The sequence below is a fragment of the Mycetohabitans sp. B46 genome (assembly GCF_037389205.1).
In the GTDB taxonomy this organism is placed as follows: domain Bacteria; phylum Pseudomonadota; class Gammaproteobacteria; order Burkholderiales; family Burkholderiaceae; genus Mycetohabitans.
In genome coordinates this window covers 57672-112884 of the sequence record NZ_JADBGL010000006.1, presented here as the reverse complement: position 1 = coordinate 112884, position 55213 = coordinate 57672, and the positions used below count along the sequence as shown (strand labels likewise).

The 55213-nt window shown below is 61.3% G+C and carries 57 protein-coding genes, 1 tRNA gene, 3 pseudogenes and 1 riboswitch (2 of these 62 only partly in view); of the genes and pseudogenes, 45 read left to right on the top strand and 16 right to left on the bottom strand.

The features are described 5' to 3' along the window. On the top strand, positions 1 to 511 hold the 3' portion of the coding sequence (thpR, locus tag IHE30_RS08415) for an RNA 2',3'-cyclic phosphodiesterase (RefSeq protein ID WP_337689900.1). It extends 59 nt beyond the left edge of the window; the window shows 511 of its 570 coding nt (coding positions 60–570); its start codon lies off the left edge, out of view; its stop codon occupies positions 509 to 511. A gap of 43 nt (positions 512 to 554) precedes the next feature. Here the strand turns inward: thpR and IHE30_RS08410 are convergent, their stop codons facing one another. Further along, entirely contained in the window at positions 555 to 2276 is a 1722-nt protein-coding gene (locus IHE30_RS08410; RefSeq protein ID WP_337689899.1) for an ABC transporter ATP-binding protein/permease, read from the bottom strand. A gap of 315 nt (positions 2277 to 2591) precedes the next feature. Beyond that, a riboswitch (TPP riboswitch) is annotated at positions 2592 to 2729 on the top strand. Positions 2730 to 2893: 164 nt separating this feature from the next. On the opposite strand from IHE30_RS08410, the gene IHE30_RS08405 reads away from it, so the two are divergent. From IHE30_RS08405 to tatC, 28 genes and pseudogenes are all read left to right on the top strand, one after another. After that, entirely contained in the window at positions 2894 to 4018 is a 1125-nt protein-coding gene (locus tag IHE30_RS08405) for an FAD-dependent oxidoreductase (protein WP_337690033.1), read from the top strand. 3 nt (positions 4019 to 4021) lie between these two features. Continuing rightward, on the top strand, positions 4022 to 4219 hold the full coding sequence (gene thiS, locus IHE30_RS08400) for a sulfur carrier protein ThiS (protein WP_237070154.1): 198 nt from the start codon (positions 4022 to 4024) through the stop codon (positions 4217 to 4219). A gap of 68 nt (positions 4220 to 4287) precedes the next feature. After that, a complete protein-coding gene (locus IHE30_RS08395; protein WP_337689898.1) occupies positions 4288 to 5145 on the top strand; it encodes a thiazole synthase in 858 nt (285 codons plus the stop codon). Beyond that, positions 5142 to 6266, top strand: a complete 1125-nt coding sequence (thiE, locus tag IHE30_RS08390) for a thiamine phosphate synthase (protein ID WP_337689897.1) — start codon at positions 5142 to 5144, stop codon at positions 6264 to 6266. The genes IHE30_RS08395 and thiE overlap by 4 nt, the downstream gene beginning before the upstream one ends. Positions 6267 to 6394: 128 nt before the next feature. Further along, complete coding sequence (locus tag IHE30_RS08385) at positions 6395 to 7240, top strand: ABC transporter ATP-binding protein (RefSeq protein ID WP_337689896.1); 846 nt, start codon at positions 6395 to 6397, stop codon at positions 7238 to 7240. Positions 7241 to 7243: 3 nt separating this feature from the next. Continuing rightward, positions 7244 to 8011 carry a lipid asymmetry maintenance ABC transporter permease subunit MlaE gene (gene mlaE / locus IHE30_RS08380; protein ID WP_337689895.1) on the top strand — a complete coding sequence of 256 codons (768 nt, stop codon included), beginning with the start codon at positions 7244 to 7246 and terminating at the stop codon, positions 8009 to 8011. 86 nt (positions 8012 to 8097) lie between these two features. Beyond that, on the top strand, positions 8098 to 8682 hold the full coding sequence (mlaD, locus tag IHE30_RS08375; RefSeq protein WP_337689894.1) for an outer membrane lipid asymmetry maintenance protein MlaD: 585 nt from the start codon (positions 8098 to 8100) through the stop codon (positions 8680 to 8682). Between the two features lie 11 nt (positions 8683 to 8693). Beyond that, positions 8694 to 9797: an MlaA family lipoprotein gene (locus tag IHE30_RS08370; RefSeq protein WP_337689893.1), complete on the top strand. Its 1104-nt coding sequence runs from the start codon at positions 8694 to 8696 to the stop codon at positions 9795 to 9797. A gap of 100 nt (positions 9798 to 9897) precedes the next feature. After that, positions 9898 to 10536, top strand: coding sequence for an MlaC/ttg2D family ABC transporter substrate-binding protein (locus IHE30_RS08365; RefSeq protein WP_337689892.1), 639 nt, complete (start codon positions 9898 to 9900; stop codon positions 10534 to 10536). Further along, positions 10533 to 10808: an STAS domain-containing protein gene (locus IHE30_RS08360; RefSeq protein ID WP_337689891.1), complete on the top strand. Its 276-nt coding sequence runs from the start codon at positions 10533 to 10535 to the stop codon at positions 10806 to 10808. Before IHE30_RS08365 ends, IHE30_RS08360 begins: the two co-directional genes overlap by 4 nt. 179 nt (positions 10809 to 10987) lie before the next feature. Beyond that, a complete protein-coding gene (locus tag IHE30_RS08355; RefSeq protein WP_337689890.1) occupies positions 10988 to 11914 on the top strand; it encodes an ABC transporter ATP-binding protein in 927 nt (308 codons plus the stop codon). Continuing rightward, on the top strand, positions 11911 to 12666 hold the full coding sequence (locus IHE30_RS08350; protein ID WP_337689889.1) for an ABC transporter permease: 756 nt from the start codon (positions 11911 to 11913) through the stop codon (positions 12664 to 12666). Before IHE30_RS08355 ends, IHE30_RS08350 begins: the two co-directional genes overlap by 4 nt. Positions 12667 to 12744: 78 nt before the next feature. After that, a complete protein-coding gene (locus IHE30_RS08345) occupies positions 12745 to 12984 on the top strand; it encodes a BolA family protein (RefSeq protein WP_337689888.1) in 240 nt (79 codons plus the stop codon). Positions 12985 to 13098: 114 nt separating this feature from the next. After that, positions 13099 to 14343, top strand: a pseudogene (murA, locus tag IHE30_RS08340) (UDP-N-acetylglucosamine 1-carboxyvinyltransferase); the annotation flags it as partial. Positions 14344 to 14522: 179 nt separating this feature from the next. Then, positions 14523 to 15251 (top strand): ATP phosphoribosyltransferase, encoded by a 729-nt coding sequence (gene hisG, locus IHE30_RS08335; RefSeq protein ID WP_337690031.1) that lies wholly within the window; start codon positions 14523 to 14525, stop codon positions 15249 to 15251. Positions 15252 to 15281: 30 nt separating this feature from the next. After that, positions 15282 to 16604, top strand: coding sequence for a histidinol dehydrogenase (gene hisD / locus IHE30_RS08330; RefSeq protein WP_337689887.1), 1323 nt, complete (start codon positions 15282 to 15284; stop codon positions 16602 to 16604). Between the two features lie 40 nt (positions 16605 to 16644). After that, complete coding sequence (gene hisC / locus IHE30_RS08325) at positions 16645 to 17715, top strand: histidinol-phosphate transaminase (protein ID WP_337689886.1); 1071 nt, start codon at positions 16645 to 16647, stop codon at positions 17713 to 17715. Between the two features lie 49 nt (positions 17716 to 17764). Continuing rightward, positions 17765 to 18352: an imidazoleglycerol-phosphate dehydratase HisB gene (gene hisB, locus IHE30_RS08320; protein WP_337689885.1), complete on the top strand. Its 588-nt coding sequence runs from the start codon at positions 17765 to 17767 to the stop codon at positions 18350 to 18352. Positions 18353 to 18732: 380 nt separating this feature from the next. Further along, positions 18733 to 19374 carry an imidazole glycerol phosphate synthase subunit HisH gene (gene hisH / locus IHE30_RS08315; RefSeq protein ID WP_337689884.1) on the top strand — a complete coding sequence of 214 codons (642 nt, stop codon included), beginning with the start codon at positions 18733 to 18735 and terminating at the stop codon, positions 19372 to 19374. 245 nt (positions 19375 to 19619) lie between these two features. Next, positions 19620 to 20369 carry a 1-(5-phosphoribosyl)-5-[(5-phosphoribosylamino)methylideneamino]imidazole-4-carboxamide isomerase gene (hisA, locus tag IHE30_RS08310; RefSeq protein ID WP_337689883.1) on the top strand — a complete coding sequence of 250 codons (750 nt, stop codon included), beginning with the start codon at positions 19620 to 19622 and terminating at the stop codon, positions 20367 to 20369. 84 nt (positions 20370 to 20453) lie between these two features. Further along, the gene (hisF, locus tag IHE30_RS08305; protein WP_337689882.1) at positions 20454 to 21227 is read left to right on the top strand and encodes an imidazole glycerol phosphate synthase subunit HisF; all 774 of its coding nucleotides are present in this window, start codon (positions 20454 to 20456) and stop codon (positions 21225 to 21227) included. Further along, the gene (gene hisI / locus IHE30_RS08300; RefSeq protein ID WP_337689881.1) at positions 21227 to 21628 is read left to right on the top strand and encodes a phosphoribosyl-AMP cyclohydrolase; all 402 of its coding nucleotides are present in this window, start codon (positions 21227 to 21229) and stop codon (positions 21626 to 21628) included. Before hisF ends, hisI begins: the two co-directional genes overlap by 1 nt. A gap of 41 nt (positions 21629 to 21669) precedes the next feature. After that, on the top strand, positions 21670 to 22050 hold the full coding sequence (locus tag IHE30_RS08295) for a phosphoribosyl-ATP diphosphatase (protein WP_337690029.1): 381 nt from the start codon (positions 21670 to 21672) through the stop codon (positions 22048 to 22050). Between the two features lie 29 nt (positions 22051 to 22079). After that, positions 22080 to 22487: a DUF4870 family protein gene (locus IHE30_RS08290; RefSeq protein WP_337689880.1), complete on the top strand. Its 408-nt coding sequence runs from the start codon at positions 22080 to 22082 to the stop codon at positions 22485 to 22487. Positions 22488 to 22524: 37 nt separating this feature from the next. Then, positions 22525 to 22887 (top strand): histidine triad nucleotide-binding protein, encoded by a 363-nt coding sequence (locus IHE30_RS08285; RefSeq protein WP_337689879.1) that lies wholly within the window; start codon positions 22525 to 22527, stop codon positions 22885 to 22887. A 31-nt stretch (positions 22888 to 22918) separates the two neighbouring features. Beyond that, a complete protein-coding gene (gene tatA, locus IHE30_RS08280) occupies positions 22919 to 23152 on the top strand; it encodes a Sec-independent protein translocase subunit TatA (protein ID WP_337689878.1) in 234 nt (77 codons plus the stop codon). A gap of 33 nt (positions 23153 to 23185) precedes the next feature. Then, positions 23186 to 23713 (top strand): Sec-independent protein translocase protein TatB, encoded by a 528-nt coding sequence (gene tatB / locus IHE30_RS08275; protein ID WP_337689877.1) that lies wholly within the window; start codon positions 23186 to 23188, stop codon positions 23711 to 23713. Then, entirely contained in the window at positions 23640 to 24542 is a 903-nt protein-coding gene (gene tatC, locus IHE30_RS08270; RefSeq protein ID WP_337689876.1) for a twin-arginine translocase subunit TatC, read from the top strand. The genes tatB and tatC overlap by 74 nt, the downstream gene beginning before the upstream one ends. Before the next feature lie 56 nt (positions 24543 to 24598). Here the strand turns inward: tatC and IHE30_RS08265 are convergent, their stop codons facing one another. Further along, positions 24599 to 25798 carry a Do family serine endopeptidase gene (locus tag IHE30_RS08265; RefSeq protein WP_337689875.1) on the bottom strand — a complete coding sequence of 400 codons (1200 nt, stop codon included), beginning with the start codon at positions 25796 to 25798 and terminating at the stop codon, positions 24599 to 24601. Between the two features lie 19 nt (positions 25799 to 25817). Between IHE30_RS08265 and IHE30_RS08260 the strand changes: the two genes are divergently transcribed. Next, positions 25818 to 26564 carry a Nif3-like dinuclear metal center hexameric protein gene (locus IHE30_RS08260; RefSeq protein ID WP_337689874.1) on the top strand — a complete coding sequence of 249 codons (747 nt, stop codon included), beginning with the start codon at positions 25818 to 25820 and terminating at the stop codon, positions 26562 to 26564. Here the strand turns inward: IHE30_RS08260 and IHE30_RS08255 are convergent. Beyond that, positions 26561 to 26899, bottom strand: a complete 339-nt coding sequence (locus IHE30_RS08255; RefSeq protein ID WP_337689873.1) for a hypothetical protein — start codon at positions 26897 to 26899, stop codon at positions 26561 to 26563. The genes IHE30_RS08260 and IHE30_RS08255 overlap by 4 nt on opposite strands. Positions 26900 to 27307: 408 nt before the next feature. Between IHE30_RS08255 and petA the strand changes: the two genes are divergently transcribed. The 6 genes from petA to IHE30_RS08225 all read left to right on the top strand — a co-directional run bounded on the left by petA (position 27308) and on the right by IHE30_RS08225 (position 31590). Continuing rightward, complete coding sequence (gene petA, locus IHE30_RS08250) at positions 27308 to 27928, top strand: ubiquinol-cytochrome c reductase iron-sulfur subunit (protein WP_337690027.1); 621 nt, start codon at positions 27308 to 27310, stop codon at positions 27926 to 27928. Beyond that, positions 27929 to 29314, top strand: a complete 1386-nt coding sequence (locus tag IHE30_RS08245) for a cytochrome b (protein ID WP_337689872.1) — start codon at positions 27929 to 27931, stop codon at positions 29312 to 29314. A 32-nt stretch (positions 29315 to 29346) separates the two neighbouring features. Continuing rightward, the gene (locus IHE30_RS08240) at positions 29347 to 30096 is read left to right on the top strand and encodes a cytochrome c1 (protein WP_337689871.1); all 750 of its coding nucleotides are present in this window, start codon (positions 29347 to 29349) and stop codon (positions 30094 to 30096) included. A 94-nt stretch (positions 30097 to 30190) separates the two neighbouring features. Beyond that, entirely contained in the window at positions 30191 to 30802 is a 612-nt protein-coding gene (locus IHE30_RS08235; RefSeq protein WP_337689870.1) for a glutathione S-transferase N-terminal domain-containing protein, read from the top strand. Positions 30803 to 30893: 91 nt separating this feature from the next. Beyond that, positions 30894 to 31472, top strand: coding sequence for a ClpXP protease specificity-enhancing factor (locus IHE30_RS08230; protein ID WP_337689869.1), 579 nt, complete (start codon positions 30894 to 30896; stop codon positions 31470 to 31472). 42 nt (positions 31473 to 31514) lie between these two features. After that, positions 31515 to 31590, top strand: a tRNA-Thr gene (locus IHE30_RS08225). Between the two features lie 579 nt (positions 31591 to 32169). Here the strand turns inward: IHE30_RS08225 and istB are convergent. The 8 genes from istB to IHE30_RS08185 form a co-directional block, all read right to left on the bottom strand. Further along, entirely contained in the window at positions 32170 to 32943 is a 774-nt protein-coding gene (istB, locus tag IHE30_RS08220) for an IS21-like element helper ATPase IstB (RefSeq protein ID WP_337689868.1), read from the bottom strand. Further along, positions 32936 to 34126, bottom strand: a complete 1191-nt coding sequence (gene istA / locus IHE30_RS08215; protein WP_337690025.1) for an IS21 family transposase — start codon at positions 34124 to 34126, stop codon at positions 32936 to 32938. The genes istB and istA overlap by 8 nt, the downstream gene beginning before the upstream one ends. A gap of 96 nt (positions 34127 to 34222) precedes the next feature. Continuing rightward, positions 34223 to 34420, bottom strand: coding sequence for a helix-turn-helix domain-containing protein (locus IHE30_RS08210; protein ID WP_337689867.1), 198 nt, complete (start codon positions 34418 to 34420; stop codon positions 34223 to 34225). Between the two features lie 159 nt (positions 34421 to 34579). Continuing rightward, positions 34580 to 36361, bottom strand: a complete 1782-nt coding sequence (locus IHE30_RS08205) for an ABC transporter ATP-binding protein (protein ID WP_337690023.1) — start codon at positions 36359 to 36361, stop codon at positions 34580 to 34582. 17 nt (positions 36362 to 36378) lie between these two features. Next, positions 36379 to 38118 carry an asparagine synthase C-terminal domain-containing protein gene (locus IHE30_RS08200; RefSeq protein WP_337689866.1) on the bottom strand — a complete coding sequence of 580 codons (1740 nt, stop codon included), beginning with the start codon at positions 38116 to 38118 and terminating at the stop codon, positions 36379 to 36381. Continuing rightward, positions 38115 to 38861 (bottom strand): lasso peptide biosynthesis B2 protein, encoded by a 747-nt coding sequence (locus IHE30_RS08195; protein ID WP_337689865.1) that lies wholly within the window; start codon positions 38859 to 38861, stop codon positions 38115 to 38117. The genes IHE30_RS08200 and IHE30_RS08195 overlap by 4 nt, the downstream gene beginning before the upstream one ends. A 153-nt stretch (positions 38862 to 39014) precedes the next feature. Continuing rightward, the gene (locus IHE30_RS08190) at positions 39015 to 39158 is read right to left on the bottom strand and encodes a burhizin family lasso peptide (protein WP_337689864.1); all 144 of its coding nucleotides are present in this window, start codon (positions 39156 to 39158) and stop codon (positions 39015 to 39017) included. Positions 39159 to 39265: 107 nt separating this feature from the next. Continuing rightward, positions 39266 to 39406: a burhizin family lasso peptide gene (locus tag IHE30_RS08185; protein ID WP_337689863.1), complete on the bottom strand. Its 141-nt coding sequence runs from the start codon at positions 39404 to 39406 to the stop codon at positions 39266 to 39268. Between the two features lie 347 nt (positions 39407 to 39753). Between IHE30_RS08185 and macA the strand changes: the two genes are divergently transcribed. Genes macA through IHE30_RS08165 form a run of 4 tightly spaced genes read left to right on the top strand, consistent with a single transcriptional unit; the run spans position 39754 to position 44611 of the window. Further along, positions 39754 to 40920 carry a macrolide transporter subunit MacA gene (macA, locus tag IHE30_RS08180; protein WP_337689862.1) on the top strand — a complete coding sequence of 389 codons (1167 nt, stop codon included), beginning with the start codon at positions 39754 to 39756 and terminating at the stop codon, positions 40918 to 40920. Between the two features lie 2 nt (positions 40921 to 40922). Then, complete coding sequence (locus IHE30_RS08175) at positions 40923 to 43019, top strand: MacB family efflux pump subunit (RefSeq protein ID WP_337689861.1); 2097 nt, start codon at positions 40923 to 40925, stop codon at positions 43017 to 43019. 9 nt (positions 43020 to 43028) lie between these two features. Beyond that, a complete protein-coding gene (locus tag IHE30_RS08170; RefSeq protein WP_337689860.1) occupies positions 43029 to 44471 on the top strand; it encodes an efflux transporter outer membrane subunit in 1443 nt (480 codons plus the stop codon). Positions 44472 to 44479: 8 nt separating this feature from the next. Further along, on the top strand, positions 44480 to 44611 hold the full coding sequence (locus tag IHE30_RS08165; protein WP_337689859.1) for a hypothetical protein: 132 nt from the start codon (positions 44480 to 44482) through the stop codon (positions 44609 to 44611). Positions 44612 to 44699: 88 nt separating this feature from the next. Here IHE30_RS08165 and IHE30_RS08160 read toward each other — a convergent pair whose 3' ends face one another. Together IHE30_RS08160 and IHE30_RS08150 are read right to left on the bottom strand one after the other, a co-directional pair. Next, positions 44700 to 46064 (bottom strand): sigma-54 dependent transcriptional regulator, encoded by a 1365-nt coding sequence (locus tag IHE30_RS08160; protein WP_337689858.1) that lies wholly within the window; start codon positions 46062 to 46064, stop codon positions 44700 to 44702. Between the two features lie 567 nt (positions 46065 to 46631). Beyond that, positions 46632 to 47960 carry an aspartate aminotransferase family protein gene (locus IHE30_RS08150; protein WP_337689857.1) on the bottom strand — a complete coding sequence of 443 codons (1329 nt, stop codon included), beginning with the start codon at positions 47958 to 47960 and terminating at the stop codon, positions 46632 to 46634. A gap of 43 nt (positions 47961 to 48003) precedes the next feature. Here IHE30_RS08150 and IHE30_RS08145 point away from each other — a divergent pair. The 3 genes and pseudogenes from IHE30_RS08145 to IHE30_RS08135 form a co-directional block, all read left to right on the top strand. Continuing rightward, positions 48004 to 48141, top strand: a pseudogene (locus IHE30_RS08145) (4-aminobutyrate--2-oxoglutarate transaminase); the annotation flags it as partial. An 11-nt stretch (positions 48142 to 48152) separates the two neighbouring features. After that, positions 48153 to 49625 (top strand): NAD-dependent succinate-semialdehyde dehydrogenase, encoded by a 1473-nt coding sequence (locus tag IHE30_RS08140; protein WP_337689856.1) that lies wholly within the window; start codon positions 48153 to 48155, stop codon positions 49623 to 49625. A gap of 476 nt (positions 49626 to 50101) precedes the next feature. Further along, a complete protein-coding gene (locus tag IHE30_RS08135; RefSeq protein ID WP_337689855.1) occupies positions 50102 to 50971 on the top strand; it encodes a class I SAM-dependent methyltransferase in 870 nt (289 codons plus the stop codon). On the opposite strand, the gene IHE30_RS08130 is transcribed toward IHE30_RS08135, so the two are convergent. Beyond that, positions 50972 to 51541 (bottom strand): DUF1415 domain-containing protein, encoded by a 570-nt coding sequence (locus IHE30_RS08130; protein WP_337689854.1) that lies wholly within the window; start codon positions 51539 to 51541, stop codon positions 50972 to 50974. Further along, positions 51531 to 52190, bottom strand: coding sequence for a TetR/AcrR family transcriptional regulator (locus IHE30_RS08125; protein ID WP_337689853.1), 660 nt, complete (start codon positions 52188 to 52190; stop codon positions 51531 to 51533). The genes IHE30_RS08130 and IHE30_RS08125 overlap by 11 nt, the downstream gene beginning before the upstream one ends. Before the next feature lie 285 nt (positions 52191 to 52475). On the opposite strand from IHE30_RS08125, the gene IHE30_RS08120 reads away from it, so the two are divergent. Then, positions 52476 to 53069: a nitroreductase family protein gene (locus tag IHE30_RS08120; protein WP_337690022.1), complete on the top strand. Its 594-nt coding sequence runs from the start codon at positions 52476 to 52478 to the stop codon at positions 53067 to 53069. A gap of 45 nt (positions 53070 to 53114) precedes the next feature. Here the strand turns inward: IHE30_RS08120 and IHE30_RS08115 are convergent. Continuing rightward, positions 53115 to 54512, bottom strand: a pseudogene (locus IHE30_RS08115) (MFS transporter); the annotation flags it as partial. Positions 54513 to 54755: 243 nt separating this feature from the next. Here IHE30_RS08115 and IHE30_RS08110 point away from each other — a divergent pair. Continuing rightward, a protein-coding gene (locus IHE30_RS08110; RefSeq protein ID WP_337689852.1) for an Hsp70 family protein crosses the window boundary here: on the top strand, positions 54756 to 55213 show its start. It continues 805 nt past the right edge of the window; only the first 458 of its 1263 coding nucleotides appear in the window; the start codon lies at positions 54756 to 54758; its stop codon lies beyond the right edge, outside the window.

The following is a 55213-nucleotide window of genomic DNA, read 5'->3' as shown; positions in this document are numbered from 1 at the left end:
TGCAATCGACGCGTGGCGCGCTTCATGGCGCGCCGGTCATATCGCAGGCGTTAGATGGATACCGCGCGAGCAGATTCACCTGACCATACGATTCATTGGCGCGCTGACGCCGGATACGGGCGCGCGGCTGATTGACGAATGGCCGACGCTGGCGCCGGTGCCGGATAGGCTGCCCGCCTCGCGTGCCGCGATGCTGCCCAGCGCCACGCGGGCGCGCGTGTCTGCGCTTGAACTGATCGCCGTGCCGGCGTTCCTCGCGTGGGTGGCTCGCGTCGACGCGCTGCTGGAGGGGGCCGGTGTGCCCGCCGCTGCGCGGCCGTTGCGGCCGCATCTGACCCTGGCCAGGCTGCGCGGCGATCCGCCCGCGCTGACGCGCCATGTCGAGACGGTGCGTCCCGTGCCGCCGTTGATCACCTTCGATACGCTGGCGTTGATGAGCAGTACGCTAACGCCGGCCGGGTCGCGCTACGCGATGCTTGCGGCGGTACCGACCGGGCTCGCCCGGCCGTGACTGTGTCATGCGCGGGACGCAGCCGTCACCACGTTGCCGCACGTCAGGCATCGCGCACCACGTCGATCGTCTCGTCGTGCATCGCTTGCACGGACTGCCGGTGCGCGACACTGACGATTGCCGCGTGGGCTAGATGTTGCGTCAGCACGTGGTACAGCGCTGCCTCGGTGTCAAGGTCGAGCGCGCTGGTCGCCTCGTCAAGGAACAGGAAATCGGGCTTTTGCAACAGCACACGGGCGATCGCCAGGCGTTGCTGTTCGCCTGGTGACAGCACGCGCTCCCAATGGTTGCTTGCCTCGAGCTTATCGACGAGTTCGCCTAGCCGGCAGGCGCGCAGCACGTCGGCACAGTCCGCGTCGGTGAACGCGTCGGCCGTCGCCGGATAGCACAGCGCGTCCTTGAGCGTGCCGATCGGCACGTAGCTTTTCTGCGGCACGAACATCACGCGTGCGTTGACGGGCATCTCGATGGTGCCGCTGCCAAATGGCCACAGGCCGGCCAGCGAGCGCAGCAGTGTGCTCTTGCCGGAGCCCGACGCGCCTTGCACGAGCACCCGCGAGCCGGGCGCGATTGCAAACGAGCCGATCGTCGACAGCGGCGTGCCATCCGGGCGCAACAACCGCAGCGCCTGCACGCGCAGTACCGTCGTATCGGCCATTCTCATGTGAATGCCGCCGTGCTCGGTGGCCCGCGACGTTGACTCGAGCAACTGCGGTTGCGCCATGATGCGTCGGAATTCTTTGAGCCGGTTAATCACGGCGCGCCAGGCGGCCAGCGTCGAGTAGCTGCTGACGAACCATGAGAACGCGTTGCTGACGGTGCCGAACGCGCCGATTGTCTGCTGATAGCCGCCGTAGCTGACCGCCTTCGCGAAGTATTTCGGGGCGGCGGCGATGAACGGGAACACGAGGGCCAGTTGCGAATAGCTGACCACGACAATGTTCAGGCGCCGCGTATAGCGCATGATCATCCGCCAATTGTCGCGAATGTGCCCGAAGGCGCCTTGCAGCGCTTTCTCCTCGGAGCGCTCGCCCTCGTACAGGGCAATCTGGTCCACATTTTCGCGCAACCGGATCAACGAGAAACGAAAGTCTGCTTCGACCCGTTGTTGTTGGTAGTTGATCGACACGAGCGGATGGTTGACGCGATGCGTGATGTACGAGCCGATCACCGCGTAGAGCAGGGCGGTCCATACCATGTAGCCGGGTATGGTCACATCGATGCCGAACACGGTGAAGCTGAGCGGGCCGGCCAACTGCCACAGGACATGGCTGAACCACAGTAGCGTGACGGACGTGGACAGGAAATCCAGCGAGAGCGCCAGCGTCGTGCTCGCCAGTTCTTGTAGGTCCACTGAAACCCGCTGGTCTGGGTTATCGGCGAGCTTGTCGCGCTCGATCCGATAGTACGCGCGGCCCGACAGCCACTCGTGCATGTATTGCGTGGTGAGCCACTGGCGCCAGCGAAATTCGAGCATCTGCCGAAAGTACGTGCGATACGAGCCGAGCAGGATCATCGCCATCGCGATCGCGGTAAATTGCAGCAGCGAGTGCTTGAATACCGGGTAGTTGTACTGCTGGATCGAGTCGAAGAACACGCGCTGCCATGTGTTGAACCACGCGTTGACCGCCACCATGGTCATGTTGATCGCGACCACGAGCGCGAGCAGTCCCCAGGCGATCCACTTTTCGTCCGATACCCAGTACGGCTTGATCAGGCCCCACGTGGTAATACGTTCGTTGTTGCCCGATGCGGGTTGACTCATAGGGTTCCTCAAATGTAGGGTTCCTCAAATCGGCCCATTCACCGGCGTTACCGGTGCGTCGGTGCATCGCGGGCGTCGCGGGCGTCGCGGGCGTCGCGGGCGTCGCGGGCGTCGCGGGCGTCGCGGGCGTCGCGGGCGTCGCGGGCGTCGCGGGCGTCGCGACGGTGACCGACTCGTGCCAATGCGGATTGTTCCGGCTACCGCTTAATTCCGGCTTAAGACGCGCGGCGGCGCGCGCTTTGGCAGCGGCGATTGCGCGACATTGTGCCAGAGCAACGAATTGCGGCCCGCAACGATTTTGTGATTTAATGGGTTTAGACGAAACAGGGGTGCTTTGCACGTTGATGCGCGTTTGCAAGTCGATGCGCGGCGAGCCGCGCAGTGCCAGGCTGAGAGAGTCCCTTTGCACCCGATCCGGGTAATACCGGCGCGGGAAGTTTCCGATTCCGTTCTGCCGTGAGGGAGAGGACGTGCCTGCCGGCGCGCCACTGTGGTTAGGTTCCCGCACGTGAATCTCGCCGGTTGTTTCGTCCTTGTACCTCGATTCCCGTACATAGGATGCGATTGCCGTGCACCGATCCGACCCCTCTTCAGAAACCGCGTGCCGCGCCGCGCCGATGCCCGATGTCGCAGTCTTGGGTGGTGGCTTGTCCGGTCGTCTCATTGCGTGGCGGCTCGCGCGCGCGGGCCATCATGTCGCGCTGTATGAGCAAGGCGAGCCGAGCGGACGCAGTGCGGCAGCGTGGGTCGCCGCGGCTATGCTCGCGCCGCTGGCTGAAGCGGCCAGTGCCGAGCCGTTGTTGGTGGAGTTGGGCGCCGCGTCGCTCGAGCGCTGGGCCGAATGGCTGCCGCAGCTGCCACAACCCGTGTTCTTCCAACGCAACGGCACACTGATTGTCTGGCATGCGGCTGATCGGGCCGAATGGCCCTTGTTCGAGCAGCGCGTGCGCGTGAACGCGCCCATGACGATGCTGCGCGACGGCATTGTCGCACTGCACGGCGCTCAGGTCACGCAAGCCGAGCCGGCGCTTGGTACGCGCTTTCACGACGCGCGCCTGCTGCCCGGCGAGGGGCAACTGGACAACCGCCAGTTGCTGGCGGCGCTGGGCGCCGCACTCGACGAGTTGCATGTTGACACGCACTGGCATACCTGCGTGCGCGAGGATGCCCTGCCTGCTGCCGGTCTAGTGATCGATTGCCGTGGACTGGGTGCAAAGCGGGCCTGGTCTGGCCTGCGCGGGCTGCGGGGCGAAGTCGCGCGGGTTCATGCGCCGGGCATTGGTCTGAGCCGGCCGGTGCGTCTGCTGCATCCGCGCTATCCGTTGTATATCGCGCCCAAGCAGGACGACTACTATGTGATTGGGGCCACCGAGATCGAGGGCGAAGACATGTCGCCGGTGAGTGTGCGCTCGGCGCTTGAGTTGTTGTCGGCGGCCTATTCGCTGCATCCCGCCTTCGGCGAGGGCCGGATCCTCGAGCTGAACGCGCATTGCCGGCCCACCCTGCCGGACCATCGTCCTGCGCTGTCGTGGGATGGTGCGTCGGTGCTGCGCGTCAATGGCCTGTACCGCCACGGCTATATGATTGCGCCTGAGGTGGCGCGCGAAGCCGTGGCGCTCGCGCACGCGTTGCTCGATGCGCAGGTGCGCGATCCGGACGGCTTCGACGCATGGCGTGCCGCCTCGCGCTGGCCGATGCTTTACCGTGCGGCTGCGTTGCAGCCGTGCTCAACTGACGCATGAATCATGGATATCCAAATCAACAACCAGCCTTTCTCGTTGCCCGACGATGCGCGCCTTGCCGACGCGCTGGCCTCGTATGGTGCCGTGCCGCCGTACGCGGTCGCGATCAACGGCGAATTCGTGCCGCGCGCGCAGCATCCTGCGCGCGCGCTCACGCAAGGTGACCGAATCGACGTCGTCAAGCCCGTGGCAGGCGGATGACGCATTGGCGGCATGCCGCGCGAGCTGACAACCTGACCTATGGGTCACCGAAATGAACGGAGACAATGATGCATTCGCTTTCCACCGCCGACGCGCTAATCCTGTATGGACAACCCTTCGCAAGCCGCCTATTGCTCGGCACTTCGCGCTATCCGTCGCTGCATGCGCTCGAGGCCTCGCTCGTGGCCGCGCGGCCCGCGATGGTCACCGTCGCGTTGCGGCGCCAGTTGGCTGCGCAGGGCGACGCCGACGTCGGTTTCTTTGACGCGCTGAAGCGCCGGGGCGTCACGCTGCTGCCCAACACCGCCGGCTGCCATGCCGTGAAAGAGGCGGTGACGACCGCGCAGATGGCCCGCGAAGTGTTTGAGACCGATTGGATCAAACTCGAACTGATTGGGGACGACTACACGTTGCAGCCGGATCCAGTCGGTTTAATCGAGGCGGCCGACATCCTCGTGCGGGACGGCTTTAAGGTACTGCCGTATTGCACGGAAGACCTCGTTGTCGCGCGGCGACTACTCGACGTCGGCTGCGAGGCGTTGATGCCGTGGGGCGCTCCGATTGGCACTGGTAAGGGGGTAGTGAACCCGTATGGACTCAAGTTGCTGCGTGAGCGCCTGACGGGCGTGCCGCTGATCGTCGACGCCGGCCTGGGTGTGCCGTCGCACGCATGCCAGGTGATGGAATGGGGGTTCGACGCTGTGCTGCTCAACACGGCGGTGTCGCAGGCGGCGCAGCCCGAGGCGATGGCGCGGGCATTCGCGAGTGCGGTCGAGGCGGGTCGCGAAGCGTACTTGGCTGGGCCGATGCCGGAGCGCGACAGCGCGCACGCGAGTACGCCGGTGGTCGGCATGCCATTCTGGCACCAGGACGACTATCGCGCGCCGGAGGGTGCCGCTGTCCCGCCCTCGGATGAGCGGGCATGAGCGACGCCTTCCTGCGGGAGCGCGAGGTTTTTTATCCGCCTGCGGATGAACTGCTGGAGGCGGCCGAGCGTATCCGCGCACGGTTGGGTGATGGGTCGCGCATCAGCCAGTCGGTGCGGATCTGTCTCGCGCCGCCGCCGCAGCCGGGACCCGGTGACGTGATCGTAGCGACCGATGCGCAGCCGCATGCGGCCGATACCGCGCGCTGGGTGGCTGCCGGCGCCGCGGTACTGGACGCGTCGGCGCGTGCCATGCGGTTGCATCAGGGCGATGCGGTCCGCACGTTGGAGGCCGCACCGTGCGACGACTGGATCGCGGCGTTCGCCGCGTTCATCGATTGTGGCTGCGCGCTGCACGATGCGCTGTGCCTCGCCTTAGCGTGGCGGCAGGGCGACGAGCATGCGCAAGATCCATGGCCGTGCGATGTGTCGCGCTTTCCGCGCGTGCGGGGGTTGCCCGATGCGCCGGTGCAGCCATTCGCCGCGTGCCCGGCAGCGCTCGGTTTGTATCCGGTGGTGCCGACGGCCGACTGGATCGAGCGGCTGCTAGCGCTCGGCGTGCGTACCGTGCAACTGCGCCGCAAGGTTGACGGGGCGGGTGACGCGGCAGATTCGCGCAAGTTAGCCGTGCTGCGGGCCGACGTGCGCCGCGCCGTTGCGGCGGCACGCCGCTATGACGACGCACGCGTGTTCATCAACGACCACTGGCAATTGGCGCTGGACGAAGGCGCCTATGGCGTGCACCTGGGCCAGGAGGATTTGCCGCGCGCGGACATGGGTGCGCTGGCGCACGCGGGACTGCGGCTGGGTCTGTCCTCGCACGGATACTACGAGATTTTGGTGGCGCTGCACTTCAAGCCGAGCTATATCGCGCTGGGTGCGGTGTTTCCGACCACCACCAAGGCGATGCCCAGCGTGCCGCAAGGGCTTGCGCGACTCGCACGCTACGTGCGGCTCCTGGACGGCGTGGTGCCCTGCGTGGCAATCGGTGGCATCGACCTGCAGACGCTGGACGACGTGCTGGCCACCGGTGTACGCGGTGCCGCGCTCGTGCGCGCGGTCACGCAAGCCCAGGATGTCGACAAAGCAGTCTTTGCGTTGCAAAGAAAGTTTATCCGATAATGTAAGGCTTGCCTGCCATTGCCCTACGCCGCGAAGGTGGCGTGTAAGCGGTCTCGCGCACAGTCCACGTCGGGGTTTCAGGCGGCAGATCCGCTTTAGGCCCTATAATCCGCGTTCCGTGCCTTTTGATGACTGCCTACGTGCCGCCAACCGCCTCCGATATTCTGCTTGAGCTTCGCGACGTTGCTTTCGGCTACAGCGCTGAGCGACTCGTGCTCCAGAATCTGAACATGCGTTTCAAGCGTGGACAGGTGGTTGCGATCATGGGCGGCTCTGGGTGCGGCAAGACAACGGTGTTGCGGCTCATCGGTGCCCTGGTGCGTGCCAACCGAGGCCAGGTGCTGTTCCGCGGCGAGGACGTCGGTGCAATGGACCCCCAGGCGGTCTACGCGGCGCGGCGCAGGATGGGCATGTTGTTCCAGTTCGGGGCGTTGTTTACTGACATGTCGGTGTTCGACAATGTCGCATTCCCGCTGCGCGAGCATACGGATCTGCCAGAGGCGCTGATTCGCGATCTCGTGTTGATGAAACTCAACGCGGTTGGCTTGCGCGGCGCCCGCGACTTGGCGCCGTCCGAAGTCTCGGGCGGCATGGCGCGCCGGGTCGCGCTGGCCCGGGCGATTGCGCTTGACCCCGAGCTGATGATGTACGATGAGCCGTTCGCGGGACTTGATCCGATCTCGCTGGGCATTACCGCGAACCTGATTCGCACCCTCAATACCGCGCTCGGCGCGACGTCGATCCTCGTGACGCACGATGTGCCGGAGTCGTTTGCGATCGCGGACTACGTGTATTTCATTGCGAATGGACGGGTGCTCGCCGAGGGTACGCCCGCGCAGTTGCGCGCGTCGCAGGATCCAAGCGTGCGGCAGTTTATCGACGGCGCGCCTGACGGTCCCTTTCATTTTCACTATGCGAGCGCGCCGCTGGAGGTGGACTTCGGTCTCGGCGCTGCGCCGCGCGCAGGAGAGTAGCGCATGATCGCCACGGTCGGCCGCGCCGTTCTCGACGGCCTTTCACGCACGGGCTACGGCGCCCGTATGTTCGCGCGGCTTGCGTCGGAGTGCTTCCCATTGCTGCGGCGCCCGCGCACCGTCATCCAGCAGATTCACTTTCTGGGTAATTATTCACTCGTCATCATCGCTGTTTCGGGGTTGTTCGTCGGCTTCGTGCTGGGCTTGCAGGGCTACAACACGCTGAATCGCTACGGCTCCGAGCAGGCGCTTGGGCTGTTGGTTGCGCTGTCGCTGGTGCGCGAGCTTGGGCCAGTGGTCACTGCGCTACTGTTCGCGGGACGCGCCGGCACGTCGCTGACCGCGGAGATTGGCCTGATGAAGGCGGGCGAGCAACTGACTGCGATGGAAATGATGGCCGTGGATCCGATCCGGGTCGTCGTCGCACCGCGATTCTGGGCTGGCGTGATCGCGATGCCGATCCTGGCGGCGATCTTCAGCGCGGTCGGCATCGTCGGCGGGTATTTTGTCGGTGTGATATTGATCGGCGTGGACCCCGGTGCGTTTTGGTCCCAAATGCAATCGGGCGTTGACCTACGGCAGGACATCGGCAATGGCGTGATCAAGAGCGTCGTGTTTGGCTTTGCGGTGACCTTCGTTGCGTTGTTCCAAGGCTATGAAGCCAAGCCGACCCCCGAAGGCGTGTCGCGCGCGACGACCAAGACGGTCGTGTTCGCATCGCTGGCGGTACTCGGGCTGGACTTTTTGCTGACCGCGCTGATGTTCAATTGATGAATGGGCTCGGCGCCATGGCGCGCCGGCACGACTGCGTGCGCGATCCCCGTATAGCACGCAGCGGTAATAGCTATTCCGATGGGATGACGATGAAGAAAAACGCTCTGGACTTCTGGGTCGGCTTGTTCGTGGTGCTCGGCTTTGTTGCGCTGCTGTTCCTGGCGCTCAAGGCGGGCAATATGAGTGCGCTGTCGTTTCAATCCACCTACTCGGTGAAAATGAAGTTTGACAACATCGGCGGACTGAAGCCACGCGCGGCGGTCAAGAGTGCCGGCGTGATGGTGGGCCGCGTGCAGAGCATTGGGTTCGATACGCAGACTTACCAGGCATTGGTCACGATCGACGTATTTAAGCCGTACACGTTCCCGAAGGACTCGTCGGCCAAGATCCTCACCTCGGGTCTACTCGGCGAACAGTACATCGGCCTGGATCCGGGGGGCGACGAACAGCTGCTCAAGGATGGTGACACGCTCACGATGACGCAGTCCGCGATCGTGCTGGAAAACCTGATCGGCCAATTCCTGTACAGCAAGGCGGCGGACGCTGGTGCGAGCAAGCCCGCCACGCCTGCCGCACCCGCGGCGGCCCCGGCAGCACCCGGGCCTGCCGCGGCCAGCCCGGGTGCATCTCAAACCCAAGTCGCGCCGGCAAGCGCGACGGCAAACTGAGGGGAAGCAGCATGACAACGATGCGAGCCACCGTCGTGGCCGCGGCCGCTGCGATAGCGCTGGGCGGTTGTGCGACGGTGAAGACGCCGTCGAAGCAAGACCCGCTGGAAGGGTTTAACCGGACGATGTTCGAATTCAACGACACGCTGGACCGCGTGGCGATGAAGCCGGTGGCGCGCGCCTATAACTGGGCGTTGCCTCAATTTGTTCGCGATCGTGTATCGAGCTTCTTCTCGAACATCGGCGATGTGTATATCGCCGCCAACAATTTATTGCAAGGCAAGATCACCGCGGGCACGGAAGACATCATGCGTGTGGCGATCAATAGCACGTTCGGGCTGGGGGGGCTGTTCGACTTTGCCAGCCAGGCCAGGTTGCCGAAGCACCAATCAGACTTCGGCGTCACGTTGGGCCACTATGGCGTGCCGCCGGGCCCGTACCTCGTGTTGCCACTGCTTGGGCCCAGCACCGTGCGCGACGCGGCAGGCCTGCTGGTCGACTGGCAGGGCGACCTGACTGCCTACATGCGTCCGATCTGGTTGCGCACGACGCTATATGGTGTGCGCATCGTCAGCACGCGCGCGGCGTTGCTTGGTGCGACCGACCTGCTGTCTAATGCGGCGCTCGACAAATACTCGTTCGTGCGCAACGCCCATTTGCAACGGCGCCAGTACCTGATTTCGGATGGCAATCCGCCGCCGCCCGCGTACGACGATGAATCGGACGCCGACACCGGTCCGACCGACGATGGCGCACTGACGCCTGGCGCCGAAGGTGCGCCGGCTGCCGGTGCGGCCGGCGGTGCTACTGGAGCTATTGGAACTGCTGGAACTGCTGGAACTGCTGGAACTGCTGGAACTGCTGGCGCCGGCCTTGCCCACCCCGCGGCGATGCGACCGCTGACACCGGCCGCCGCATCGCAGCCCGACGCAGCGCAGCGAGCATCGGTCCCACAACGGCAGGCGCCAACCGGCGCGACCGGGCCGGATGCTGCAGCGGCGCGATCGGCATCGGCTGATACCGTGCAACCGGCATCGCAGACGCACGTGCCGAGCCAGCAGATGCTTCCGCCCGGTGGCCGTCCCTATAGCATTCCGAATCTTCGGTTTAGGTGAACATGGTTCGCGGCGAATGAAACTCGAACTGCGCAATTCGCTCCAATGTTGAACGATCGTTGAAACATAGCGGAAAGAAATCATTGATAGGACTGAGTTGATGAAAAAGTTTTTACTAATTCCCGTCGTTGCCACGTTGCTGTCGTTCAGTGCCGGTGCGTTTGCCGAAGCGCCGGCCATTGAGATGGACACACCGGATGGGCTGGTGAAATCGGTGACGACCGACGTGCTAAGCATCGTGCGCGCCGACCCGTCGATCAAAGCCGGCGACATCGAGCGGATCACGCAGGTCGTCAACCAGAAGGTTCTGCCGTACACCGACTTCGCGAGGACGACGCGTCTGGTCATGGGGCGGCACTGGCGCACCGCGACGCCGCAACAACAGCAGCAGATCGTCGAGCAATTCAAGATGCTGCTGATCCGAACCTATTCTGGGGCCCTGTCGCAAGTTGGCAATCAGGAAATCCGGTATCAGCCGCTGCGCGCGGCGCCGACTGATACCGACGTCGTTGTACGCTCGACGGTGATCAACAATGGCCAGCCGATCGAGCTCGACTATCGGATGGAGAAGACCGCGCATGGCTGGCGGGTCTATGATTTGAATGTCGCCGGTGCGTGGCTCGTGCAGACATACCAGCAACAGTTCAATGAGCAGATCCAGCAACATGGGATCGATGGCTTGATCACCTATCTATCGCAGAAGAATACGCCGGCCGCCGTGGCCAAGAGCCCATCATGACGACCTTTGAAACGGGCCAGGTTCTGACGTTCGCGACGGCGAACGCCGTACTCAAGGCTGGCCTGAACCATATTGCCGGCGGCGCGACCGCTGTGGATTGCGCCCGCCTGCAGCAATTTGATTCGTCGGCGTTGGCGGTATTGCTGGCGTGGCAACGTGAGGCTCGCGCGCGGCGCGCCGCGTCGTTCTCGATCCTGAACTTGCCCGACGGATTGGCTAGCCTTGCCCAGGCCTACGGCGTCCAGGCGCTGGTTTCGTCCGGCCGACATTGACGCTGTCACGTTGTTTCAGGTGACGGCGTGGACCACGCGGCCGAACGGTCCCCTCGCGGCGACCCGCCGATTTCGCCTATAATCAACTGTTTTTTAGGCCGTCAAGAGGCCATTGCCCGCTCGCGACGCATGCACAGGCGGGCCCGCAAACCCTGCCGGCGCTGTCGTGCCGCACACTCATGCCAGCCATAGAAATTCACAACGTCAAGAAGCGCTATCGCGATTTGCAGGCGCTCAAAGGCGTGTCGTTTACCGTCGAGGATGGCGAGTTCTTCGGATTGCTTGGCCCCAACGGCGCAGGCAAGACGACGCTGATCAGCATGCTTGCGGGTCTGGCGCGCGCGGACGAAGGAACGATCGCAGTACGTGGCCACGATGTCGTGACGGACTTCAGGCGCGCGCGGCGCGCGCTTGGCGTAGTGCCTCAAGAGTTGGTATTCGATCCCTTTTTTACCGTACGTGAATGCCTTCGTCTCCAGTCCGGCTATTTCGGTTTAGCCCGCAACGACGACTGGATCGACGAGGTGATGGCCAATCTGGACCTGACCGAGAAGGCGCACGTCAACATGCGTGCGTTGTCCGGCGGCATGAAGCGGCGCGTCCTAGTCGCGCAGGCGCTCGTACATCGGCCGCCAGTGATCGTGCTGGACGAGCCGACCGCGGGCGTGGACGTGGAATTGCGCCAGACGCTGTGGAAATTCATCTCGCGGCTCAACCGCCAAGGGCATACGATCGTGTTGACCACACATTATCTGGAAGAGGCCGAGGCGCTGTGCGACCGCATCGCTATGCTGCGCCGTGGCGAGATGGTGGCGCTCGAGCGCACTGCGGCGTTGCTGCAGCGCTGCAGCGGACTGCAGTTGTTCGTGCGCGTGAGCGCGGGCAGGGTGCCGGCGCAGGTCAGGGCCCTAGAGATCGGCACGCCCGACCCGGCGGGTCGGCAGCATCTGCTGCGGCTGGACGCGTATGACGACGTGGAGCCGATTCTTGCGCAATGCCGTGCGGCCGGCTGCCGGTTCGACGAGATCGACGTGCGCAAGGCCGACCTGGAAGATGTGTTCGTGCAGATCATGAATGCGCCCGAGGTCGTGGAGGGGCTAGCATGACCGGCTTCAGGACGCTGTTCTACAAAGAAGTGCTACGGTTCTGGAAGGTGGCCTTCCAGACCGTGCTGGCCCCGATGATGACCGCGCTGTTGTACCTGACCATCTTTGGCCACGCGTTGCGTGGTCATGTCCAGGTTTATCCTGGCGTCGAGTACACGAGCTTCCTCATCCCGGGACTGGTCATGATGAGCGTGTTGCAAAATGCGTTTGCGAACAGTTCGTCGTCGTTGATTCAGTCTAAGATCACCGGCAACCTGGTGTTCGTCTTGTTGCCGCCGCTGTCGCACTGGGAGATGTTCTGCGCCTACGTGCTGGCCTCGGTCGTGCGTGGCCTCGCTGTCGGGCTGGGGGTATTCGTCGTGACGATTGCGTTCATCCCGGTGTCGTTCTGCGCACCGCTGTATATCGTCGCGTTCGCCGTGCTTGGCGCGGCGATCCTTGGCACGCTGGGCCTGATTGCCGGGATCTGGGCCGAAAAGTTCGACCAGCTGGCGGCATTCCAGAATTTTCTGATCATGCCGTTGACGTTCCTGTCCGGCGTGTTTTATTCGACGCATACATTGCCGGACCTGTGGCGGCACGTATCGCGCCTGAACCCGTTCTTCTACATGATCGACGGATTTCGCTTCGGCTTCTTCGGTGCGTCTGACGTGGCGCCGCTTACCAGTCTAGCCGTGGTGGGTGGATTTTTTGTCGTCGTCGCGGCATGGGCGGTATGCTTGCTGGCGAGCGGGTACAAGCTGCGCCATTGAGGCATGGGAATCGGTCGAGGCGTCGCGCCTGGCGTGCGTTACGACCCACAATTGAAAGGCTACTGAGAGGGACTTGCGATGTTGCCGACCCCGGAACAAGTCAAGGAATATATTAAAGCCGGTTTGCCGTGCGAGCGCATCGACATCGAAGGCGACGGTCAGCACTTCTTCGCGACGATCGTCAGCTCGGCATTCGAGGGCAAGCATAGGATTGCGCGGCACCAACTCGTCTATGCGGCGCTGGGCGAGCGCATGCGCGAGGAGATCCACGCGTTGAGCATGAAGACGCTGACACCGGCTGAATGGCACAATCGATGAAGCAGGATTTGAGTGCGGATTGAACGAGATAACCCGGGCGTGACGAACAACGCCCCAGCGGCCCAAGCGGTTCACGCGTCGCGCCCGCCGGCCGCACAACGCGGAAGCGAATCAATGGATAAATTGCTGATCGACGGCGGGACCCGTCTCAACGGCGAGATCACAGTGTCCGGCGCTAAGAATGCGACGTTGCCGATCCTGTGCGCCAGCCTGCTGAGCGCGGAGCCGGTTCAGTTGGAGAACGTGCCGAATCTGCAGGACGTGCGTACCACGTTGAAGTTGCTCGGCCAAATGGGGGTGCGCTCGCAGGTGAGCGGCAACGCAGTGACGCTGGACGCGTCGCAGGTCGACAAGCCGGTGGCGCCATACGAGTTGGTCAAGACGATGCGTGCGTCGATTCTCGTGCTCGGGCCGCTGGTGGCGCGTTTCGGTTATGCACAAGTGTCGCTGCCCGGCGGATGTGCGATCGGCGCGCGTCCAGTTGATCAGCATATCAAGGGATTGACCGCGATGGGCGCGCAGATCTCGATCGAGCATGGCTTCATCGATGCGCGGGCGCGACGCTTGAAGGGCGCGCACGTGGTCACCGACATGATTACCGTGACCGGCACGGAGAATTTGCTGATGGCGGCGGTACTCGCGGACGGGGAAACCGTGCTGGAGAACGCAGCGCGTGAACCGGAGGTCACCGACCTGGCGAACCTGCTTGTCGCGATGGGCGCGAGAATCGACGGGATCGGCACGGACCGGCTCGTGGTGCACGGTGTGCCGCGCCTGCACGGCGCGCGCCACGCGGTGATCCCGGACCGCATCGAGGCCGGCACGTTCCTGTGTGCGGCCGCCGCCACGGGTGGCGATGTCACGCTGCGCGGCGTCACCCCGCTGATCCTGGAGGCGGTCATCGATAAGTTGCGCGAGGCGGGCGCGCAAGTGTCGGCTGGTGATGACTGGATCCGTCTGCGGATGCAAGGCCGTGCGCGTGCGGTATCGTTTCGCACCTCCGAGTATCCGGCGTTTCCGACCGACATGCAGGCGCAGTTCATGGCGCTGAACGCCATTGCGACCGGGACGTCACAAGTGGTGGAGACGATTTTCGAGAATCGCTTCATGCATGTGCAGGAACTGAACCGGCTTGGTGCGAACATCACGATCGACGGTAATACGGCGCGGGTGACCGGCGTGGACAAGCTGTCCGGCGCGAAAGTGATGGCCACGGATCTGCGCGCCTCGGCCAGTCTTGTCATTGCCGCGCTGGTGGCCGACGGGCAGACGCTGATCGATCGGATTTATCACCTCGATCGTGGCTATGACCGCATGGAGATCAAGCTGGGCGCGCTGGGCGCCAGTGTCAGCCGTGTTAGCGCGACGGCACCGATCAATACGGACGATGCGCGCCGCGATGCCGCGCAAGATGCCGCAGCAACAGTCTTGCAAGACGCTGCCGCCGTGGCTTCGCAAAATGCCGTCGGGCAGGCGCACGCTGCCACGGAGGGGGACGGTTTGGCCCACGGAGCGGCTGCATGAGCACGCCGGCCAGCATGTCGGGCGCGTTGGCGCCGGCAGTCGGGCCGGGCGTGCCGTTGACGTTGGCACTGTCCAAGGGCCGTATCTTTGAGGAGACGTTGCCGCTGCTGGCGGCGGCTGGGATTACGGTGACCGAGGATCCGGAGTCGTCGCGCAAGTTGATTCTGCCCACCACGGATCCGGGCTTGCGCGTGATCATTGTGCGGGCGACCGACGTGCCGACCTACGTCGAGTACGGTGCAGCCGACTTCGGCGTGGCCGGCAAGGACGTGTTGCTCGAGCATGGTGGCGACGGACTGTACCAACCGATCGACTTGAATATTGCCCGCTGCAGGTTGTCGGTCGCGGTGCCGCAGGGTTTTGACTACGCGAATGCGGTGCGGCAAGGGGCCCGACTGCGGGTGGCCACGAAGTATGTGAGCAGTGCGCGCGAGCATTTTGCGGCCAAGGGCGTGCACGTGGACTTGATCAAGCTGTATGGCTCGATGGAGTTGGCGCCGCTGGTGGGCCTGGCGGACGCGATCGTCGACCTGGTCAGCTCCGGCGGCACGCTGCGTGCGAACAACTTGGTCGAGGTCGAGCCAATCATGGAGATCTCGTCGCGGCTGGTGGTCAACCAGGCTGCGCTCAAGCTCAAGCGTACCAAACTCAAGCCCATTCTCGAAGCGTTCGAGCGCGCCAGCAAGGGTGGAGCGCAAGCCGTGGCCGAGCGCCGCGCAGATATCGGGACGCCCGGCGTGTGATGCCGGCATCACGGGACACAAGGAACTCGTATGGCGATCAAGATCCGCAAACTCGACTCCTCCGATGCCGGTTTCAAGCCGGCGTTGGCGGCCGTGCTCGCATTCGAGGCGAGCGAAGACGAAGCGATTGAGCGCTCGGTCGCGCAGATCTTAGCTGACGTCAAATTACGCGGCGATGCCGCTGTGCTGGAATACACGAAGCGTTTTGACCGGCTGGACGTAAACAGCGTTGCGTCCCTGGAATTGCCGGCTGTCCGGCTGCAGGCGGCACTGGACGCGCTGGAGCCCAAGTGCCGGGCAGCGTTGGAGGCGGCGGCGGCGCGCGTGCACGCGTATCACGACAAGCAGAAGATCGAATGCGGCAGCCACAGCTGGCAGTACACCGAGGCGGATGGCACGGTGCTCGGCCAAAAGGTTACGCCGCTGGACCGCGTCGGCTTATACGTGCCCGGCGGCAAGGCCGCCTACCCGTCGTCGGTGCTGATGAATGCGATTCCGGCGCGTGTGGCCGGCGTGCGCGAAATCGTGATGGTGGTGCCGACGCCGGACGGCGTGGCCAATGACCTCGTGCTGGCTGCCGCGCTGCTCGGCGGCGTGGACCGGGTGTTGACCATCGGGGGCGCCCAGGCCATCGGCGCACTTGCCTACGGTACGGACACGATCCCGGCTGTGGACAAGATCTGCGGACCGGGTAATGCCTACGTTGCTGCCGCCAAACGCCGGGTGTTCGGCACGGTCGGCATCGACATGATCGCGGGTCCGTCGGAGATTCTGGTGTTGTGCGATGGCACCACCGATCCGCGTTGGGTCGCGATGGATCTGTTTTCACAGGCCGAGCACGATGAACTCGCGCAGTCGATCCTGTTGTGTCCGGACGCTGCCTTCATCCGGCGCGTCGAGGAAGCGATCGACCAGTTGATCGGGACGCTGCCGCGGCGCGACGTGATCACCCGCTCGCTGCAGGATCGCGGCGCGCTGATCAAGGTCCGGGACATGGCTGAAGCATGCGCGATCGCCAACGACATCGCGCCGGAGCACCTGGAGGTGTCGGCGCTCGAGCCGCATCAATGGGTGCAGCACATTCGCCACGCTGGCGCGATCTTTCTCGGCCGCTATACGAGCGAGAGTCTCGGCGACTATTGTGCGGGTCCGAACCACGTGCTGCCGACTTCCCGTACCGCGCGTTTTTCGTCGCCGTTGGGCGTGTATGACTTCCTGAAGCGCTCGAGCGTGATTGAGGTGAGCGCCGAAGGGGCGCAGACGCTCGGTGAAATTGCCGCGGAACTCGCGTATGGCGAGGGCTTGCAGGCGCACGCGCGCAGCGCCGAGTATCGGATGAAGACCGGCGGCTGAGTGCACGGGCGGGCAGGCGGGACAGCTTAGACACCAGACTATGACGATACCCCAGGACATCATCCGCGCGGACGTGCTTGCAATGACGAGCTATCCGGTACCGGATGCCACCGGCTTGATCAAGCTGGACGCAATGGAAAACCCCTACGCGCTGCCGCAGCCGCTTGCGGACCGGCTCGGCGAGCGGCTTGCACAGGTTGCGTTGAACCGCTACCCGATGCCGCGCCCCGGCGCGCTGCTGGATAAGCTCAAGCGTGCGATGCAGGTGCCGGTTGATTGCGACGTGCTGCTGGGCAACGGCTCGGACGAATTGATCAGCCTGATTGCGACCGCGTGCGCGAAGCCGGGCGCCAAGATCCTGGCGCCGGTGCCCGGCTTCGTGATGTACGCGATGTCGGCCAAGCTCGCCCATCTGGAATTCGTTGGCGTGCCGTTGAACGCCGATCTAACGCTGGACGTGGGCGCGATGCTGGAGGCCGTCGCCGCGCACCAGCCCGCAGTGATTTATCTGGCCTACCCGAACAATCCGACCGGCACGCTGTTCGACGATGCGGATCTTGAGCGGGTCGTGCGCGCGGCCGACCGGTCGTTGGTGGTCATCGACGAGGCGTATCAACCGTTTGCGCAGCGCAGCTGGATGTCGCGGGCCGGCGAGTTCGACAACGTGGTGGTCATGCGCACCGTCTCCAAGCTAGGCCTGGCCGGTATCCGGCTCGGCTATCTGGTTGGCTTGCCACCCTGGATCAACGAACTCGACAAGGTGCGTCCCCCCTACAACACCAACGTGCTGACGCAGGCGACGGTCGATTTTATGCTCGATCACCTGGACGTGCTCGATGCGCAGGCCGCTGAGTTGCGTGCCGAGCGGGCGCGACTTGCCGAGGCGATCGGCGCATTGCCGGGTGCTCACGTGTTTCCGAGTGCGGGGAATTTCCTGCTGGTGCGCGTGCCGGATGCCGCCGCGGTGTTCGATGCGCTGCTCGGCGCACGAATTCTGATTAAAAACGTGAGTAAAATGCATCCATTGCTGGCTGAGTGCGTGCGGATCACGGTCAGCACGCCGGATGAGAATGCACAATTGCTAGCTGCGTTGAGCAATGTACTGGTTTGATCGCGTGCGAGTCGCTGTTTAACTTTTTCCGCCATTTTCAGGAATATCCATGCGTATTGCGGAAGTCGTGCGCAACACGAGCGAAACGCAGATCCGGGTGAAGGTCAATCTGGACGGTACTGGCCAGCAGAAGCTGAACACCGGGGTGCCGTTTCTTGACCACATGCTGGACCAAATTGCCCGTCACGGCTTAATCGATCTCGAGGTCGACGCGCTCGGCGATTGGCACATCGACGACCACCATACGGTCGAGGACACCGGCATCACGCTAGGCCAGGCTGTCGCCAAGGCGATCGGCGAGCGCAAGGGTATCCGTCGCTACGGCCACGCGTACGTACCGCTAGACGAAGCATTGTCCCGCGTCGTCATTGATTTTTCCGGACGCCCGGGGCTGGAGTTTCATATCCCGTTCACGCGCGCGCGGATCGGCAACTTCGATGTCGATCTAACGATCGAGTTTTTCCGCGGCTTCGTCAATCATGCCGGCGTCACGCTACATATTGACAACCTGCGCGGCCTAAACGCGCATCACCAGGTCGAGACCGCGTTCAAGGCATTCGGCCGGGCGCTGCGCATGGCCGCCGAGATCGATGAGCGCGCGGCCGGACAGATTCCGTCGACTAAGGGCAGTCTGTAGATCAGATTGCAACCGTGGCTCAACCGCGCGTTGCCGCAGACCAGGCCGGCGGGCGAGCGAGCGCTACCGCGGTACCGCGATGGATTCTCTTAATCGTTCAACTTGCTGCTTGCGCTAATCAATCCGGTCGGCGCGGTGCCATTGGCTTGAGCCTGACCGCAAACCAGAGCGCGGTGGAGAAGCGCCGCCGGGGAGAAGAATCGCACGATACGCGTCGCTATCGGTGGTCTGCGTAATCACGGTATCGGCCACGCTTGGCGAGCGGATTGGGCTGAAAACACGGCTACTGGGATTCCGGTAGCCGTTGAGCAGCTCGCGGGGCGGGCGGTGCGGCCACCCCGCGAGGATTGGGGACGGATGTGTATCAGAAGCGGGTCTGCATGAAAACTTTGATAGCGATTGTCGATTACGGGATGGGCAACCTGCGCTCGGTCTGGCAGGCGATGTTGCGCGCCGCGCCGGAGGCCGACGTGCAAGTGGTTAGCGATGTACACAAGCTGCGCGCCGCGCACCGCGTGGTACTGCCCGGCCAAGGGGCGATGCGCGATTGCATGGCATCGCTGGCCGCCTCGGGGTTGCGGGACGCGGTGCTGGATGCGACGCGCACCAAGCCGGTCCTAGGCGTGTGTGTCGGCGAGCAAATGCTGTTCGACTGGAGCGAGGAGGCCGATACGAAGGGTTTGGGCGTGCTGGCCGGCAAGTGCCTGCGCTTTCAATTGGATGGCAAGCTGCAGGACGATGGCTCGCGCTTCAAGGTGCCGCAGATGGGCTGGAACCAGGTGCGGCAGAGCCGACCTCACCCGCTGTGGGAGGGCATCACCGATCACAGCTTCTTCTATTTCGTGCACAGCTATTATGTGGTACCCGACAACGCGTTTGATACCGTGGGGGAAACTGTGTACGGCGCGCCGTTTACGTCCGCGGTAGCACGGGATAACATTTTCGCCACCCAGTTCCATCCTGAAAAAAGTGCGGAAGCCGGGTTGCGGCTGTATCGTAATTTTGTCCAGTGGAATCCGTGACGATTGTCCGATGCCGGTGCTCGGCGTCTGGTGCTCGGTATCTGGTGTCTGGCATCTGGTGTCCGGTATCCGGTATCCGGTATCCGGTATCCGGTATCCGGTGGCGCGCAGCCCGGCCTTTGGCATTGAGTTGCGCGCCGGCCAGGTCCGCCTGACAACTTGTACTAAACTAGCGAAAACCTGCCGTCACACCACAACGTGGTGGTAGCCCATGAATTCTTCACCCAGACTGACACGCGATAGTTATGTTGCTCATCCCGGCCATCGACCTCAAGGACGGTCAATGTGTGCGCCTGAAACAAGGCGATATGGACCAGGTGACGGTCTTTTCCGAGGACCCGGCGGCCATGGCCCGTCACTGGGTGGACAACGGTGCACGTCGGCTTCATTTGGTCGACTTGAACGGCGCGTTTGCCGGCAAGCCGACGAACGAAGAAGCGATCCGCTCGATCATCGCCGAGGTCGGTGATGAGATGCCGGTGCAGCTCGGTGGCGGGATTCGCGACCTCAATACGATTGAGCGATACCTGGACGATGGACTGTCGTATGTGATCATCGGCACGGCCGCGGTGAAGAACCCGGGATTCCTGCGGGATGCGTGCAGTGCATTCGGCGGCCATATCATCGTTGGGCTGGACGCGAAGGACGGCAAAGTGGCCACGGACGGCTGGAGCAAGCTGACCGGGCACGAGGTGATCGACCTGGCGCGCAAATTCGAGGATTACGGCGTCGAGGCGATCGTCTATACCGATATCGGCCGCGACGGCATGTTGCAGGGCATCAACATCGAGGCGACCGTGCGCCTCGCGCAGGCGGTCAAGATTCCGGTGATCGCCAGCGGCGGGCTGTCGAACCTGGCCGACATCGACGCGCTGTGCGCCGTCGAAGACGAAGGGATCGAAGGTGTGATTTGTGGGCGCGCGATCTATTCCGGCGAGCTTGATTTCACGGCCGCGCAGAACCTTGCCGATTCACTGCGCGAGTCTCGCGCTTGAGGCTGCGGCGCGCGCCGCGGGTCGGCTGCCCGTGCGCCGCCGTCGCGCTGGTCACACGCGTTTCACTTTTCAGCATCGACTTTCATGGCTTTACCGAAACGCATTATTCCGTGTCTTGACGTGACTGCCGGACGGGTCGTCAAGGGCGTCAATTTCGTCGAACTGCGCGACGCTGGCGATCCGGTCGAGATCGCGCGGCGCTACGACGAGCAAGGGGCCGACGAACTCACGTTTCTGGACATTACCGCGACGTCCGACGGGCGTGACCTGATTTTGCCGATCATCGAATCGGTTGCCGCGCAGGTGTTCATCCCGTTGACGGTTGGCGGTGGCGTGCGCACCACCGAGGACGTCCGACGGCTGCTTAACGCAGGCGCCGACAAAGTCAGCGTCAATTCCACCGCGGTGGCTAATCCGCAGTTTGTCCGCGACGTGAGCGAGCGCTACGGTTCGCAGTGCATCGTCGTCGCGATCGACGCGAAGCAAGTCGGCGATTCACATGCGGTGCCGCGTTGGGAGGTGTTGACGCACGGCGGCCGCAAGGCGACTGGACTCGACGCGGTGCAATGGGCGCGCCAGATGGCGCAGCTCGGGGCCGGCGAGATTTTGCTGACCAGCATGGACCGGGATGGTACCAAGCGTGGATTCGATCTGGCGCTCACGCGCGCGGTATCGGACGCGGTGTCGGTGCCGGTTATCGCCTCGGGTGGCGTGGGTTCGCTGCAGCATCTGGCCGATGGGGTGACCGATGGCCACGCGGATGCGGTACTGGCTGCTAGCATTTTCCACTATGGCGAATACACGGTCGGTGACGCGAAGCGGTTCATGGTCGAACGTGGCATTGCAGTGAGGCAGTAATGGGCGGCAATGACTGGCTGGATAAGGTGAAATGGGGCGCGAACGGCTTGGTGCCGGTGATCGCGCAGGAAGCGTCGAGCAACGATGTGTTGATGTTCGCGTGGATGAACCGTGAAGCGTTAGCTAAGACCATTGAGCTGGGACGCGCTGTCTACTTTTCCCGCTCGCGCAACAAGCTGTGGTTCAAGGGCGAGGCATCCGGCCATGTGCAGCACGTGCGCGAAGTGCGGCTGGACTGCGACGAGGATGTCGTGCTGTTGAAGGTCGAGCAGGTCTCTGGCATTGCCTGCCATACCGGTCGGCATTCGTGTTTTTTTCAGAAATTCGAAGGCACTGTGGACGACGGAGGATGGATATCGATCGACCCCGTGCTGAAAGATCCGGAAAGCATCTATCCATGACCCACAATACTCAACCTGCGCTGCAGCGGACGGCTGACGCCATGAGTCCGCGGGACGCGAACGATGCGCTGCACGACGTGCTGCTGCGGCTGGCGGCGACGATCGACGGCCGCAAGGGGGGCGATCCCGAGGCCTCTTATGTCGCGCGACTATTTCACAAGGGCGACGACGCGATTCTGAAAAAGATTGGCGAAGAGGCGACCGAAGTTGTGATGGCAGCCAAGGATGCGCGCCACGGGGGCTCGAGCGCGCCGCTGGTGAACGAGGTGGCCGACCTGTGGTTCCATTGTCTTGTCCTGTTGTCGCATTATGGTGTCGGACCCAATGACGTGCTGACCGAGTTGCAACGCCGCGAGGGCCTGTCGGGCATTGAAGAAAAGGCGTTGCGCAAACGGCGCGAGCGCGAACACAATGGTGATTGAGCCGTGCGGCAGTGCTGTGGAGTGATGCGATGAATGATCCGTTAGATAACAACGAGCGTGTGGTGCACACGGTCCAGCGTGCGCCGTTGGACGAACAGCGACTGCGTTCGCTCAGAACGCTCACCCATTTGTTGTACGCGCTATATGCGTTGTTGTGGTTTACTGGTGGCATATCGGCCTTGATCGCTGTCATCGTCAACTACGTTAAGCGTGACGATGTCGCGCACACGCCGTACGCCGCGCATTTCGATTGGCAAATCCGCACCTTCTGGTGGGGATTGGTGTGGGGCGGCGTGGGCTTCGCCACAATGGTGATCATGATCGGTTTTGCCATCTGGTTCGCTGCCGGCGTCTGGGTACTTTACCGAATCATCAAGGGATGGCTGTATCTGAACGACAACAAGCCGTTGCCGGTGCGACAGCGGGCGGCGGTATGACGGTGGACTGGTTGAACGTGTTGACTGGAAACGTGATATGACGCAATCCGACTGTATCTTTTGCAAGATCGCGAGCGGTGAAGTGCCGAGCAAAAAGGTGTTCGAGAACGACGAATTTGTCGCGTTCCACGATCTGCGGCCGGCAGCAGCCGTGCACGTGCTCGTCATTCCTCGAAAACATATTGAAACGCTGTCCCATTGCACGGAAGACGATGCGCCGCTGCTTGGTAGAATGACAATACTGGTCGCGCGCCTGGCCGAGCAATTGGGTTGCGCGTACACCGGTGGGCAGACCGGTTTCCGGACCGTAATCAACACCGGGCCGGGTGGCGGGCAGGAGGTTTACCACCTGCACGCGCATATCCTTGCCGGCCCGCGGCCGTGGCTGCGTATGGGCTGACACCACACGCAATCAAAATCGGAGAGTTTGTATGGGTTCATTCAGTATTTGGCACTGGCTGATTGTGCTGTTGATCGTGGCGTTGGTGTTCGGCACGAAAAAGCTGCGCAACATCGGCAGCGATCTCGGCGGAGCGGTCAAAGGTTTCAAGGAAGGGATGCGCGACGCAGAAGGGGCCGGTGCCGATTCGCACAAGGAACTGCCACGCTCCGGCACGATCGATGTCGATGCGAAGGAGAAGTCCGGTTCGCGCGATGCGCGTTGAGTGCCCGGCTGACGCGTTGACCGGCTCCCCGCGATGCTCGACTTAGGCCTCAGCAAGATGGCGTTGATCGGCGTTGTTGCGCTGATCGTAATCGGCCCGAAGAAGCTGCCCGGTGTGGCGCGCACCGCGGGCGCCCTATTCGGCCGTGCCCAGCGCTATGTGAACGACGTCAAGGCGGAGGTGATGCGCGAGATCGAGTTGGACGAGTTGCGCAAGATGAAGTCCGACTTCGAGGATGCCGCGCGGAACATGCAAACCTCGATTCACGAGCACGTGCAGCAAGCGCAAACCGAGCTGACCGAGGTCTGGCGCGACGGCACCGGCCCGAACACGGACAGCGCCGAGCAAGGCGTGAGCGCCGGCACGTCGAATTCGATTTGGCACGACTCGTCCAGTGGCGTGATGCGAGCATCGTCGCGCAAAAACTGGCGGGTCAAGCGCACGACGACACCGGTGTGGTACAAACGGGTCGCCGCACGCCGTACCCATGTGCAGTCGGGCGCGGCTCGCGTGGCGCGGCATACGCCGCCAAACCTGCGGCGGCCGATCCGTTTCCTGTGATCCTGTCCCGTTTCCTGTCCACTTCTTTTCTCTGTCCCAGGCCGCTGTGAGCGAAGCCCCGCAAAATCCGCAGAACGAAGGCACCGAAGAAACGTTTATTTCGCACTTGATCGAGTTGCGCACGCGGGTGATTCGTGCCGCCGTCTCGGTGCTGGTGGTGTTCGTATCGCTGGTCTATTGGGCGCCGGACATTTTCCGGTTGCTGGCTCATCCGCTGATGATGAATCTGCCTAAGGGCGGCAAGATGATTGTCACTGACGTCACAGGCTCGTTCTTCGTGCCAATGAAGGTGACGATGCTGGTGGCGTTCGTAATCGCGCTGCCGGTGGTGCTGTACCAGATCTGGGCGTTTGTTGCGCCAGGCTTGTACCAGCATGAGAAAAAGCTCGTGGTGCCGCTGGTTTCGAGCAGCTACGTGTTGTTTCTGTGCGGGATGGCATTCGCGTATTTTGTGGTTTTTCCGACCATCTTCCGCGTCATGGCGCACTACAATGCGCCGCTCGGCGCCGAAATGTCCACGGATATCGACAATTACCTGAGCTTTGTGTTGACGATGTTCATCGCGTTCGGCGTGACGTTCGAAGTGCCGATCGTCGTTGTGCTGCTCGCGAAGTTGAATATGGTGACGGTGAACAAGCTCAAGGAAGTGCGTCCGTACGTGATCGTCGGCGCGTTTGTGGTCTCCGCCATCGTGACGCCGCCCGACGTTTTCTCCCAACTCATCCTCGCGGTGCCGCTGCTCGTGCTATACGAACTCGGGATCATTGCGGCACGGTTGCTGGTCACTCAGCAACCGGACAGCGAGCCCCAAAGCGAAGAGGCCAAATAGCGGCGCGGCGGGCCGCGCGCGCCTTTCTGTTGAGCGCCGCGCGGCGCTGTTCGTCACTAATCGTCGTCGCCGTTGTCCAGCGCTTGCTTGGGCGGTGGCGGGCGCTTGCCGATCGTCACGTCGATGTCCATTTCGTGCGACTTGCGCCACAGGTGTACCTTCGCGACCGTACCGGGCTGAATCAGCGCGATGACGTTGAGCAGGCGCGTCGTGTCGGTGATGTCCTCATCGTTGACCTTTACGAGGATATCGCCCGGCTTGATACCGGCCTTGTCCGCCGGCCCGCCTCGCAGTACGCCCGCCACGATTGCCCCCGATTTCTGCTGCAGACCGAACGAGTCTGCGATTTCCGGCGTCACATCTTGAGGCTCGACGCCAATCCAGCCGCGCGTGACTGTGCCCGTGGTGATGATGCTCTCAAGCACGCTGCGCGCCGTCGACACTGGAATGGCAAAGCCGATTCCCAGCGAGCCGCCGCTGCGGGAATAGATCGCGGTATTGATACCAAGCAAGTTGCCGTTTACATCGACCAGTGCGCCGCCGGAATTACCCGGGTTGATCGGCGCATCGGTCTGAATAAAGTTTTCGAAGGTGTTGATCCCCAGGTGATTGCGTCCGAGCGCACTGATGATGCCCATCGTCACCGTCTGGCCGACCCCGAACGGATTGCCGATCGCCAGCACGACGTCGCCCACGCGTGCATGCTCCATCCGTCCAAGCGTGATTGTCGGTAGGTTGGGTAGACTGATCTTGAGTACCGCCAGATCTGTTTCCGGGTCCACGCCGATCATTTTTGCGCTCGCCGTGCGCCCGTCGGCCAACGCGACCTCAATCTCGTCGGCGCCGTCCACCACGTGCTGGTTCGTTAGAATGTAGCCCTCCGAGCTTACAATGACGCCGGAGCCGAGATTGGACGCGGGCTCCTGGCGTTTGCGCTCGTAATTGCGATCGCCGAAGAAATAGCGAAACAGCGGGTCGTTGGCGCGCGGATCCGGCATCTGAGAGCCGTCCTTGCTGGAAAATACGTTCACCACCGCCGGCATCGCGCGCTGGGCGGCGTCTGCATATGACGTGACCAGTCCGCGGCTCGCCATGCCCGGGGCGACCTCCTGCAGCGCGACGATCGGAGACGCCAGCTGTTGCCCGAGGTTACCTTGGCGCTGCAGCCACTGCGGCTTCAGCGTCGCGACGATGAACATCAACGCGAGCAGTACCGTCACCGCCTGCGCAAAGAACAGCCAAAAGCGTCTAAGCATCTGAATTTATGGGGCTTGCATGGATCGAAATGAGCTTGAATTGTACTTGAACGGGTTGCTCGACACTTCGCGGTTCCGGGACTATTGCCCCAACGGCTTGCAAGTCGAGGGCCGTCGCCGGATCGAGAAGGTCGTCACCGGCGTGAGCGCTTGCGCGGCGTTGCTCGAGGCGGCGATTGACTGGCAAGCCGACGCGGTACTTGTCCATCACGGGTATTTTTGGAAGAACGAAGCGCCACAAATCACGGGCCAAAAGTATCGGCGACTGCGCCTTCTGATCCAGAACGACATCAACCTGTTGGCTTATCACCTGCCGCTGGACGCTCACGCGGAGCTGGGCAACAACGCGCAACTCGGTGCGCGGATGGGGTGGCTGGCCGACGCGCGGTTCGGCGACAACGATCTCGGCTTCATCGCCACGCTGCCGATGCCCACGTCGCTGTCGCATCTGGCCGCACAGGTGGGCAATACGCTCGGGCGCGCGCCGCTCGTGCTCGGCGATCCCGACCGCAAGTTGCGCCGTGTTGCGTGGTGCACCGGCGCCGCGCAAGGCTATTTCGATGATGCGATCCGGGCCGGTGCCGATGTCTACCTGAGCGGCGAAGTGTCCGAGCCCACCACCCACTTGGCAGCGGAGTCCGGCGTGGCGTATGTATCGGCCGGCCACCATGCGACCGAACGTTACGGCGTGCAAGCCATCGGGGCCCACTTGGCCGACACATTCGGTTTGGAACATCTATTCATCGACATCGACAATCCGGTCTAGTCGGGCTGCGTCGCGTCGATATCTGTACCGACAAATCCGTATGGGTCGGCGGGGAACAAATGGTGCGACGTATTGCCGCATCCGTGCCGTGCCGTGCCGTGCCGTGCCGTGCCGTGCCGTGCCGTGCCGTGCCGTGCCGTGCCGTGCCGTGCCGTGCCGTGCCGTGCCGTGCCGTGCCGTGCCGTGCCGTGCCGTGCCGTGCCGTGCCGTGCCGTGCCGTGCCGTGCCGTGCCGTGCCGTGCCGTGCCGTGCCGTGCCGTGCCGTGCCGTGCCGTGCCGTGCCGTGCCAAGCCAAGCCAAGCCAAGCCAAGCCAAGCCAAGCCAAGCCAAGCCAAGCCAAGCCAAGCCAAGCCAAGCCAAGAGGGGCGGCGTGCGCTTGCGCAGACCGCAACGCCCGCATTCGGTACAGCGCATCATCCGCATGCAGCGCATCGTGCCCCGCATTGGCGCATCACGCCGCCGCATTCGGCAAATCGCACCGCCGGGCTGGACCCCACAGCGGGGTGCGCCCGCCAGTCGCAGCGCCCGCGCGGGTCCCGTGTGACGTCGATTTAGCAATTTTTGTTAAGTATTTGCTTAATATAAGTTGCCATGCTATACGAATCGGTGTCGCCAAACCCTTGCGTAGCAAGCTTTTACGCGGCGGGCCGCAACCTAGACTTGTAAATGGCGGCTGCATTCCCGCACACTATGAGTGGGTAGCCGAAGGAAGACTGGAGTCCAACCAAGAAGTGGGGCGTGTGATGCGAGACAAGGAAGACAATCGCGTCGATGGCAGCCGCCGTACCTGGCTGATAGCGACGTCAGTAGCAGGTGGAATGGGAGGCATGACAACCCTGGTGCCGTTTGCTGCATCGCTGGCACCGTCCGAAAAGGCCAGGGCCGCAGGTGCGCCGGTTGAGGTGGACATCAGTACCCTGAAGCCCGGCGAGATGATGACTGTTGCATGGCGTGGCAAGCCTGTGTGGATCATCAATCGTACTGAGCAGATGCTGGCCGAGGTCACTAAGGCTGACGGCGAGGTCGCCGATCCGCATACCCAAAATCCATTTTCGATCCCGTTTCCCGAGTATTGCCAGAACGAATACCGCTCCCGTGCCGAGCACAAGAACATCCTCGTGCTCGTGGGCATCTGCACGCACTTGGGGTGCTCACCGAGCCCGCGCTTTTCGCCGGGTCCCCAGCCGAACCTGCCGGCCAACTGGCCGGGCGGTTGGTTTTGTCCGTGTCATGGCTCAACTTTTGACTTGGCCGGCCGCGTATTCAAGAACAAGCCCGCACCGCAAAACCTTGATGTACCGCCGTTCATGTTCAAGACGGCCACGCAGCTCGTGATTGGACAGGACGAGAAGGGAGAGGCGTAGATGGCGACGACGGACAATTCTGATGAAAGCACGGGCCTGCTCGGCTGGATCGATCGCCGTTTTCCACTAAGTTCGACGTGGAAGGCGCACGTATCCGAGTACTACGCACCCAAAAACTTTAACTTCTGGTATTTCTTCGGCTCACTGGCCCTGCTCGTGCTGGTGATCCAGATCGTCACCGGCATTTTCCTGGTGATGAACTACAAGCCTGACTCGCAGTTGGCGTTTGCGTCGGTCGAGTACATCATGCGCGAAGTGCCGTGGGGCTGGCTGATTCGGTACATGCATTCGACCGGCGCATCGATGTTTTTCGTCGTCATCTATCTACACATGTTCCGGGGGCTGTTGTACGGCTCCTATCGCAAGCCACGCGAACTGGTGTGGATCTTCGGCTGCCTGATCTTCCTGTGCCTGATGGCCGAAGCGTTCTTTGGCTACTTATTGCCGTGGGGCCAGATGTCGTTTTGGGGTGCACAGGTCATCGTGAACCTGTTCTCCGCGATTCCGTTCATCGGCCCAGACTTGGCGCTGTGGATCCGTGGCGACTACGTCGTGTCGGATGTCACGTTGAACCGCTTCTTTGCGTTTCACGTGATCGCGATCCCGCTGGTGCTGATCGGCCTAGTCGTTGCTCACATCGTCGCGCTGCACGAAGTCGGCTCGAACAACCCCGACGGCATCGAGATCAAGGCAAAGAAAGACGCAAACGGCATTCCGCTGGATGGCATCCCCTTCCATCCGTACTACTCGGTGCACGACTTCTTCGGCGTCTGTGTCTTCTTGCTCGTATTCTGCGCGATCATCTTCTTCGCACCGGAGATGGGCGGCTATTTCCTCGAGGCGAACAACTTCGTGCCGTCCGACCCGCTCAAGACACCGACCGAAATTGCGCCGGTTTGGTACTTCACCGCGTTCTACGCGATGCTGCGTGCGACAACGGACGACTTCAAGATCGTGTTGATGATCGTGGTCGGGTTGCTCGGCGTGCTCGGCTTGATTAAGGCCCGCGGGGGGGCAAAGAAGATAGGCTCGGTGGTGGCTGCCGTGCTCGTGATCCTCGCAATGGTCAGCACTCAGGCCAAGTTCTGGGGCGTCATCGTCATGGGTGGCGCCGTCCTCACGCTGTTTTTCCTGCCGTGGCTCGATCGTAGCCCGGTCAAGTCCATCCGCTATCGTCCGGGCTTTCATCGATTCTTCTATGGGATTTTCGTCGTCGTCTTCCTGACACTGGCCTTTCTTGGCACTCGGCCTCCATCACCGGCCGCGACCGTGATCGCGCAGGCCTGTACGCTAGCGTATTTCGCATTCTTCCTCGGGATGCCGTTCTGGACCCGCCTGGGCGCATTCAAGCAGCCGCCCGAGCGCGTGACCTTCAAGCCGTATTGAACGCGGGAACCGGACGTGAACGGAGAATACCGATGAAGAAATGGCTTTCGATACTTGCGCTGCTGGCGGTGACACTGGCTGCCACGCTGGGCGTGGCCCGTGCCGAGGAGGATATCGTCCTCGATCGCGCGCCGGACCGCACTAACAACCTCGCGTCGCTGCAACGTGGCGCGCAGTTGTTTGTGAACTACTGTTTGAACTGCCACAGCGCGAGCATGCTGCGCTACAGCAAGCTGCAGTCGATCGGCATCTCGCAGAAGAAAATCGAGGAAAACCTGCTATTCAGCGGCGGCAAGGTGGGTGACACGATGACTGTTGCGATGCGTCCGGCCGATGCGCAGGAGTGGTTCGGCGTCGCGCCGCCGGACTTGTCGCTCGAGGCGCGCGCGCGAGGCGTGGATTGGCTATACACGTACTTGCGCACGTTCTATCGCGACCCGACGCGGCCGACCGGGTGGAACAATCTCGCGTTCCCGAATGTCGGCATGCCCCATGTACTGTGGCAATTGCAGGGCGTGCGCGACGCGAAATTCACTGAACGAAAAGGTGAGGACGGTGAGGTGACACACCAGTTTAATGGCTTTACCCAGGTGACCAACGGGACGCTTGCGCCGATAGACTATGATTCGTCTGTCGCCGACCTTGTCTCCTACCTCGCCTGGATGTCAGAGCCGGCACGCAAGACGCGCGAGCGCGTAGGCGTGTGGGTGCTGCTGTTTCTCGGCGTGCTGACGCTGTGCGCCTGGAGGCTTAACGCCGCGTACTGGAAAGATATCAAGTAAACACGCCGTTAGCGGTGTGGGGCTGGCAGCGAAGAAGACCGGCATGGGGCGGTCTTCTCAGCGCTGGCCCTTCGGTTTTTTGAGGAAAGTAGAAATGATGGTTTTGTATTCCGGTACCACTTGCCCATTCTCCCAGCGTTGCCGGCTGGTGCTGTTCGAAAAGGGCATGGACTTCGAGATCCGCGATGTCGACCTGTTCAACAAACCGGAGGACATCTCGGTGATGAACCCGTACGGGCAGGTGCCGATCCTCGTGGAGCGTGACCTGATCTTATACGAGTCGAACATCATCAACGAGTATATCGACGAGCGCTTTCCGCATCCGCAATTGATGCCTGCTGATCCGGTCCAGCGTGCCCGTGCACGGCTGTTCCTGCTCAATTTTGAGAAAGAGCTGTTTGTGCACGTTGGCACGCTCGAGAACGAGAAGGGCAAGGCGGCCGAGAAAGCCCACGAGCGCGCGCGTGCGGCGATTCGTGACCGGCTGACGCAACTGGCGCCGATCTTCGTCAAGAACAAATATATGCTGGGCGAAGAGTTCTCGATGCTTGACGTGGCGATCGCGCCGCTGTTGTGGCGCCTAGACCACTATGGCATCGAGCTGTCCAAAAACGCGGCGCCGCTAATGAAATATGCTGAGCGCATTTTTAGCCGGCCGGCTTATATCGAGGCGTTGACGCCATCCGAGAAGGTGATGCGTCGTTAAGCGGCGGCGGGCTTGCGTCCCCAGCCGTAACTGCTTGCCGATGTGACGCCCGCGTGCCGGGTGAGACTCGTCGGCAGGTCGAGGAACAATAATGCAAGAGATTTCCACCAAGCCCTATTTATTGCGCGCACTCTATGAGTGGTGCACGGACAATGGATTGACGCCGCATATCGCGGTAAAAGTCGACAACTGCACGCGCGTACCGCGACAGTTCGTACGTGACGGCGAAATCGTGCTTAACATCAGTTTCGATGCGACCAGCCAGTTGCAAATGGGCAACGACGTGATCGAATTTCTCGCGCGCTTCTCCGGCAAATCGCACAAGATCGAAGTACCGGTGGCCAACGTCTTGGCGATTTATGCGCGCGAGAACGGGCAGGGAATGGTGTTCCCGGTCGAAGGGATTCCAGAGGAGCCGGTTGAAGGCGCACCCGAGTTCGAGGCCCTTGCAGCGGACGAATTTTACGATATGACGCCTCAGGAAAAGCAGCGCATCCTGCGGGAGCGTGCATTGCAGCAGGCGGGACAGAGCGGGCCGGTTGTGGTCGGCCGTGATGTGCAGCGCGGCCAGCATGCAGCGGGTCAAACTGTGCAAGGGCCCGATGCTGACGGTGCCGGGGGCGAGGGTCCGAAGGACAGTAGTCGCAAGCATTTGAAAGTGATCAAGTGATCTTTTGCCGCAGACCAAGACTGTAGTATACTGCGTTGCTACGCCGGCTTAGCTCATCTGGTAGAGCAGTTGATTTGTAATCATCAGGTGGCGGGTTCGAGTCCTGCAGCCGGCACCAATACTGACGCGGGTCCCAGCAAATGGGGCCCGCTTTTTTTGTTCTACAAAACCTGCTTTGTTCTACAAAATGACTTTTGCTGACAAGGCGGAGGCCGCGTAGCGCGCCCCCAAGGGGCAATTGGCACTAGCACACTTAATGCCGGTCGGTGCTGTATGACCTGCCGACAACAGAAGCAGCCGCCGTTACCATCCCAGCCGACGGAAGGCGGCTGACCATGCAGGTAGTGCCCCCGTCACCGGTCGATCGGCGATTGGTTCAGAGCCCGGCTGAGTTGGCGATGCGATAACGCTCACCTTGGCGAGACGAAGGGAAAAGGTTGACGCACACTTGCCAAGCTTGTCTACTGGGCGAAGCAGGGCCGTATCGGCTGGCATGTCGAGCGTGCCGGGGGGCAGCGCGCCGCGCCGATGCTGGTAAGGTGTTCCCCGAGAAAATTACTTTGTCGTTCGAGGACCCGCAGTGGATGTTCACCGTACTCTCCGAAGCACGGCGGCGTTTAATGCACGAAATCATTAGCGAACCGCAGACTATCGCTGAACTCTCGCGCCGTGTCTGGCGTCAACTAAAAAAGCCGCCCTATGCTGCTACCGGGGCTGGCGCCGTCGGCTTGACGCCGGCAGCCTCTGCCCGATAACTTTCAACGCCCATCAAGTCGAGGATGACACTGTGATGGACGACGCGGTCGATGGCCGCGAGCGTGGTCATTGGGTCCTTAAAGATGCGCTCCCACTCTGAGAATACGAGGTTTTTCGTGATGACGATGCTCTTGCGCTCGTAGCGCTCAGCGAGCAACGTGAACAGCACTTCCATTTCATCTCGGTTATGCTGGACGTAGCCGATGTCGTCCAGAATGAGGCACTCGAAGCGATCCAGCTTTGCTAGCTCCTGCGGCAAACGTAGATCGCGCTTTGCTGCCAGTAGCCGCTGCACCAAGGCCCCCGTGGGTGTGAACAGGACCGGGAACCCTTGCTCGACGAGCGCGTGCCCCAATGCGTAGGCAAGATGGCTTTTCCCGGCACCAGGTCGGCCGAGCGCGATCACATTGGTGGCATCCTTGAGGAAGCTGGCGCTGCGCAGCCGCTCGATCTGCAGGCGAGTGGCCGGATCGAATCTTCCCAGTTTTAACGTGCGGAAGCTCTTGCCGGGCAGCAGTTCGGATTGCCTCAGTAGTCGCTCGATTCGGCGCGACGCCTTCGCTGCACGTTCGATACGAGCCAGCTCGAGAAGAAACGCCTCGTGAGTCAGTCCTTCCTTTGCCGCTCGCAGTGCCGTGTCTTCCACAGCTGCCGCCATGGCGCCGAGATTGAGCGCACGAAGTGACACCAGCAATTCTTCACGGGCGTTATGCATGATTACTCCGCGACGGGATTAGGGCGTCGTAGTCGCGCAAGTTGATGGCGGCCTTGCCGATCTTCGGCACCGGTGTCGGCGTAGGGCTTGCGACGAGTTTGCGCACGACATCGAGCGTCGGTATGCGCCCGTCATGCAACAAGCGGCCGATTGCTTCGTCGATTTCCGCCTCGGATGTGCTCGCAGCTAAATGCAACAGGCGAAGGTATTCCTGGTCCGCCTTCGTCGGCGTTGTGGCAAGCAGTGCGTCGTAGGCCCGGCGGAACGTGGTCGTTGGAAACAACTCGTCTCTGTAGCAGTAAGCCGCGAACGCGCCGGGCTTTCTCACCAGTGACCAGATCAGATGTCGGTAGTCGATTCGCCGCTGGTTGCGCCCGCTCAAGCGCGGTAGAGTAAGAACATGTGCCGTCCCGTGGTAAAGATCCAAGTTCTCCGAGCGGATGCGTGCCTTCAGCGTGGCGCCGATCAATCGTGACGGCACCGAGTAGTAATGGTTGAGAACCCGAGCCAAGCTGAAACGAGAAACGCGCACCGTGACCTCGCGCGTGAAGTCCAGCGGCGCTGCGGGCAGCGCTCTAAGCGCCGCTCGGTCCGCCTCGAATCGTTGCGAGCGCGTGAGATTGCGCTGCCGAACAAGTTCGCCAAGGAAGTGTTCGTAGTCGCTGCGCGTTGCGAAGTCTCGCGTGCCGCGAACCCGTAGCGCCTGGTCCACGGCCTCTTTGAATCGGAAGTGCGATTGCTCGACGTCGCCGTTTTGGTTAGCGCATCCAGCCGTGTTCGCGGATGGCTGCATGCCGTAATGAGCAAGCAATGCACGATAGTTCTGCGTGAACTCATGCATTCCTTCGCGATCCAGCTCGCGTACGGCCGCAGTCAGATTGTCGGTGCGATGCCATTGTGGAACACCGCCGATCTGCCACAGGCATGCTTCAAGCCCTTCAGCCAGCGCCTCAAAGCTCTCGGAGAAGCAAATGCGCACGGCCTCCACGTTTGAGTAAGTTAGCACCAGGTGGTACAGCAAATGAGGGAATGCTGTGCCCGAGATCGTTACTCTCAGCCTATTCATTGAAGTGAAATCGGATTGAACCATGCGCCCGGGCACATGCTCCTGTGCAAACATGACTTCTTGTTCCGGGCCGTGACGAACGCGCCACGCTTGAATGTGCCGCTGCAACGTGCGCAGCTGGCCTTCCTAATATCGCCCCGGAAACGCCTGGCACAGCAGCACAAATAGGGTCTTGGCCTGCAATGCCGGATCTCGCTTGAGATGGTCCTCAACCTACGGCCAATCGACGCTAAACGGATTCTCCCGCGTGCGATGCAGGCGCGGCTTCTTCATTTGACTCGGTAACGTGCCAGCACGCTCGTACTTACGGACCGTACGCTCATTCATACCTGTTCGCGCTGCTGCCAGCTTCTGGCTCGCTCCTTTCCGCCGTTCTTCTCGCAACAATTTGATTTCTCCGTCTTTTTTCATGCTGGCTCCGGAAGGAGCCGCATGATAGCGACGGCCGCCACCTCAACAGTTCAGCCGCCGCACACCGGCAAATCTAGTTGGTGCCACCGGCAAAAGTAATTGTCGCCAGACAGGAGAAGCTCATGCGGATGGCTGTGTGCGGGATTCCGCTTCCCGTTTTTATCGTGCTGCGGATAAGTCAAATTGTTCTGTCGATAAGTGGGTCTGCTTATGCCAAAGATTGGCATAAACGCCTTGCTGCCTTAGCAAACTACTATGCGTACCCGTCTCCACGATCACACCCTCTTGCATGACTAAAATCAAGTCCGCATGCTGAATGGCAGAAAGCCGGTGTGCAATCACGAGCCGCGTGGTGTGACGATAACGCTCATAGAGATGCTTGAAGATATCGGCCTCGGTGTGGGCATCGAGCGCGGCAGTCGGTTCGTCCAGCAGTAGCAAAGCACTATTGCGCAATAAAGCGCGGGCCAGTCCCACACGTTGTCGCTCACCGCCCGACAATTTGTTGCCTCGCTCGCCAATCGACGTGTCCAGGCCCTGGCTCGCCGCAGCAATGACGGGTGTCAGTGCACAGGAATGGATAACTTGTTCAAGCTCCGAATCGGAGGCTTGCGGACAGGCAAAGCAGATGTTTTCGCGTATCGAGCGATCCAGCAAATGTGCGTCTTGTGTCACATAGCTGATCGACTGACGCAACTGCGATTCGGAAAACGATTCGATCGGTTGACCCTCGATGAGGATTTGCCCTTCATCGAGCTTATATAGGCGCAATAACAGCTTGATGAGCGTGGATTTCCCCCCGCCGCTCGGTCCTACCAGCGCACAAAATGCACCAGCAGGAATCGAAAAATTCGCATGGCGCAGTACTCGTCTACCGCACGGATGGCGAAAACTGGCGTTGCGAAATTCGATCGACGGCGCCTGTACAAACAGAGGCTGACCCAGGGGTTCGAATTGCCATCTGACACGGATGGTGTGCAGCAATTCCGATAGATTGAACAAACCTATTTGGACTTCCCGCACCACATAGCCGAACGTGCTGAGCGGCAAAGTAAATCGCAGCAGGTAACTGTTCAACAGTACGAAATCGCCTATGGTGAGCCGGTGTGCCAGGATATCTTGTCCCGCCAAAGCCGTGAGCGTGGTCAGCCCGATACCGACAATCAGTAATTGAGCGGCGCCAACTATTTCCATCTTGCGCGTGATATGGACACTCGCCCAGGCACGCATTTTTAACACACGGTCAAGCCGGGTTAATTCGCTGGCTTCATTTGAAAACGCTTTGACCGTATCGGCATGCGTTAGCGTATCGACCAGCCGCGTAGAGGCACGATCCGACGCCCGGTTTTTCTTGCGTTGCAGTACTTCACAGCGCTTCGCCGTTGATACGCTAAAGTAAAGATAAAGAGTTAGAACTCCCAGCAAGACAGCCGCATAAACGAGGCCAAACAACGAGAATACGACGATGCCAACGACCGCGATTTCGACGCAAATCGGTGCGAGGCTCCAAAAGAGCCCGATAATCGCGCGCATCGCACTGTCTTGTACGCGCGAGAGTTCGCTAACGGAGGCGCCCGTTTGATGAGCACTCAATGCCGCAGCAGGCTGACCGAGCACTCGACTAACGTAATTCAGCGTAATCGTGCGCTTGATACGCTCATTGACCAACACGAATAAATATTGCTCGCAACGGTTCATCGCTTGTGACAGAAACCACGCGCCGCCGTAAGCTACACAGAGCGGATAGACGCTCACTGCCGAGAGCGCCGCGTCGGATAAACCGTCGATGAGCCACTTGAGCAACATCGGTGTGATAATGGTCAGCCCGACCGAGCATCCGGTACAGCCGATGGCTGCGATGATCTGAAAACGTGTTTTCCATTCACGCGTCCACAAGCAATGCAGCAAAAAGGAAACTGTTTTGAAAAGACCGTGCTGCATCACGCTTCACTCGCTAGTCATTGCCATCCTTGAACAAACAGTTCGGCGGCATAGAGGTGAAGGAGGCCCATAAAATATTTGCTGTGTCCCTTACTGCTATGCTGAATCGCAGCGTGTGTGCGCTTTACGTCGACATAGCCCTTCTTGGCCAAAAATCCCTCGAGACAGAGCGCCATCATATGATCCTTGTGGTCGCGAATGCCCAACAAATCGATACCTGATGTTTCGCCTTTGTTTCGTCGCCATAGGTTCGTATAACCTGTGGCCTCCGAGACGGACTTTCTCAGAACAATACGATTATGCGCCCCTTCGAAATGACCATAGCTTGGTATTGACAATGCGAGCTCGACCATTGGCTGACAAAGAAACGGATAATGCGTGGGTTGAGTAAATGGATAGGCGGGCGATCGAATGTCATCGAGCGTCAAAAAAGCCAAAGCTAGCTGATATAGCTGGCCGGGTAACCGAACCTTATTTTGCTGGAGAAACGGATGCAGATGGGCTCGTTGATCGAACGATTCGTGCTGTGTTTCTTCAGATAGAAGATCGAGTGTGCTGCCGTTATTTTCAAAAGGATCTGAAGAAAGTAACGATCGGGCCGCGCCCGTTGCCACTTGAATCAGAGGCGCTCTGTGAATGAGCGCCAGGTCCATCGCCACACGCATTAATCGCCGCCATTGCCATGTAAGTGCCGCATCGGCAAGCGCGCTGAAAGGCGGAGGCGCCAAAAAGAGCGAATCCCCTCCATGCCCGCTGATCAACTGAGTATGCTCTCCTTTCTCGAGTTGGCTTGCAAAATACTGATTAAACGCAAGCAGGCAATATCGGATATGTGGTTTAGCCACCCGCGGAACAGACTGAACAGGGGCAAACGATAATACCCTCGTATCCACCTCATGGAGATGAGCCTGTACGCTTTGTGCAACGTGACGCGCATGTTCCAGCTCGTTGGATGAAGCGACACCGGCATGGTAATAATGCGCGCAAGACAGCGGATGGTCAGCAGAGGCGGCGCGCATTGCCAGCAGCACGGAGCTGGATTCCAGACCTCCGGAGAGTTCTAGCACGGGCCGATCGGTCAACGATACAAACCGGTTAAGATAATTTTTTAAAATGCCGAATGGGGTTTGGGTATCATCTTCTACTGCGTGCTTGAGGGGATCCCAAACCGTCACGATTTGCGGTTGACCATCATCGATATAGGAGACAGCGCAGCCTGCCGGAATTTCTTGGATACGATCAAACGGCAGCTCACCATTTTGTACGGTACCCGTGCGTAACCATGTCGTAAAAAAATTTTTATTCCATGCCGGACGCTCGCCGCTCTCCACCAAGGTTTGATGCAGGCACGTGATCGTATCCGAAAAAAGCAAACCGTGACGGCTGGACCATGCCCAATATACAGGCCATTGGTTACTTGGATCGCTGCAGCAGATCAACTTTTTGGCAGTCAGGTCAAAGCAGATAAATAAATATTTACCCCAGAATCGAGCCATGAGACGCGCAGGACCTACTGCCGCAATTGCCTGCAAGTCGACTTCCTTAATTTCGCTCTGGTCCAGCTTCGAAAATGCTGAACCATAAAAACAGTAGAAGTGTGTGCCAGATTGCCCACATAGGGCACGCGTGTCGGCCCTGTCTTGTTGATGCCAAAGTGCACCTGCAATCTGGTTGGATGGGTCACGTACGAACCTCCAATCCCGTTTTTGTGCTAAATAATCCTGCGTCTTCGGATAGGCGATGCCGAGTAGGGTCATAGGGGTAGTGCTAGCAGAGGATGGGGGCATTCCAGAATAACGGATAGCTCCTTGCGTCTGAGTGGGCTATCGCCAATCACCACCTCTCCGGCTTCCGACCAAGCGTGGGCATAAAACGGAAAAGATTGCACGCCGATCACCAATTTCAATGCCAAGCCGGCACGCGCGCACAGCACAGTCAGCGCGACGGACCACTCCAAACACTTGGTTGGCCGGGGATAAAACAGGCAGGCCCAATTGAGCGTGTTCACAAAGGGCGCGTAATCATCCGGCTGGCCGACACACAAGCCTGCTTCGGCCTCACGGTGGGCTTGATTGCATAACTGCAACAATCCGGCTAATCCGTGCCGCGCGGCGCATCGGTGTACGGATCTCAAGATGAGCGCGGCTTTGGCGATGTTTATCCAAGCAGGTCGATGCGCAAAGGCATCGTCAGGTAACTTCCAACCATTGGCCGACATCCCCCCTGTTTGCGGCGAGGGGCTCAACGTGTTCAGTTTAGCGTCAGCTTCAGGAAACGAGGCGGCACTAATCCAATTGGCACGCTTTAATTCTTCCACAATGGCTGAATACTGAGTTGTGCCAGCCTGAGAAAAGCGCTCAACATCCAGCCCAAGCTGTGAAGCCAATGCCGCAGATTGCCTCTCGGTTAAAACCGCGTACCGATCGCGCACCACATCGAGCAAGATAATTTGCTTAGCGAAACAGGCGCCAAACACATTGGGCATCAAATGATGCGGCATTTTTTTATGATTGTTCTGTATCGTGGCTACAGGGAGACACTAAGCAAAACCTTAGTATGCCTCACAATACATCTAAGATTTACGCAATCCTGAGATCCATTCGAAGCAGTACTTCAAGGTATTTGCTTAGCGTTGTTTTATATCAAGCTACACTTAATCCAAGAAGCGGCCAATGCCGGCTTCTTTGTATTTTCCCGAACCGCCCAGCGTCGATTCAGAGGCGCACAGTTCCATCAGCGATTCATCATCCAACAGGAGGTCCGACACTTCACGCGTCACGTCTTGCTGCTTATTCATGAGAATCTCCTTGATCCTGTAGCTGAAAGGAAGTCGCTACCCGAGTAGGTAAGCGGCTGATCGGCCTATGTCGTTCAAGCCAACATGGGCAGGATTAGTGTAGTAGATCAGAAAAAACGGCCAACGCCAGCTTCTTTGTATTGTCCCGAACCGCCCAGCGTCGATTCAGAGGCACACAGTTCCATCAGCGATTCATCATCCAACAGGAGGTCCGACACTTCACGTGTCACGTCTTGCTGCTTATTCATGAGAATCTCCTTGATCCCGTAGTGTGGAAAGAAAGCCGCTACTCGAGTAGGCAAGCGGCTACACCTATGCCATTCAGCGTAGGCAATTTCAGTGTAATAGAGGAATGAGATTTTTGCAAAGAAGGTAGGTGAAAGTTTTGTCCGCCCCCTTTCCATTGTTCATTAGTTATGGAGGCAAGTGCGAAAACTGAAAGTATTGTTGCATGCATCGCATCACAACGATACGACATGCCGCAATGCAGTGAAGATACAACACCTTGAAAGATGGCATCGAATACTTTTCGGTATCATGGCTCATTTTTGGTTGCCTCTATGCGCTTGCATTTGCTCTAACTGCTTTGCCATTTATGAAGATCCGCCGTTGGCGTACCGCGATAGCCGGCGTTATCGCTGTCGCTCTGATTGTCACGCTTTCGTTATATGTCTTTTCTCGGGATAAGCATGTGCATTACTTGACCACGAGCGTCGAACGTGGCGATCTCGAGAACGCGGTGCTCGCGACGGGCATGCTACAGGCATTCAAGCAGGTTGATGTCGGCGCACAGGTCTCTGGCCAACTCAAGTCGCTGAAGGTCAAGCTTGGCGACAAGGTCAAGACGGGACAATGGCTCGCGCAGATCGACCCGGTTCTCTTGCAGAACGCGCTGCGTCAGGCGGAAACCAATGAGCAGAACCGCGTTGCACAGAGACGTGCAACGGCTGCGCAGCTTCGGCAGGCTGAACTCGAATTCCGCCGCCAGCAGCAAATGCTGCGGGATGACGCAACCTCGCGGCGGGATTGCGAAGAGGCGAGAGTGGCGCTTGATGTGCAGCGTGCGAATCTCGCGTCGCTCGACGCGCAGATCCGCTCGGCCCGCATTCAGACCGAGACCGCACGGGCCAACCTCGACTACACGCGGATCGTCGCGCCGATGGATGGGGAAGTGGTCGCGATTGTTACGCAGGAAGGCCAGACTGTGATCGCTCAGCAGCAGGCACCGGTGATCCTGAAGCTCGCCGACCTCGACACGATGACGGTGAAGGCACAGGTATCGGAAGCTGACGTGATTCGCCTGCACCCAGGCCAGGCCGCATATTTCACGATACTCGGCGAACCGGACAAACGCTATTATGGCAAGTTGCGCGCGATCGAGCCCGCGCCACAGAATTTCCTCGATATGCAACAAAATTCGTTCGGTGGCTCGTCCAAGCTCAATACCGCTGTGTTCTACAACGCGTTGTTTGAAGTGCCCAATCCCGGTCACCGGCTGCGCATCTCGATGACTGCGCAGGTCAGCGTGCTGCTCGGCGTCGCGCGGCAAGTGCTTAGTATCCCGGTTTCCGCGCTTGGCGCGAAAGCGCCGGATGGACGGTACGCGGTACGCGTGCTCGATGCCGATGGCAGGATCGTCACGCGTCAAGTCAGCACCGGGCTGAACAACAACGTCAAGGTCGAGGTCCGCGATGGACTCAAGGCCGGCGAACGCGTCGTGATCAGCGACGCGTCCGATGCTTTCACCAGCTCAGCACGCTGACGATGCCCCGACCGCTGCTACAGCTCATCAACGTCACGCGGCACTTTCCCGCCGGCGACCGGGATGTGGTCGTGCTGAAAGACGTCAACCTGTCGATCGGCGCGGGAGAGATCGTTGCGATCATCGGCGCGTCAGGTTCCGGCAAGTCGACGCTGATGAATATTCTGGGCTGCCTGGATCATCCGAGCATCGGCAGCTACCGGGTCGATGGCCGCGAGACACGCGAACTCGACGGGGACGAGCTTGCACAACTGCGGCGCGAGCGCTTCGGCTTCATTTTCCAGCGCTACCACCTGCTGCCGCACCTGAGCGCGGCAGAGAACGTCGAAATGCCGGCAATCTATGCGGGCAGTGCGCAGCCTGTGCGGCGAGCGCGCGCTGAGCATCTATTGGCGCGGCTCGGTCTCGCGCAGCGCGCCGGGCACCGTCCGAGCCAGCTATCCGGCGGACAGCAGCAGCGCGTCAGCATCGCACGCGCGCTGATGAACGGCGGCGAAGTGATCCTCGCCGATGAGCCGACAGGGGCACTTGATTCGAAGAGTGGTCAGGAGGTGATTCGGCTTCTGCGTGAGCTGAACGCGCTCGGCCATACGGTGATCATCGTCACGCACGATGAGCATGTCGCCGCGCACGCGCGCCGGATCATCGAGATCCGCGACGGCAAGATCGTCGCGGACCGGACGAACACGCTATGCCCGGCGGCCGATGTCAGCGTTTCGGCCGCGGATACGGTAGCCGCCGACGCTGCATTGGCCGCATCCGCCTGCGCCGACAGATCATTTGCCGTTATCGACCACGTAACTGCACAGGCAAACGCACCAATCGCATGCGGCACACCCGTTTCCGCGGTGGACACGCGGGCTGCCACGCCTACGCTACGTGCGCGCCACTGGCTGGCGAGCGCCGGACGCTTTGCCGAGGCATTTCGGATGGCATGGCTCGCGCTCATGTCGCATCGGCTGCGCACGGGTCTGACAATGCTCGGTATTATCATCGGTATCACATCGGTTGTATCAATTGTCGCGATTGGCGAAGGCGCGAAGCGCTACATACTCGATGAGATCGCCAGTATTGGCACGAACACGATCAACATCTTCCCGGGCCGCGACTGGGGCGACAGCCAGGCGAGCACGATCGAAACGCTTGTGCCCGTTGATGTGGCCGCACTCGCTGAGCAGCCCTATCTTGACAGCGTGACACCCGAGACGTCGCGCAGCCTGTTACTACGCTACCGAAACATCGACATCAACGCGTTAGTGAGTGGTATCGGCGAGCATTACTTCCAGGTACGGGGGATACGCTTCACCCAAGGGATGGGTTTCGGTCCTGACGAGGTACGCCGTCAGGCGCAAGTGGCGGTGATCGACCAGAACACACGTCGCAAGCTGTTCGGCGCAAACTCGAATCCACTCGGCGAGGTAGTGCTCATCGGCAACCTGCCGTGTGTGGTAATTGGTGTGACGGCGGACAAGAAGAGCGCGTTCGGTGAGGTAAAGAACCTAAACGTATGGGTGCCCTACACGACAGCGAGTGGCCGGCTGTTTGGTCAGCGCCATTTTGACAGCATCACGGTGCGGGTGCGCGATGGACAGCCGAGCACGGCAGCCGAAAACAATCTCGTGAAGCTGATGACGCAGCGCCACGGCCGCAAGGACTTTTTCACTTACAACGTGGATAACGTGGTCAAAACGGCTGAAAAGACCGGCCAAATGCTGACGCTGCTGTTGTCGCTGGTCGCGGTGATCTCACTCGTGGTCGGCGGGATTGGCGTGATGAATATCATGCTCGTGTCGGTGATCGAGCGAACGCGCGAGATCGGCATCCGGATGGCCGTCGGCGCGCGGCAAAGCGATATCATGCAGCAGTTCCTCATCGAGGCGGTTGTGGTATGCCTGATGGGCGGCGCAATTGGCATCGTGTTGTCGTTTGGCACAAGTTTTGTTTTCCCGCTGTTTGTCGCCCAATGGAAAATGGTGTTCTCTGTCGCCTCCATTGTCACCGCGTTCTTGTGTTCGACGCTGATCGGCATCGTTTTCGGTTTCATGCCTGCTCGCAACGCTGCACGGCTCGATCCGATCGATGCGCTCGCGCGCGATTGAGATGACGCCATGATGATCCGCATTGCGACTGTTCTCCACCGCCTGCTCGTGCTCGCATGCGCTGCCGCGTTGTTTGCTGGTTGCACGAACGCGCGCCGCCAGCCGTTGCCTGCAGTGGGCCTGCCTGCCCATTGGACAGCGTACGACGCGAGCGGCGCGACAGCGCAGACGCATCCCTGCGCTGTCTCCAACCCATCTGAGCCTTGCGCAGCAGCGCCTATTCCGGCCGACTGGTGGCGCAGCTTCGGTGACCCGGTGCTCGATCGGCTGATTGCCGACGCGCTTGCCGTGAACAACGATCTCGCCGCCGCTGCGATCCGCGTCTATCGCGCACAGCTGCGGGCCAATCTTGTCGCGACCAACCTGACACCAACCGTGACGCTCGGCGGCAACGGCCGCGTCTCGCGCACGCTTGATTCGCACCAGACATTACGCGCGAGCAGCGTATCCGGCTCACTCAACTACGAACTCGACCTGTGGGGCAAGCTCGCCGCGCAGCGTGATGCGGCGCGTTGGGAGGCCGACGCGACGCAGGCCGACCGCGAGACAGCACGGCTCACACTGATCGGCACGACGGCCGCGTTGTACTGGCAGATCGGTTATCTGAACCAGCAGATCGCGCTTGGCAATGCGAACATCGCGTATGCGCGGCGCACGCTCGCGCTGGTGCGGGCGCGTCATGCGGCCGGCGCGGTTTCCGGGCTCGATGTCGCGCAAGCCGAGCAGAGCCTGTCCATGCAGCGCGCGATGCAAAAACAACGGATTCAGCAGCGTACCGAGAACCGTCACGCGCTTGCGATCCTGTTCGACCGTCCGCCGCAAGTGCGGGCCGCCGAACCAGCTGCGCTGCCAGACCGGCCGTTGCCGGCAGTGCCAGCGGGCTTGCCTGCCGACCTGCTCGCGCGGCGTCCTGACTTGCGCGCGGCGGAATTCCGATTGCGCAGTTTGCTCGCGAACGTTGATATCACGCGCACTCACTTCTACCCGTCGCTCACGTTGACCAGTTCGATTGGCTCATCAAGTATGAGCCTCGAGCGCGCGCTATCGAATCCCATCGCAACGCTCGGACTTGGGCTCGCGCTGCCCTTCATTCAGCGGAACACGATGCAGCTGCAAATCAAAGTGTCGCAGACACAATATGAGGAAGCCGTCGTCAATTTCCGCCAGCAGCTGTACACGGCGCTCGGCGAGGTCGAGAACGCGCTGTCCGCACGCGTGCAGCTCGAACAAGAAAGTGAACAGCGCACGCTGTCGCTCGCTCAGGCGCAGCGTGCGGAAGCACTTGCGCGGGCCCGCTTCGTCGCGGGTGCGACCAGCATACAGCCGTGGCTCGATCAGCAGCAACGGTTGCGTGACGCGCAGAGCGCCGATGCACTGAACCGCTTGAATCGGCTTAACAACCGAATGACTTTATATAAGGTGCTGGGCGGTGGTGATCGCTGCCGCGAGTGAGAAACGGCATGTCGGGTTCTCCTTGCTATGACCGGAACACGGCGATTTCGTGGCGGATCGCTACGTTTGTCGATTATCTGGTTGAAGCGCTCGGCGGCACGCTTCCCGGGCAGCGGGCGAAGACATGGACGGATCAGTAAAAGACGCTCGACGACTGTACCACCGCGTTGAGTCATACCACCGTGCCCGGCTGGGCGGCGGCTGCGCACGCCGAAGTAATCGTCAACTTCAGCCGGCGTCCGTGGTCATTTCCGCCAAGCGCTGGGTGCGCAGTCGGCGGTACAGCGTGGAGCGGGAAATACCCAACTCTCGTGCCGCTTCGGTTTGCCGGCCGTGGTGTCGCTTCAGCGCCTGGTCGATCAAATGGTCATTGACGATCACGGGCGGCTTGATGATCGGCACGGCGTCCGGTGGCACCCATTGTTCGAGTTCTAGATCGCGAGCCGTCAGGATGGTGCCATCCGTCATCACCAAGGCGCGCCGTACGCGGTTGATTAACTCGCGCACGTTTCCGGGCCACGGATAACGACGCATGGCGGCCATGGCCGACGGGGAAAAACCCTTCACGTGCGGCGCGTCGGATTGGTATCGTTCAAACATGCATTGCGCGAGCACCTCGATGTCCTTGCCGCGCGTGCGCAACGCGGGTTGCTCTACGCGCAGCACGCATAGCCGATGGTAGAGGTCGGCGCGAAAACGCCCGGCATTGACCGCCTCCTCCAGGTTCGCATGCGTGGCTGAAATGACCCGCACGTCGACGTGGATCGTGTCACGCCCGCCCAGGCGCTGGATCGTGCGCTCTTGCAGGAAGCGCAACAGGCTGGTCTGGCTCTCCAGCGGCAGGTCCGCGATCTCGTCGAGAAACAGCGTGCCGTGGTGGGCCGTTTCGGTCCGGCCGACCTTGCGCGACACCGCTCCGGTGAACGCGCCGCGTTCGTAGCCGAACAATTCGGACTGGACCAGATGAGGCGGAATGGCTCCGCAGTTGATCGCGACGAACGGTCGGTTTGCACGCGGCGAGCGCTCGTGGATCGCGATCGCGGTCAGCTCCTTGCCGGTGCCCGATTCGCCGGAAATGAGCACCGGCGCGTCGGTGCGCGCGATCCTCGGGATCTTGTCGAACAGCTTCAGCATCGCCTCACAAGTACCGATCATCCGGCCTTCGCGCGAGCGTGACGAGCCTTGAGGGGCGCGTAGCATGAGCATGCCGTACGCGTGCCCGACTGCATCGGCAATGCGCTCCTGCGACGCGGGAAGCGTTACATAATCAAAGCAATAGTCACGCAGCACCGCTCTGACTGCCGCAAGACTGAGCTGCCGCGGCTCGACTAGCCCGATCCAGGCTACGTCCGATGCCGCCTGGCAGAGCGCCAGCGCGTCGAGCAATGCGGTGTCGGACACCGTGCTCAGGTCGAGGATCCCGCCTGCCTGAACGACATGCTGCAGTGTGTGCCTGGCGGCATGCCCATCATCGACGACCGACACGAGCCAGTTACGTTGGGATAAGTGTTGTTGCAGGTCCCGACGTGGCTCGCGCGTCCAGTAGACGAGTTGTCGAGAAATAGTGAATGGACTGCTGTTAGATAGCGACATGGCTACCCCGTATCGCTGCATTGTTTTTGTTGTATGGACAACCATATCCGCGGCATAACGCGGAAGTGATGGGTCTTGTCAAATCGTCGGTTGGCATGTCGCAATCGAGGCTGCAGCAACAGCGAATAGGTATCGGACGGGTCAGTCGATTGATCCCCGCCGTCTCTGCCGGCTTGGGATGCCCGGCGCTTTCAGACTATAGCGAGGCCCACCCGCCGGGACCGGCACGCATGCGAAAGAGAAGCGAGAAAAACGCAACGCGCCGACACTATGGGTGTCGGAAGTGAGGGGGCGAGTGGCTGAAAAGATAATATCGGGCGAGAGCGTCGTCGGGTGTCCTTTATACGTGCAACAGCCAGTGCTTGTATTTCCACGAACTAATCAAGTAGAAGAACACTTCGTACGCTGTTTTCTTCAACGCAAGGTACACCTTGACGAATCCCTTGTCCAAGACCGCGGCCAGCGGCTCGCATGCCTCCAGGTGCCTCCAACTGCCTCCAGCAGCGTCAAGCCTTCTGCAGATTGTGGGGCAACTAGTGCGGTCGCTGATATCCGTGGCCGGTGTCGTTATTTCAGCGTCTGTAACGCGTTGCGCACCGTGTCGAAGATTTGCGTGACTTGTTGTTCGGAGATGATCAGCGGTGGCGAGAACGCGAGCGTGTCCCCGGTATAGCGGACTAACACGCCAAGTTCGAAACACTTGACGAACGCTTCGTAGGCACGCATACCGAACGCGCCGTCGCGCGATTCCAGCTCCACGCCACCGACCAACCCTAGGTTGCGCACATCCTTGACGTACGGCGCATCGCGCAGCGTGTGGATCGCGTTCTCGAAGAAAGGCGCGATCTTTGCCGTCCGCTCAAACAATCTTTCGCGCTGATACAGGTCCTGCGTTGCGACTGCCGCCGCCGCCGCGATCGGGTGAGCTGAGTACGTATAGCCATGAAACAGTTCGATGGCACCCGGCGCGCTGGCGTTCACGATCGTATCGTAAATCCTCCTGTCCGCGGCTACTGCACCCATCGGCGCGGCGGCGTTATTGATCGCCTTGGCCATCGTAATCAAGTCTGGCTTGACGCCGAAGAACTCAGCGGCCGTCGCGCGGCCGAGCCGCCCGAAAGCGGTGATGACCTCGTCAAAGATCAGCAGAATGCCGTGCCTGGAGCAGATTTCCCGCAGCCGCTGCAGGTAGCCTTTTGGTGGAATCAGCACGCCGGTCGCGCCGGCCACCGGTTCAACGATCACGGCTGCGATCGTCGAGGCGTCGTGCAGCGCGACCAGCCGCTCGAGTTCGTCAGCCCGATGCGCGCCATGTTCGGGCTGCCCGCGGGAAAACGCGTTCCTTGCTGGATCATGCGTGTGCGGTAGATGGTCGACCGCGGGCAGTAGCGCGCCGGAGAATGTCTTGCGGTTAGCGACGATGCCGCCTACCGAGGTGCCGCCGAAACCGACTCCATGGTAGCCGCGCTCGCGGCCGATCAGCCGAGTGCGTTGCCCGTCGCCGCGCGCCCGGTGGTAGGCGAGCGCGATTTTCAGCGCGGTATCGACCGACTCGGATCCCGAATTGGTGAAGAAGACGCGGTCCAGCCCGCTCGGCATGATGCGGGCCACTTTGGCTGCCGCCTGGAAAGCGAGTGGATGACCCATTTGGAACGGCGGCGCATAGTCGAGCGTGCCGGCCGATTGCTGTATGGCAGAGACGATCTCCTCGCGCGCGTGGCCCGCATTCACGCACCACAGGCCGGCCACGCCATCGAGTATCTCGCGGCCATCGCTGGCCGTGTAGTACATGCCCTTGGCCGACGTCAGCAGGCGCGGCGCGGCCTTAAACTGCCGATTGGCGGTGAACGGCATCCAGAAGTTCGACAGATCGCCGACGGTATCGAATGAAGTCATGGTCGCTCCTTGAGTAGTTGTCCAACTCTATCGCCGTCCATTCCTGTTGCTGCTCGTATGCGGCGTACATGGTAATGTAATCCGCTTCCTTTTCCCGCTGATGATCGAATCGGCAGTGCTGGACGAGGGGCTGGACATACTTGAACACGCGCTGACGCACGGCACCGTCGCGCAAGCATAGGAGCAGGGAGCATGGGATCGGACAATCAGGCGTTATCGTTGACGGATTCGTCGCTGCTGCGCGATCTGGCCTACGTCAACGGCACATGGGTTGGCGCGGACGACGGGCGCACGTTCGCCGTGATCGATCCGGCGACGGGCCGCACGCTAGCGGCCGTTCCGGCGATGGGCGTGGCCGAGACACGTCGCGCGATCGACGCGGCGCAGCTTGCACAACGCGCGTGGCGTGCGAAGACGGGTCAAGAGCGTGCCGCGGTACTGCGTCGCTGGCACGATTTAATGCTGGCCAATGCGCACGACCTGGCCACGATCATGACGGCCGAACAGGGCAAGCCGTTTGCCGAGGCGAAAGGCGAGATTGGCTATGCGGCATCGTTCCTCGAGTGGTTTGCGGAAGAGGCCAAGCGAGTGAGCGGCGACACGTTGGCGAGCCCCACCGGTGATAAGCGGCTCGTCGTGCTGAAGGAGCCGGTGGGCGTATGTGCGGCGATCACCCCTTGGAATTTCCCGGCGGCGATGGTTACCCGCAAGGTGGGCCCCGCGTTGGCGGCCGGCTGTACGATCGTGCTCAAGCCGGCGGAAGCTACGCCGCTGTCGGCGCTCGCGCTGGCAGCCCTGGCCGAGCGTGCCGGCGTGCCGGCGGGTGTGTTCAGCGTGGTCACGGGCGATCCGAAGATGATCGGCGCGGAAATGACGTCCAATCCGGTTGTGCGCAAGCTGTCGTTCACGGGCTCGACGCCGGTCGGGCGGCTGCTCGCGGCCCAGTGTGCGCCGACGATCAAGAAGCTGTCGCTGGAGTTGGGCGGCAATGCGCCGTTTATCGTATTCGACGATGCGGATCTGGACGCGGCCGTGGAGGGTGCGGTCGCCTCGAAGTACCGCAATACGGGCCAGACCTGCGTGTGCACGAACCGCTTCTACGTGCACGACTCGGTGTACGATGCATTCTCGCGCAAGCTTGCCGATGCGGTGAGCCGGCTCAAGGTGGGCAACGGGTTCGACGCGGGAGTCACGCAGGGACCGTTGATCAACCAGGCCGCGGTGGACAAGGTTGAGTCGCACATCGCCGACGCGCGCTCCCACGGCGCGCGCGTGCTCTCAGGCGGCAAGCGGCACGCGTTGGGCGGCACTTTCTTCGAGCCGACGGTATTGGCCGACGTGACCCAGGCAATGCGCATCGCGCGCGAGGAAACGTTTGGACCCGTCGCGCCGCTATTCCGGTTCAGTACCGATGATGAAGTGATCCGTCTGGCCAACGAAACAGAATTCGGGCTGGCTGCGTACTTCTACAGCCGAGATCTGGGGCGCGTGTGGCGCGTGGCGGAAGCGCTCGAGTACGGCATGGTGGGGATCAATACGGGCTTGATATCGAATGAGATCGGCCCGTTCGGCGGTGTGAAGCAGTCAGGGCTGGGGCGCGAAGGCTCCAAGTATGGGATCGACGAGTATCTCGAGATCAAGTACCTGTGCATCGGTGGGGTGTGATCCCTTTCACTGCTTTTGCGTTGTTGTTCCATGATGCGCTCTGTGCCCGGCAATGCTGTCGTCCCTGCGCCGCAGTCCGTCTGCGGTGCCGCGCCTGAACGGCTTGTCCTTGTCTCGGTTATCTTAACTACGTAACATCCGGCTCGTGCTACGGTGTTGTTCGTTGCACCAGCGGTTTCGGCAATCCCGCCCTAGTGTGCCGGAAGCCTTGTGCATGGCTGCGGCTCCGGCATCGTTTGATCGCGCGCCCGGCAGGGCATCGAAGCGCCGCCCACTGCAGCTTACGCATAAGCGGGCCAGTTTCGGCAGGATGGCATGATGGCTGCCGACGGCGATGTATCTCGGCGGTGCCGTGGGCTTTTCGGTACACTGTCACCAGTAGGCCGGCAGCACAATCCGTGCCGCCGGCCTACTGGTGACAACTGTGCGCCACCGCGCTTGCCGGCGTGGCGCTTGAACCTGTGTTTCGACCTGCCATGTCCGAGAAGTACGACGTCCGCCCCGGCCAATCCATCGAATTGCTCAAGGCACTTCATATCCTGACGCGCGAGGGCAAGCTTAACCAGGACAGCCGGCGCAAGCTTAAGCAGATCTACCACCTGTACCAATTTATCGAACCACTGCTCGCTGAGTTGAAGCAGCAGGGCCGCGACGTGACGCTGGTCGATCACGGTGCCGGCAAGTCGTACCTCGGTTTCATCCTGTACGATCTGTTTTTCAAGAACCTGGGCGACAACTCGCGCCTGTATGGTATCGAGGCGCGCGATGAACTGGTGACCCAAGCTGCTGACCTGGCCGCCCGGCTCGGGTTTTCTGGTATGGCGTTCCTAAAATTATCCGTAGCGGAATCGATCTCATCGGACCAACTGCCGTCAGCGGTGGACATCGTCACTGCGCTGCATGCTTGCAATACAGCGACCGACGATGCGATCCGCTTTGCGCTGGCCAAGCAGGCTCGCCATATCGTGCTGGTGCCATGCTGCCAGGCGGAGGTGGCGGCCGTATTGAGGCGCAACAAGGCGAAGGCGCTCGGACGCACCGCGCTGAGTGAGCTATGGCGTCATCCGCTGCACACGCGTGAATTCGGCAGCCAGTTAACCAACGTGCTGCGCTGCCTGCAGTTGGAGGCGCATGGGTATCACGTTAGCGTGACCGAGCTGGTCGGTTGGGAACACTCGCTGAAAAACGAACTGATTATTGCCACGTACAAAAATCTGCCACGCCGCAAGCCGTCCGAGCGACTGACGGCGATGTTGGCCGAACTCGGGCTGGAAGAACTCGCGCAACGTTTCTTCATCCCGGCGCTGGCCCGCGAGAGCGAGCAGCGGATCGCCGATCCGGCGTGATCAACGTTGCTCGTCGTGCGCTTCCAGCAGGCGGCGCCAGCCCGCGTGACCGAGTGCGCGCATCGTTTGCTCGTTGCGTTCGTAGATTTGCGCTGCATCCGGAAACGCATCAACCGCCCGCGTCACGCTGGCTTCCCGCAGCAGATGCAGGATCGGATACGGCGCACGGTTCGTATAGTTCTCGATGTCGTGCTCGCCGGTGCCGGCGAATTGGAACAGTGGGTGAAAGCTCGCGATCTGCACGATGCCTTCCAGCGCGCGCCGACGCAAAAGCTTGTCCGCGCGTGGCAGGAAGTCGTTGAATGCGTAGAAGTCGGCAAATGCGTCCGGCAATATCAGCAACGTCGTATCGATCGATTGCGGATCCGCGTCGACCAGCGTTTGCAGCTCGGCATCGAGTGCGGCTAGCACGTCGGCGGCGGTGCAGGCGTCGCTGACCGTGTAGCGGATCTGCTGCTTAACGTGGACGGCCTTCGCGAAAGGGCACAGATTCAGGCCAATGACGGCTCGTTCGAGCCATTGCACCGTGGCGCCGATGACGGCGGCGCGGCCCTGGTGTTCATCGTGCATCGGCATCAAAGGGCGCGGTGGCCGCGTCGATCAACTGGACGGCCAGGGCCGGTGCCGAGTGGATTATGTCGCAGCGCGGATCGAAGGTCTGGCTGGCGGTGTAGACGCCTTCAACGAGCAACGCAAGCGATGCGCCGAGCCGTGCAGGCTCGCGTGCGCCGGCTTGTCGTGCCAGATCGGTCAGCCGTTCGAGCAATGCTGTCTTGTTACGCGCGACGATCTGGCGCGCCGGGTGGTCGCGGTCTGAAAACTCACATGATACGTTGACAAACGGACAACCCCGGTAGTCAGGGCGGCACGCGCGCGCACTCAGATCTTCAAAGAACTGCTTCAATTGGCGTGCCGGCTGCCCGGGATGTTGCGCGATACTGCACTCGAACCGTTGCCAATATTCGGCGTCCATCCGGTTCAGGTACGCGACTACAAGCTCATCTTTCGACGCAAACTGGCGGTACAGGCTCATTTTGTTGACGCCTGCTTGCTCGACGACTGCGTCGATGCCCACTGCACGTATGCCTTGAGCGTAGAACAGCCGCGCCGCCGCGTCGAGCAATTGTTGCTGCGCGTTGGCGCCTGCTATTGGGGTGCGGCGATGCGTGCCGGCGGACGGTGTGCGCCCGTGCGGGAAGGGTTGATTGCTGCGGCTCATGACTCATTTCTGCGCTGCACTGATACGAGATGCCCGGCAGCACAATACTGTGCGTTGATATGTTACCGCTCAGTCACTAGGATTGCAACTTTATGTTACCGGTCGTTAATATGGTGTTGCGGTCGAACCAATGGGACAGGCGCAGATGAAACAGTCGTGAAATGGATCGGCGATCGCTTTCTTTAATGCTCAATGGGTGCGGCACTGCGCAGTAACGACCGGCCCGCTTTTCGGTATGCTTGGGGTTCTTCCTACTCTGGTGACGATTCACGGCGAGACCCGACAATGACCCAAAAGCCCGCTCCGACCGAAGTCGATATCCACCCGCTGCTCGCCGGGCGCTGGAGCCCGCGTGCCTATGCCGACAAGCCGGTGACGCGCGACATGCAGCACCAAATTCTCGAGGCGGCGCGCTGGGCGCCGTCGTCGTATAATTTGCAGCCCTGGCGTTTTGTCGTCTTCGACAAGCATGCTGATGCCCCCGCCTATGGCCGTGCCTTTGCCACGCTCGTGCCGTTCAACCAGGGCTGGAGCAAGCCGGTGCCGGTGCTGATCGCCGTGCTGGCCAAGACCACCACGCCAAAGGGCGACACGAACCCCTGCGCGCAGTACGACACCGGCGCGGCGGCGATGGCGCTGGTGCTGCAGGCACATGCGTTGGGCCTGTGCGCGCATCAGATGAGCGGCTTTGACGTCAACGCCTTCAAGCAAGCCTTTCAGACTCCCGATGACGTGCTGCCGATTGCGATGATTGCGGTTGGGCATCCGGATGATCCCACGCTGCTGGATGAGGCGCTGCAGGCGCGTGAACGGGCGCCCCGCCAACGCGCGGCGCTCAGCGAGTTTGCGTTTGCCGGTGCATGGAACAAACCGTTTTGATTCCGTCATCGTTGGCCTCGGCTCAGTCGTCGGTTGCCGCGGACAAGGCGCCGCGATGTGCTCGAGCGACTGGCGCTCGGCTGCCACGCCCCAGCGCGCCGCAACGGCGGCTGCGGCGAGCATCGCGGCGGCGCCGATCAGATAGCCGCCAAATACCGTTGCGCGCTCGTGCGTATCGATTAGGCGACCGAGCAGCACGGGCCCAATGATGCCGCCAAGCGCCGTGTTGAACGCGTAGAACACCGCGATGGCCAACGCGCGCACCTCGAGCGGGAACGTCTCGCTGACGGTCAGGTATGCTGAACTGGCGGCCGCGGACGCGAAGAAAAAGATCACGCTTCAGGACAGGATCATCGATGTACTGGTGAGCATGCCGCACGCGAAGTAGTAGCCGCTCGCGGCAAGCAGCACGCCGGATATCGCATAGGTGGCGACGATCATGGTCCGGCGTCCCCACACGTCGAAGAACCGACCGAGTAGAAGCGGGCCGACGAAATTGCCGGCGGCGAACGGGCAGCAGGTACCAGCCCACCGTATTGCTCGGCACGCCATAGAATTCGGTCAATACCAGCGCATAGGTGAAAAGATTTCGTTATAGAAGAATGCCTGGGCAGCCATCAGCGTTAGCCCGACCAGCGAGCGGCGCCGGTGCCGTACGAGTAGCGCGTGGCAGATTTCGCGCAGTGGCGTGTGGGAGCGCACTGTCAAGCGCAATGTCGGCAAGCCCTCGCAATTGAGCATGACGCCGTGGCGACGAACCGTTGCTCGATCGCCGCGACGATCGCATGAGCTTCGTCGGGCCGACCATGCGTCAGCAGCCAGCGCGGGCTCTCCGGAATCCACATCCGCATGAGCAAGACTAGCAACCCAAGTACGGCACCGATAAAAAAGCATAGGCGCCACCCATAGTCCGGCGGCAGCAGCGCGAGGTCTAGCAGCACGATCGAGCCCGCCGCGCCCAGTCCTGCGCCGAGCCAGAACGTGCCGTTAATTGCCAGGTCGGCCCAGCCGCGCACGCGTGCCGGCGTGGACGCCTGGATGGTCGAGTTGATCGCTGTGTATTTGCCCATCGATGCCGGCTCCGGTCAGGAAGCGGAACAGCACGAAGCTCGCCAGGTTCCATGAGAACGCGGTGGCGGTAGTCGCCGCGACATACAGGAACAGCGTGATGAAGAACAGGCGACGGCGACCGAGCCGGTCGGTTGCTCAGCCAAAGCCGAGTGCGCCGGTGACCGCGCCGACGATGTAGGCGCTGCTGGCCAAGCCGATATCCGTATTGGACAAATGCAGCACAGGGCTGGCGCGTAGCGCGCTGGCCACCGAGCTGGCCAGCGTGACTTCCAGGCCGTCCAGCAGCCATGTTACGTCGAGTGCGAGCACGATCATATGGAAGCGCCCCCATGGCAGCCGATCCAGTCGCGCTGGCACGTCGGTGCGTATGATCGCGTCGGGAGCGTCGGGAGCGTCGGGAGCGGCATCAGCGGCGCACGAGGATTGACGAACAATTCGGATTGGGGGGAACTATGGCCGGTAGGCTAAGCAAGAATGGGGCCAATGTGGTGCCGGGCAATCGCCGTGCAGCCACAGAGGCTTTGCCTGCGTCGCCGCTTCGTGCTAAAAACCTGTCCCTTTCCGAGTTGACGGTGTCGACCGTGAGTTCGCAGCTGGCCATCCCAGGAGCATCGAATGAACTATTGTGCAATCGATTTTGGCACGTCTAATTCTGCCGTCGCGCTGCCGGCACGGGACGCTGCGCCGCATGGCGTCCGGCTGGCCTCGGTTGAGGGTGACCATGCCACCCTGCCCACGGCTGTGTTCTTCAATCTGGACGAGGACATTCATGTGTTCGGCCGGGCTGCGATCGAATCCTATATCGATGGCTATGACGGACGGCTGATGCGCTCGATGAAGAGCATTCTGGGCTCGCCGCTGGCCGAGCAGAGCACTGAATTAGGGGACGGCACCGCGGTGCGTTATCTGGATGTGATCGCGCTGTTCCTACATCATCTGAAGCAGTGTGCGGAGGCCGCGGCCGGCCGGCCGATGGAGCGGGCGGTGTTGGGCCGTCCCGTATTCTTTGTCGACGACGATCCGCGGGCCGATCGTCTGGCGCAGGACCAGTTGAAAACAGTCGCCCATGCCGT

What these genes read in the sequence shown, in the direction of transcription:
- IHE30_RS08410 (WP_337689899.1), bottom strand. Translation starts at nt 2,276, where the DNA reads ATGAGTCAACCCGCATCGGGCAACAACGAACGTATTACCACGTGGGGC.
- IHE30_RS08405 (WP_337690033.1), top strand. Translation starts at nt 2,894, where the DNA reads ATGCCCGATGTCGCAGTCTTGGGTGGTGGCTTGTCCGGTCGTCTCATT.
- thiS (WP_237070154.1), top strand. Translation starts at nt 4,022, where the DNA reads ATGGATATCCAAATCAACAACCAGCCTTTCTCGTTGCCCGACGATGCG.
- IHE30_RS08395 (WP_337689898.1), top strand. Translation starts at nt 4,288, where the DNA reads ATGCATTCGCTTTCCACCGCCGACGCGCTAATCCTGTATGGACAACCC.
- thiE (WP_337689897.1), top strand. Translation starts at nt 5,142, where the DNA reads ATGAGCGACGCCTTCCTGCGGGAGCGCGAGGTTTTTTATCCGCCTGCG.
- IHE30_RS08385 (WP_337689896.1), top strand. Translation starts at nt 6,395, where the DNA reads ATGACTGCCTACGTGCCGCCAACCGCCTCCGATATTCTGCTTGAGCTT.
- mlaE (WP_337689895.1), top strand. Translation starts at nt 7,244, where the DNA reads ATGATCGCCACGGTCGGCCGCGCCGTTCTCGACGGCCTTTCACGCACG.
- mlaD (WP_337689894.1), top strand. Translation starts at nt 8,098, where the DNA reads ATGACGATGAAGAAAAACGCTCTGGACTTCTGGGTCGGCTTGTTCGTG.
- IHE30_RS08370 (WP_337689893.1), top strand. Translation starts at nt 8,694, where the DNA reads ATGACAACGATGCGAGCCACCGTCGTGGCCGCGGCCGCTGCGATAGCG.
- IHE30_RS08365 (WP_337689892.1), top strand. Translation starts at nt 9,898, where the DNA reads ATGAAAAAGTTTTTACTAATTCCCGTCGTTGCCACGTTGCTGTCGTTC.
- IHE30_RS08360 (WP_337689891.1), top strand. Translation starts at nt 10,533, where the DNA reads ATGACGACCTTTGAAACGGGCCAGGTTCTGACGTTCGCGACGGCGAAC.
- IHE30_RS08355 (WP_337689890.1), top strand. Translation starts at nt 10,988, where the DNA reads ATGCCAGCCATAGAAATTCACAACGTCAAGAAGCGCTATCGCGATTTG.
- IHE30_RS08350 (WP_337689889.1), top strand. Translation starts at nt 11,911, where the DNA reads ATGACCGGCTTCAGGACGCTGTTCTACAAAGAAGTGCTACGGTTCTGG.
- IHE30_RS08345 (WP_337689888.1), top strand. Translation starts at nt 12,745, where the DNA reads ATGTTGCCGACCCCGGAACAAGTCAAGGAATATATTAAAGCCGGTTTG.
- hisG (WP_337690031.1), top strand. Translation starts at nt 14,523, where the DNA reads ATGTCGGGCGCGTTGGCGCCGGCAGTCGGGCCGGGCGTGCCGTTGACG.
- hisD (WP_337689887.1), top strand. Translation starts at nt 15,282, where the DNA reads ATGGCGATCAAGATCCGCAAACTCGACTCCTCCGATGCCGGTTTCAAG.
- hisC (WP_337689886.1), top strand. Translation starts at nt 16,645, where the DNA reads ATGACGATACCCCAGGACATCATCCGCGCGGACGTGCTTGCAATGACG.
- hisB (WP_337689885.1), top strand. Translation starts at nt 17,765, where the DNA reads ATGCGTATTGCGGAAGTCGTGCGCAACACGAGCGAAACGCAGATCCGG.
- hisH (WP_337689884.1), top strand. Translation starts at nt 18,733, where the DNA reads ATGAAAACTTTGATAGCGATTGTCGATTACGGGATGGGCAACCTGCGC.
- hisA (WP_337689883.1), top strand. Translation starts at nt 19,620, where the DNA reads ATGTTGCTCATCCCGGCCATCGACCTCAAGGACGGTCAATGTGTGCGC.
- hisF (WP_337689882.1), top strand. Translation starts at nt 20,454, where the DNA reads ATGGCTTTACCGAAACGCATTATTCCGTGTCTTGACGTGACTGCCGGA.
- hisI (WP_337689881.1), top strand. Translation starts at nt 21,227, where the DNA reads ATGGGCGGCAATGACTGGCTGGATAAGGTGAAATGGGGCGCGAACGGC.
- IHE30_RS08295 (WP_337690029.1), top strand. Translation starts at nt 21,670, where the DNA reads ATGAGTCCGCGGGACGCGAACGATGCGCTGCACGACGTGCTGCTGCGG.
- IHE30_RS08290 (WP_337689880.1), top strand. Translation starts at nt 22,080, where the DNA reads ATGAATGATCCGTTAGATAACAACGAGCGTGTGGTGCACACGGTCCAG.
- IHE30_RS08285 (WP_337689879.1), top strand. Translation starts at nt 22,525, where the DNA reads ATGACGCAATCCGACTGTATCTTTTGCAAGATCGCGAGCGGTGAAGTG.
- tatA (WP_337689878.1), top strand. Translation starts at nt 22,919, where the DNA reads ATGGGTTCATTCAGTATTTGGCACTGGCTGATTGTGCTGTTGATCGTG.
- tatB (WP_337689877.1), top strand. Translation starts at nt 23,186, where the DNA reads ATGCTCGACTTAGGCCTCAGCAAGATGGCGTTGATCGGCGTTGTTGCG.
- tatC (WP_337689876.1), top strand. Translation starts at nt 23,640, where the DNA reads ATGTGCAGTCGGGCGCGGCTCGCGTGGCGCGGCATACGCCGCCAAACC.
- IHE30_RS08265 (WP_337689875.1), bottom strand. Translation starts at nt 25,798, where the DNA reads ATGCTTAGACGCTTTTGGCTGTTCTTTGCGCAGGCGGTGACGGTACTG.
- IHE30_RS08260 (WP_337689874.1), top strand. Translation starts at nt 25,818, where the DNA reads ATGGATCGAAATGAGCTTGAATTGTACTTGAACGGGTTGCTCGACACT.
- petA (WP_337690027.1), top strand. Translation starts at nt 27,308, where the DNA reads ATGCGAGACAAGGAAGACAATCGCGTCGATGGCAGCCGCCGTACCTGG.
- IHE30_RS08245 (WP_337689872.1), top strand. Translation starts at nt 27,929, where the DNA reads ATGGCGACGACGGACAATTCTGATGAAAGCACGGGCCTGCTCGGCTGG.
- IHE30_RS08240 (WP_337689871.1), top strand. Translation starts at nt 29,347, where the DNA reads ATGAAGAAATGGCTTTCGATACTTGCGCTGCTGGCGGTGACACTGGCT.
- IHE30_RS08235 (WP_337689870.1), top strand. Translation starts at nt 30,191, where the DNA reads ATGATGGTTTTGTATTCCGGTACCACTTGCCCATTCTCCCAGCGTTGC.
- IHE30_RS08230 (WP_337689869.1), top strand. Translation starts at nt 30,894, where the DNA reads ATGCAAGAGATTTCCACCAAGCCCTATTTATTGCGCGCACTCTATGAG.
- istB (WP_337689868.1), bottom strand. Translation starts at nt 32,943, where the DNA reads ATGCATAACGCCCGTGAAGAATTGCTGGTGTCACTTCGTGCGCTCAAT.
- IHE30_RS08210 (WP_337689867.1), bottom strand. Translation starts at nt 34,420, where the DNA reads ATGAAAAAAGACGGAGAAATCAAATTGTTGCGAGAAGAACGGCGGAAA.
- IHE30_RS08205 (WP_337690023.1), bottom strand. Translation starts at nt 36,361, where the DNA reads ATGCAGCACGGTCTTTTCAAAACAGTTTCCTTTTTGCTGCATTGCTTG.
- IHE30_RS08200 (WP_337689866.1), bottom strand. Translation starts at nt 38,118, where the DNA reads ATGACCCTACTCGGCATCGCCTATCCGAAGACGCAGGATTATTTAGCA.
- IHE30_RS08195 (WP_337689865.1), bottom strand. Translation starts at nt 38,861, where the DNA reads ATGCCGCATCATTTGATGCCCAATGTGTTTGGCGCCTGTTTCGCTAAG.
- IHE30_RS08190 (WP_337689864.1), bottom strand. Translation starts at nt 39,158, where the DNA reads ATGAATAAGCAGCAAGACGTGACGCGTGAAGTGTCGGACCTCCTGTTG.
- IHE30_RS08185 (WP_337689863.1), bottom strand. Translation starts at nt 39,406, where the DNA reads ATGAATAAGCAGCAAGACGTGACACGTGAAGTGTCGGACCTCCTGTTG.
- macA (WP_337689862.1), top strand. Translation starts at nt 39,754, where the DNA reads ATGAAGATCCGCCGTTGGCGTACCGCGATAGCCGGCGTTATCGCTGTC.
- IHE30_RS08175 (WP_337689861.1), top strand. Translation starts at nt 40,923, where the DNA reads ATGCCCCGACCGCTGCTACAGCTCATCAACGTCACGCGGCACTTTCCC.
- IHE30_RS08170 (WP_337689860.1), top strand. Translation starts at nt 43,029, where the DNA reads ATGATGATCCGCATTGCGACTGTTCTCCACCGCCTGCTCGTGCTCGCA.
- IHE30_RS08165 (WP_337689859.1), top strand. Translation starts at nt 44,480, where the DNA reads ATGTCGGGTTCTCCTTGCTATGACCGGAACACGGCGATTTCGTGGCGG.
- IHE30_RS08160 (WP_337689858.1), bottom strand. Translation starts at nt 46,064, where the DNA reads ATGTCGCTATCTAACAGCAGTCCATTCACTATTTCTCGACAACTCGTC.
- IHE30_RS08150 (WP_337689857.1), bottom strand. Translation starts at nt 47,960, where the DNA reads ATGACTTCATTCGATACCGTCGGCGATCTGTCGAACTTCTGGATGCCG.
- IHE30_RS08140 (WP_337689856.1), top strand. Translation starts at nt 48,153, where the DNA reads ATGGGATCGGACAATCAGGCGTTATCGTTGACGGATTCGTCGCTGCTG.
- IHE30_RS08135 (WP_337689855.1), top strand. Translation starts at nt 50,102, where the DNA reads ATGTCCGAGAAGTACGACGTCCGCCCCGGCCAATCCATCGAATTGCTC.
- IHE30_RS08130 (WP_337689854.1), bottom strand. Translation starts at nt 51,541, where the DNA reads ATGCACGATGAACACCAGGGCCGCGCCGCCGTCATCGGCGCCACGGTG.
- IHE30_RS08125 (WP_337689853.1), bottom strand. Translation starts at nt 52,190, where the DNA reads ATGAGCCGCAGCAATCAACCCTTCCCGCACGGGCGCACACCGTCCGCC.
- IHE30_RS08120 (WP_337690022.1), top strand. Translation starts at nt 52,476, where the DNA reads ATGACCCAAAAGCCCGCTCCGACCGAAGTCGATATCCACCCGCTGCTC.